72 protein-coding genes and 10 pseudogenes (1 of these 82 only partly in view) are annotated in these 55,209 nt (G+C 39.9%); 67 read left to right on the forward strand and 15 right to left on the reverse strand.

The window, feature by feature from the left end; all coding sequences use genetic code 11:
• Positions 1-749 carry the final stretch of an iron ABC transporter permease gene (locus JCM19055_RS02870; protein ID WP_042358437.1) on the forward strand. The gene continues 847 nt to the left of window position 1, outside the view, so 749 of the gene's 1,596 nt are visible here — the last part of the coding sequence; its start codon lies off the left edge, out of view; its stop codon occupies positions 747-749.
• 434 nt (positions 750-1,183) lie between these two features.
• Here JCM19055_RS02870 and JCM19055_RS02875 read toward each other — a convergent pair whose 3' ends face one another.
• From JCM19055_RS02875 to JCM19055_RS02880, 3 genes are all read right to left on the reverse strand, one after another.
• The gene (locus JCM19055_RS02875; protein ID WP_265181707.1) at positions 1,184-1,729 is read right to left on the reverse strand and encodes a GIY-YIG nuclease family protein; all 546 of its coding nucleotides are present in this window, start codon (positions 1,727-1,729) and stop codon (positions 1,184-1,186) included.
• Positions 1,729-2,028, reverse strand: coding sequence for a hypothetical protein (locus tag JCM19055_RS28170; protein ID WP_265181708.1), 300 nt, complete (start codon positions 2,026-2,028; stop codon positions 1,729-1,731). The genes JCM19055_RS02875 and JCM19055_RS28170 overlap by 1 nt, the downstream gene beginning before the upstream one ends.
• 76 nt (positions 2,029-2,104) lie before the next feature.
• Positions 2,105-2,302, reverse strand: coding sequence for a hypothetical protein (locus tag JCM19055_RS02880; RefSeq protein WP_042358439.1), 198 nt, complete (start codon positions 2,300-2,302; stop codon positions 2,105-2,107).
• 776 nt (positions 2,303-3,078) lie between these two features.
• Between JCM19055_RS02880 and JCM19055_RS02885 the strand changes: the two genes are divergently transcribed.
• The 6 genes and pseudogenes from JCM19055_RS02885 to JCM19055_RS02905 all read left to right on the forward strand — a co-directional run bounded on the left by JCM19055_RS02885 (position 3,079) and on the right by JCM19055_RS02905 (position 6,060).
• Entirely contained in the window at positions 3,079-3,291 is a 213-nt protein-coding gene (locus JCM19055_RS02885; RefSeq protein ID WP_152549718.1) for a hypothetical protein, read from the forward strand.
• Between the two features lie 76 nt (positions 3,292-3,367).
• Positions 3,368-3,760: a hypothetical protein gene (locus JCM19055_RS02890; protein WP_152549719.1), complete on the forward strand. Its 393-nt coding sequence runs from the start codon at positions 3,368-3,370 to the stop codon at positions 3,758-3,760.
• 82 nt (positions 3,761-3,842) lie between these two features.
• The gene (locus tag JCM19055_RS28175) at positions 3,843-4,241 is read left to right on the forward strand and encodes a serine hydrolase (RefSeq protein WP_265181709.1); all 399 of its coding nucleotides are present in this window, start codon (positions 3,843-3,845) and stop codon (positions 4,239-4,241) included.
• On the forward strand, positions 4,226-4,873 hold the full coding sequence (locus JCM19055_RS28180) for a serine hydrolase (RefSeq protein WP_265181710.1): 648 nt from the start codon (positions 4,226-4,228) through the stop codon (positions 4,871-4,873). The genes JCM19055_RS28175 and JCM19055_RS28180 overlap by 16 nt, the downstream gene beginning before the upstream one ends.
• A gap of 14 nt (positions 4,874-4,887) precedes the next feature.
• Positions 4,888-5,215 (forward strand): annotated as a pseudogene (locus JCM19055_RS02900) (antibiotic biosynthesis monooxygenase).
• Positions 5,194-6,060: an aminoglycoside 6-adenylyltransferase gene (locus tag JCM19055_RS02905; protein WP_042358443.1), complete on the forward strand. Its 867-nt coding sequence runs from the start codon at positions 5,194-5,196 to the stop codon at positions 6,058-6,060. Before JCM19055_RS02900 ends, JCM19055_RS02905 begins: the two are co-directional and overlap by 22 nt.
• Before the next feature lie 112 nt (positions 6,061-6,172).
• Here JCM19055_RS02905 and JCM19055_RS28185 read toward each other — a convergent pair whose 3' ends face one another.
• Positions 6,173-6,517 carry a PA2169 family four-helix-bundle protein gene (locus JCM19055_RS28185; protein WP_265181711.1) on the reverse strand — a complete coding sequence of 115 codons (345 nt, stop codon included), beginning with the start codon at positions 6,515-6,517 and terminating at the stop codon, positions 6,173-6,175.
• Positions 6,518-6,641: 124 nt separating this feature from the next.
• Positions 6,642-7,841: pseudogene (locus JCM19055_RS31140) on the reverse strand (MFS transporter).
• A 317-nt stretch (positions 7,842-8,158) separates the two neighbouring features.
• Here JCM19055_RS31140 and JCM19055_RS02920 point away from each other — a divergent pair.
• The 10 genes and pseudogenes from JCM19055_RS02920 (at position 8,159) to JCM19055_RS02965 (ending at position 13,655) form a co-directional block, all read left to right on the forward strand.
• Positions 8,159-8,563, forward strand: a complete 405-nt coding sequence (locus JCM19055_RS02920; RefSeq protein WP_042358444.1) for a VOC family protein — start codon at positions 8,159-8,161, stop codon at positions 8,561-8,563.
• Positions 8,564-8,852: 289 nt separating this feature from the next.
• Entirely contained in the window at positions 8,853-9,062 is a 210-nt protein-coding gene (locus tag JCM19055_RS02925; RefSeq protein ID WP_052365832.1) for a hypothetical protein, read from the forward strand.
• A 67-nt stretch (positions 9,063-9,129) separates the two neighbouring features.
• Positions 9,130-9,549, forward strand: coding sequence for a VOC family protein (locus tag JCM19055_RS02930; protein WP_042358445.1), 420 nt, complete (start codon positions 9,130-9,132; stop codon positions 9,547-9,549).
• 626 nt (positions 9,550-10,175) lie between these two features.
• Positions 10,176-10,488, forward strand: a pseudogene (locus JCM19055_RS02940) (MazG nucleotide pyrophosphohydrolase domain-containing protein).
• A gap of 153 nt (positions 10,489-10,641) precedes the next feature.
• Positions 10,642-10,944, forward strand: coding sequence for a PadR family transcriptional regulator (locus JCM19055_RS02945; RefSeq protein ID WP_042358447.1), 303 nt, complete (start codon positions 10,642-10,644; stop codon positions 10,942-10,944).
• A gap of 1 nt (position 10,945) precedes the next feature.
• Positions 10,946-11,515 carry a DUF2812 domain-containing protein gene (locus tag JCM19055_RS02950; protein ID WP_042358449.1) on the forward strand — a complete coding sequence of 190 codons (570 nt, stop codon included), beginning with the start codon at positions 10,946-10,948 and terminating at the stop codon, positions 11,513-11,515.
• Between the two features lie 87 nt (positions 11,516-11,602).
• Positions 11,603-11,947 carry a PadR family transcriptional regulator gene (locus JCM19055_RS22480; protein ID WP_052365833.1) on the forward strand — a complete coding sequence of 115 codons (345 nt, stop codon included), beginning with the start codon at positions 11,603-11,605 and terminating at the stop codon, positions 11,945-11,947.
• Positions 11,948-11,973: 26 nt separating this feature from the next.
• Positions 11,974-12,150, forward strand: coding sequence for a hypothetical protein (locus tag JCM19055_RS26945; protein ID WP_193745278.1), 177 nt, complete (start codon positions 11,974-11,976; stop codon positions 12,148-12,150).
• A gap of 90 nt (positions 12,151-12,240) precedes the next feature.
• Positions 12,241-12,948 carry an ABC transporter ATP-binding protein gene (locus JCM19055_RS02960; protein WP_265181748.1) on the forward strand — a complete coding sequence of 236 codons (708 nt, stop codon included), beginning with the start codon at positions 12,241-12,243 and terminating at the stop codon, positions 12,946-12,948.
• Positions 12,945-13,655 (forward strand): ABC transporter permease, encoded by a 711-nt coding sequence (locus JCM19055_RS02965; protein ID WP_042358452.1) that lies wholly within the window; start codon positions 12,945-12,947, stop codon positions 13,653-13,655. The genes JCM19055_RS02960 and JCM19055_RS02965 overlap by 4 nt, the downstream gene beginning before the upstream one ends.
• A 165-nt stretch (positions 13,656-13,820) precedes the next feature.
• Here JCM19055_RS02965 and JCM19055_RS22485 read toward each other — a convergent pair whose 3' ends face one another.
• The 4 genes from JCM19055_RS22485 to JCM19055_RS02980 all read right to left on the reverse strand — a co-directional run bounded on the left by JCM19055_RS22485 (position 13,821) and on the right by JCM19055_RS02980 (position 18,363).
• The gene (locus tag JCM19055_RS22485; RefSeq protein WP_052365834.1) at positions 13,821-14,198 is read right to left on the reverse strand and encodes a 3'-5' exonuclease; all 378 of its coding nucleotides are present in this window, start codon (positions 14,196-14,198) and stop codon (positions 13,821-13,823) included.
• A gap of 103 nt (positions 14,199-14,301) precedes the next feature.
• A complete protein-coding gene (locus JCM19055_RS02970) occupies positions 14,302-15,894 on the reverse strand; it encodes a UvrD-helicase domain-containing protein (RefSeq protein ID WP_052365835.1) in 1,593 nt (530 codons plus the stop codon).
• Positions 15,895-16,029: 135 nt separating this feature from the next.
• On the reverse strand, positions 16,030-16,773 hold the full coding sequence (locus tag JCM19055_RS02975; protein ID WP_265181715.1) for a helix-turn-helix transcriptional regulator: 744 nt from the start codon (positions 16,771-16,773) through the stop codon (positions 16,030-16,032).
• Between the two features lie 357 nt (positions 16,774-17,130).
• Positions 17,131-18,363: an MFS transporter gene (locus tag JCM19055_RS02980; RefSeq protein ID WP_042358453.1), complete on the reverse strand. Its 1,233-nt coding sequence runs from the start codon at positions 18,361-18,363 to the stop codon at positions 17,131-17,133.
• 164 nt (positions 18,364-18,527) lie between these two features.
• Between JCM19055_RS02980 and JCM19055_RS02985 the strand changes: the two genes are divergently transcribed.
• The 4 genes from JCM19055_RS02985 to JCM19055_RS03000 all read left to right on the forward strand — a co-directional run bounded on the left by JCM19055_RS02985 (position 18,528) and on the right by JCM19055_RS03000 (position 20,933).
• Complete coding sequence (locus tag JCM19055_RS02985; protein WP_042358455.1) at positions 18,528-19,325, forward strand: MerR family transcriptional regulator; 798 nt, start codon at positions 18,528-18,530, stop codon at positions 19,323-19,325.
• A 393-nt stretch (positions 19,326-19,718) separates the two neighbouring features.
• Entirely contained in the window at positions 19,719-20,033 is a 315-nt protein-coding gene (locus tag JCM19055_RS02990; RefSeq protein ID WP_042358456.1) for a hypothetical protein, read from the forward strand.
• Between the two features lie 17 nt (positions 20,034-20,050).
• Positions 20,051-20,683, forward strand: coding sequence for a class I SAM-dependent methyltransferase (locus JCM19055_RS02995; RefSeq protein ID WP_042358458.1), 633 nt, complete (start codon positions 20,051-20,053; stop codon positions 20,681-20,683).
• A 106-nt stretch (positions 20,684-20,789) separates the two neighbouring features.
• The gene (locus JCM19055_RS03000; RefSeq protein ID WP_265181716.1) at positions 20,790-20,933 is read left to right on the forward strand and encodes a hypothetical protein; all 144 of its coding nucleotides are present in this window, start codon (positions 20,790-20,792) and stop codon (positions 20,931-20,933) included.
• 34 nt (positions 20,934-20,967) lie between these two features.
• On the opposite strand, the gene JCM19055_RS03005 is transcribed toward JCM19055_RS03000, so the two are convergent.
• Together JCM19055_RS03005 and JCM19055_RS22490 are read right to left on the reverse strand one after the other, a co-directional pair.
• On the reverse strand, positions 20,968-22,143 hold the full coding sequence (locus JCM19055_RS03005) for a DUF2254 domain-containing protein (RefSeq protein WP_081833395.1): 1,176 nt from the start codon (positions 22,141-22,143) through the stop codon (positions 20,968-20,970).
• Positions 22,144-22,156: 13 nt separating this feature from the next.
• Entirely contained in the window at positions 22,157-22,363 is a 207-nt protein-coding gene (locus JCM19055_RS22490; protein ID WP_052361403.1) for a hypothetical protein, read from the reverse strand.
• A 188-nt stretch (positions 22,364-22,551) separates the two neighbouring features.
• Here JCM19055_RS22490 and JCM19055_RS03010 point away from each other — a divergent pair, with 188 nt between their 5' ends.
• Complete coding sequence (locus JCM19055_RS03010; protein ID WP_042358461.1) at positions 22,552-22,983, forward strand: GNAT family N-acetyltransferase; 432 nt, start codon at positions 22,552-22,554, stop codon at positions 22,981-22,983.
• 54 nt (positions 22,984-23,037) lie between these two features.
• On the opposite strand, the gene JCM19055_RS03015 is transcribed toward JCM19055_RS03010, so the two are convergent.
• Positions 23,038-23,274: a (4Fe-4S)-binding protein gene (locus JCM19055_RS03015; RefSeq protein WP_042358463.1), complete on the reverse strand. Its 237-nt coding sequence runs from the start codon at positions 23,272-23,274 to the stop codon at positions 23,038-23,040.
• A 134-nt stretch (positions 23,275-23,408) separates the two neighbouring features.
• Between JCM19055_RS03015 and JCM19055_RS03020 the strand changes: the two genes are divergently transcribed.
• From JCM19055_RS03020 to JCM19055_RS03035, 6 genes are all read left to right on the forward strand, one after another.
• A complete protein-coding gene (locus JCM19055_RS03020) occupies positions 23,409-23,897 on the forward strand; it encodes a hypothetical protein (RefSeq protein ID WP_042358464.1) in 489 nt (162 codons plus the stop codon).
• 10 nt (positions 23,898-23,907) lie between these two features.
• The gene (locus JCM19055_RS03025) at positions 23,908-24,327 is read left to right on the forward strand and encodes a phosphotransferase family protein (protein WP_042358466.1); all 420 of its coding nucleotides are present in this window, start codon (positions 23,908-23,910) and stop codon (positions 24,325-24,327) included.
• A 4-nt stretch (positions 24,328-24,331) separates the two neighbouring features.
• Positions 24,332-24,787, forward strand: coding sequence for a PH domain-containing protein (locus JCM19055_RS03030; RefSeq protein WP_052365837.1), 456 nt, complete (start codon positions 24,332-24,334; stop codon positions 24,785-24,787).
• Between the two features lie 155 nt (positions 24,788-24,942).
• Positions 24,943-25,101: a hypothetical protein gene (locus JCM19055_RS26950; protein WP_193745279.1), complete on the forward strand. Its 159-nt coding sequence runs from the start codon at positions 24,943-24,945 to the stop codon at positions 25,099-25,101.
• Positions 25,102-25,199: 98 nt separating this feature from the next.
• Positions 25,200-25,430, forward strand: coding sequence for a hypothetical protein (locus JCM19055_RS22495; protein WP_052365838.1), 231 nt, complete (start codon positions 25,200-25,202; stop codon positions 25,428-25,430).
• Positions 25,430-25,783, forward strand: coding sequence for a restriction endonuclease (locus tag JCM19055_RS03035; RefSeq protein ID WP_052365839.1), 354 nt, complete (start codon positions 25,430-25,432; stop codon positions 25,781-25,783). The genes JCM19055_RS22495 and JCM19055_RS03035 overlap by 1 nt, the downstream gene beginning before the upstream one ends.
• Positions 25,784-25,865: 82 nt before the next feature.
• Here the strand turns inward: JCM19055_RS03035 and JCM19055_RS03040 are convergent, their stop codons facing one another.
• Positions 25,866-26,747, reverse strand: a complete 882-nt coding sequence (locus JCM19055_RS03040; protein WP_042358467.1) for a deoxyribonuclease IV — start codon at positions 26,745-26,747, stop codon at positions 25,866-25,868.
• 163 nt (positions 26,748-26,910) lie between these two features.
• On the opposite strand from JCM19055_RS03040, the gene JCM19055_RS28205 reads away from it, so the two are divergent.
• From JCM19055_RS28205 to JCM19055_RS03075, 11 genes and pseudogenes are all read left to right on the forward strand, one after another.
• The gene (locus tag JCM19055_RS28205) at positions 26,911-27,123 is read left to right on the forward strand and encodes a cysteine hydrolase (protein WP_265181717.1); all 213 of its coding nucleotides are present in this window, start codon (positions 26,911-26,913) and stop codon (positions 27,121-27,123) included.
• Positions 27,124-27,154: 31 nt separating this feature from the next.
• The gene (locus JCM19055_RS03045) at positions 27,155-27,541 is read left to right on the forward strand and encodes a cysteine hydrolase family protein (RefSeq protein ID WP_370542966.1); all 387 of its coding nucleotides are present in this window, start codon (positions 27,155-27,157) and stop codon (positions 27,539-27,541) included.
• A 6-nt stretch (positions 27,542-27,547) separates the two neighbouring features.
• Positions 27,548-28,345 (forward strand): bifunctional DNA-formamidopyrimidine glycosylase/DNA-(apurinic or apyrimidinic site) lyase, encoded by a 798-nt coding sequence (gene mutM, locus JCM19055_RS03050; RefSeq protein ID WP_042358468.1) that lies wholly within the window; start codon positions 27,548-27,550, stop codon positions 28,343-28,345.
• Positions 28,346-28,431: 86 nt separating this feature from the next.
• Positions 28,432-29,122: pseudogene (locus JCM19055_RS03055) on the forward strand (response regulator transcription factor).
• Position 29,123: 1 nt separating this feature from the next.
• Positions 29,124-29,300 carry a hypothetical protein gene (locus JCM19055_RS28210; RefSeq protein WP_265181719.1) on the forward strand — a complete coding sequence of 59 codons (177 nt, stop codon included), beginning with the start codon at positions 29,124-29,126 and terminating at the stop codon, positions 29,298-29,300.
• Positions 29,301-29,316: 16 nt separating this feature from the next.
• Positions 29,317-29,772: a sensor histidine kinase KdpD gene (locus tag JCM19055_RS28215; protein WP_265181720.1), complete on the forward strand. Its 456-nt coding sequence runs from the start codon at positions 29,317-29,319 to the stop codon at positions 29,770-29,772.
• A 53-nt stretch (positions 29,773-29,825) separates the two neighbouring features.
• Positions 29,826-30,134 (forward strand): HAMP domain-containing sensor histidine kinase, encoded by a 309-nt coding sequence (locus tag JCM19055_RS28220; RefSeq protein WP_265181751.1) that lies wholly within the window; start codon positions 29,826-29,828, stop codon positions 30,132-30,134.
• A 153-nt stretch (positions 30,135-30,287) separates the two neighbouring features.
• Positions 30,288-30,969 (forward strand): annotated as a pseudogene (locus tag JCM19055_RS03065) (ABC transporter ATP-binding protein).
• Positions 30,966-31,391 carry an ABC transporter permease gene (locus tag JCM19055_RS22500; protein ID WP_052365840.1) on the forward strand — a complete coding sequence of 142 codons (426 nt, stop codon included), beginning with the start codon at positions 30,966-30,968 and terminating at the stop codon, positions 31,389-31,391. Before JCM19055_RS03065 ends, JCM19055_RS22500 begins: the two are co-directional and overlap by 4 nt.
• Positions 31,313-33,574: an ABC transporter permease gene (locus JCM19055_RS03070; protein ID WP_081833396.1), complete on the forward strand. Its 2,262-nt coding sequence runs from the start codon at positions 31,313-31,315 to the stop codon at positions 33,572-33,574. The genes JCM19055_RS22500 and JCM19055_RS03070 overlap by 79 nt, the downstream gene beginning before the upstream one ends.
• Before the next feature lie 39 nt (positions 33,575-33,613).
• Complete coding sequence (locus JCM19055_RS03075) at positions 33,614-33,832, forward strand: hypothetical protein (protein WP_042358469.1); 219 nt, start codon at positions 33,614-33,616, stop codon at positions 33,830-33,832.
• A gap of 151 nt (positions 33,833-33,983) precedes the next feature.
• On the opposite strand, the gene JCM19055_RS26955 is transcribed toward JCM19055_RS03075, so the two are convergent.
• A complete protein-coding gene (locus tag JCM19055_RS26955) occupies positions 33,984-34,139 on the reverse strand; it encodes a hypothetical protein (RefSeq protein WP_193745280.1) in 156 nt (51 codons plus the stop codon).
• A 74-nt stretch (positions 34,140-34,213) separates the two neighbouring features.
• On the opposite strand from JCM19055_RS26955, the gene JCM19055_RS03080 reads away from it, so the two are divergent.
• Entirely contained in the window at positions 34,214-34,720 is a 507-nt protein-coding gene (locus JCM19055_RS03080) for a GNAT family N-acetyltransferase (protein ID WP_052365842.1), read from the forward strand.
• Positions 34,721-34,944: 224 nt separating this feature from the next.
• On the opposite strand, the gene JCM19055_RS26145 is transcribed toward JCM19055_RS03080, so the two are convergent.
• Entirely contained in the window at positions 34,945-35,085 is a 141-nt protein-coding gene (locus tag JCM19055_RS26145; protein ID WP_152549394.1) for a lmo0937 family membrane protein, read from the reverse strand.
• 151 nt (positions 35,086-35,236) lie between these two features.
• Here JCM19055_RS26145 and JCM19055_RS03085 point away from each other — a divergent pair, with 151 nt between their 5' ends.
• The 27 genes and pseudogenes from JCM19055_RS03085 to JCM19055_RS03175 all read left to right on the forward strand — a co-directional run bounded on the left by JCM19055_RS03085 (position 35,237) and on the right by JCM19055_RS03175 (position 55,185).
• Positions 35,237-36,556: an ArgE/DapE family deacylase gene (locus tag JCM19055_RS03085; RefSeq protein ID WP_042358470.1), complete on the forward strand. Its 1,320-nt coding sequence runs from the start codon at positions 35,237-35,239 to the stop codon at positions 36,554-36,556.
• A gap of 250 nt (positions 36,557-36,806) precedes the next feature.
• On the forward strand, positions 36,807-37,898 hold the full coding sequence (locus tag JCM19055_RS03090; protein ID WP_042358471.1) for an alkaline phosphatase: 1,092 nt from the start codon (positions 36,807-36,809) through the stop codon (positions 37,896-37,898).
• A 150-nt stretch (positions 37,899-38,048) separates the two neighbouring features.
• Positions 38,049-39,659, forward strand: a complete 1,611-nt coding sequence (locus tag JCM19055_RS03095) for an NAD(P)/FAD-dependent oxidoreductase (protein ID WP_042358556.1) — start codon at positions 38,049-38,051, stop codon at positions 39,657-39,659.
• An 85-nt stretch (positions 39,660-39,744) separates the two neighbouring features.
• Positions 39,745-40,201, forward strand: a pseudogene (locus JCM19055_RS03100) (DUF523 domain-containing protein).
• A 91-nt stretch (positions 40,202-40,292) separates the two neighbouring features.
• Positions 40,293-40,448: a hypothetical protein gene (locus JCM19055_RS26960; protein WP_193745281.1), complete on the forward strand. Its 156-nt coding sequence runs from the start codon at positions 40,293-40,295 to the stop codon at positions 40,446-40,448.
• 48 nt (positions 40,449-40,496) lie between these two features.
• Positions 40,497-40,826 (forward strand): hypothetical protein, encoded by a 330-nt coding sequence (locus JCM19055_RS03105; protein WP_042358472.1) that lies wholly within the window; start codon positions 40,497-40,499, stop codon positions 40,824-40,826.
• A gap of 125 nt (positions 40,827-40,951) precedes the next feature.
• On the forward strand, positions 40,952-41,506 hold the full coding sequence (locus tag JCM19055_RS28225; RefSeq protein ID WP_265181721.1) for an MFS transporter: 555 nt from the start codon (positions 40,952-40,954) through the stop codon (positions 41,504-41,506).
• On the forward strand, positions 41,493-41,930 hold the full coding sequence (locus JCM19055_RS28230) for an MFS transporter (RefSeq protein WP_265181722.1): 438 nt from the start codon (positions 41,493-41,495) through the stop codon (positions 41,928-41,930). The genes JCM19055_RS28225 and JCM19055_RS28230 overlap by 14 nt, the downstream gene beginning before the upstream one ends.
• Positions 41,927-42,184 (forward strand): hypothetical protein, encoded by a 258-nt coding sequence (locus JCM19055_RS28235; RefSeq protein ID WP_265181723.1) that lies wholly within the window; start codon positions 41,927-41,929, stop codon positions 42,182-42,184. The genes JCM19055_RS28230 and JCM19055_RS28235 overlap by 4 nt, the downstream gene beginning before the upstream one ends.
• Positions 42,185-42,248: 64 nt before the next feature.
• On the forward strand, positions 42,249-42,779 hold the full coding sequence (locus JCM19055_RS22505; RefSeq protein ID WP_152549721.1) for an alpha/beta fold hydrolase: 531 nt from the start codon (positions 42,249-42,251) through the stop codon (positions 42,777-42,779).
• A gap of 47 nt (positions 42,780-42,826) precedes the next feature.
• Entirely contained in the window at positions 42,827-43,051 is a 225-nt protein-coding gene (locus JCM19055_RS22510) for a hypothetical protein (RefSeq protein WP_152549722.1), read from the forward strand.
• Positions 43,052-43,064: 13 nt separating this feature from the next.
• Positions 43,065-43,202, forward strand: a complete 138-nt coding sequence (locus JCM19055_RS26965; protein WP_193745282.1) for a hypothetical protein — start codon at positions 43,065-43,067, stop codon at positions 43,200-43,202.
• A gap of 27 nt (positions 43,203-43,229) precedes the next feature.
• Positions 43,230-43,466, forward strand: coding sequence for a hypothetical protein (locus JCM19055_RS03120; RefSeq protein ID WP_042358474.1), 237 nt, complete (start codon positions 43,230-43,232; stop codon positions 43,464-43,466).
• Between the two features lie 33 nt (positions 43,467-43,499).
• Positions 43,500-44,666 carry an alpha/beta fold hydrolase gene (locus tag JCM19055_RS03125; protein WP_042358475.1) on the forward strand — a complete coding sequence of 389 codons (1,167 nt, stop codon included), beginning with the start codon at positions 43,500-43,502 and terminating at the stop codon, positions 44,664-44,666.
• Positions 44,657-44,752 (forward strand): acyl-CoA thioester hydrolase/BAAT C-terminal domain-containing protein, encoded by a 96-nt coding sequence (locus JCM19055_RS26150; RefSeq protein WP_152549723.1) that lies wholly within the window; start codon positions 44,657-44,659, stop codon positions 44,750-44,752. Before JCM19055_RS03125 ends, JCM19055_RS26150 begins: the two co-directional genes overlap by 10 nt.
• 159 nt (positions 44,753-44,911) lie before the next feature.
• A complete protein-coding gene (locus JCM19055_RS03130; protein ID WP_042358476.1) occupies positions 44,912-45,205 on the forward strand; it encodes a hypothetical protein in 294 nt (97 codons plus the stop codon).
• Positions 45,206-45,405: 200 nt separating this feature from the next.
• The gene (locus tag JCM19055_RS03135) at positions 45,406-46,107 is read left to right on the forward strand and encodes a GntR family transcriptional regulator (RefSeq protein WP_052365845.1); all 702 of its coding nucleotides are present in this window, start codon (positions 45,406-45,408) and stop codon (positions 46,105-46,107) included.
• 359 nt (positions 46,108-46,466) lie between these two features.
• Complete coding sequence (locus JCM19055_RS03140) at positions 46,467-47,297, forward strand: sugar phosphate isomerase/epimerase (RefSeq protein ID WP_042358478.1); 831 nt, start codon at positions 46,467-46,469, stop codon at positions 47,295-47,297.
• 102 nt (positions 47,298-47,399) lie between these two features.
• On the forward strand, positions 47,400-48,128 hold the full coding sequence (locus JCM19055_RS03145; protein WP_042358481.1) for an IclR family transcriptional regulator: 729 nt from the start codon (positions 47,400-47,402) through the stop codon (positions 48,126-48,128).
• A 15-nt stretch (positions 48,129-48,143) separates the two neighbouring features.
• A pseudogene (locus JCM19055_RS03150) lies at positions 48,144-48,970 on the forward strand (citryl-CoA lyase).
• Positions 48,967-50,393, forward strand: a pseudogene (locus JCM19055_RS03155) (aldehyde dehydrogenase family protein). The pseudogenes JCM19055_RS03150 and JCM19055_RS03155 overlap by 4 nt, the downstream one beginning before the upstream one ends.
• Before the next feature lie 15 nt (positions 50,394-50,408).
• Entirely contained in the window at positions 50,409-50,543 is a 135-nt protein-coding gene (locus JCM19055_RS28240) for a hypothetical protein (protein ID WP_265181724.1), read from the forward strand.
• A 1-nt stretch (position 50,544) separates the two neighbouring features.
• Positions 50,545-51,182: pseudogene (gene aroD, locus JCM19055_RS03160) on the forward strand (type I 3-dehydroquinate dehydratase).
• A gap of 84 nt (positions 51,183-51,266) precedes the next feature.
• Positions 51,267-51,701 (forward strand): alcohol dehydrogenase catalytic domain-containing protein, encoded by a 435-nt coding sequence (locus tag JCM19055_RS28245; RefSeq protein WP_265181725.1) that lies wholly within the window; start codon positions 51,267-51,269, stop codon positions 51,699-51,701.
• A complete protein-coding gene (locus JCM19055_RS28250; RefSeq protein WP_265181726.1) occupies positions 51,658-52,188 on the forward strand; it encodes a zinc-binding dehydrogenase in 531 nt (176 codons plus the stop codon). Before JCM19055_RS28245 ends, JCM19055_RS28250 begins: the two co-directional genes overlap by 44 nt.
• The gene (locus JCM19055_RS03170; protein ID WP_042358482.1) at positions 52,185-53,948 is read left to right on the forward strand and encodes a thiamine pyrophosphate-binding protein; all 1,764 of its coding nucleotides are present in this window, start codon (positions 52,185-52,187) and stop codon (positions 53,946-53,948) included. The genes JCM19055_RS28250 and JCM19055_RS03170 overlap by 4 nt, the downstream gene beginning before the upstream one ends.
• Before the next feature lie 36 nt (positions 53,949-53,984).
• Positions 53,985-55,185, forward strand: a pseudogene (locus tag JCM19055_RS03175) (CaiB/BaiF CoA transferase family protein).
• Positions 55,186-55,209: the final 24 nt, after the last annotated feature.

Below are 55,209 nucleotides of genomic sequence, written 5' to 3' on the forward strand. Positions count from 1 at the left end.
AACCCAATGAACCTTTAAGTCTCGGAAAATGGAAGTGGCCAGCATTTTCAGCACTCGTGCTTCTGTTCTTCCTATCCGTGCTTTTACCAGTCATTGTTATGGTGTACTGGTCAATCATCGGTGTACAGGCAGGTGCGATCGATGCCCGCTTTATTGAGTACTCAGTGAACACCCTAATGGTAGCAGGGATGGCGGCTGGAATTGCAATCGTAGTAGCCTTGCCAATTCTTTATATTAAGTCAAGACACCCATCCGTCATTAGCACCTCAATTGATCGATTGGCATATGCAGGATATGCATTGCCCGGTGTCATTGTCGCACTCGGAGTTATTTTCTTCTTTAATAGCTATGTGCCGGCTCTTTACAACACGATTTTCCTCGTGGCACTGGCGTATGTAATTCGTTTTCTACCACAAGTATTGCAATCGGGAGAAGCATCATTGCAGCTTGTTTCCCCTAAATTGGACGAGGCCGCGAGAAGCCTAGGATTAAAGCCATGGCAAGTCGTCATACGAGTCATTTTGCCATCCATTCGGTCGGGAATTCTAGCTGGTGGCGCCTTAGTGTTTGTAAGCGCAGTAAAAGAGCTACCTGCAACCTTGCTTTTAAGACCCCCAGGATTTGAGACACTCGCTACAAGAATTTGGGTAGAAACGAGTGAAGACTTGTACTATATGGCTGCACCCGCAGCATTAATTATTATTCTCGTTTCCATTCTGCCGCTAAAGTATCTTTTGAATAAGTATTAGTTTTGAACACGAAGGGAGTTGCTCCTTTCTTAGGTTGTTCAGCAACTTAAAAGTACCAGATATGTGCTCGTAAATGAGTAGGCGGCTTCTGTGGCTACGCTTGCCGCGGGCGTTGCCTCAGCTATCGTGCTTCGCACGATGATCTTCAGCTAACGCTACTCCCGCAGGCGTCTTCGCCACGACAGCCGCTTTTTTTACTGCATAGTTTATTTGTTAAATTAGCACTGAATATGTTATTTGAACAATTTAAAATTACAAGTTGGTACGTTCCTTTATGTTGTTGTTCTAGCGTTGGAATAATTGTTTCAAAAGTAAGCTAAGAAATAAACTATACGGCTTTAATTTAAATAATTGTACTGTCAATTAAAAAGGGAAAAAGAACCTACGCTTACCATTTAGTAAGCGTAGGTTCTTTTTTATACTTAGTAGAATATTTAAGCTGGTAAAGTTTGTTCCGATTCTTCTAATGCGAGTGATTGAGTATATTCCTCAGCGATCATGGTCGGAATAAACTCCGCTGTGGGGTCAATTTCTTCTACAATCGTTTGTAGTTCACTGACTTCTGTTCTAAAGAATTCTTTTCTGAAATTCACTTTGTTTACTCTTTGTTGTTGTAATTGCTTGTGGAGCTGTTGTTCTAAACCAACTGCATCGTCACTAAAGATAAGTGCATGTATGTCAAATCTAAATGGTACTGATGCACTTCCTAATTCATCCACTCGATCTTGTGGAACCATTCGCCTAGTCATACCTATTTTGAAAGCTTTCACCAAAGAACCTAAGTTCGAAATGATGTATACATATCCAGCCTTACCTAGTGATAAATTTGAGATTTCCTCTTTCTTTTCTTCAATATTACTCATTTGGGATTCTAATTCTTTGAGTCGTTCTTCAATTTGAGTGATCTTAGCAATATCATGTTCTTGTTCGAGTAATTCTTTATTTCTAAGCATTTCGGTTTTGAATTTTTTTCTCTTCATTATCTAATTTTTTTCTGTTCAGCAGCTAATAATTTGCGTTCTTCGGCTTCTTGACGCATTTGTTCTCTAATTAAACGTTGTTGTTCTTTTTCTTGTTCTTTAATAATGTAGTATTTGTATTCAATCTTTACAAGTTCAATGTAAAGCGGTTCGATTTCTGTTAAGAATTTCGAAATTGTGCTTAAGATGTTTTGATTTCCGTCAGTCGAAATTGCTAAGTACTTTGTAATGACTTCTTTGACTTTCTCTACTGTTTGATCCATTTTCTCGTATCGCAAATTATATAATAATAAGTTCATTTCAGATTGAAGAGCAATAATCATGAGGTGGTAAATTGTCTTGTTAGTTTTTGTGGTATAACGTTCCTCATATTTATTAAGAACATTTTTGATTTCCTTTTTTTGTTGCTGATGAAAGTTTACGTAATTCTTTAGAGTTATCGGTATGAATAGGTAGCGTAATGATTGATTGCAATAAAGTTGATTCATCAATCATCTCGTTAAGTTTTTCAATTTGAGCATCGGGGTCTTTAAATTCAATGCTGTGAGGAAAGCGAATATGTAAGTTTTTCAAACCAAGTACTTCTGATTTGTACTTTCTTACTTGTTTAGTTAGTCGTGTAATATCTTTTTCTAAGGATATTTCTTGTTCACGCAGGTGTACTATATTTTCGTTATGTGTTTTTGTTTCTTCAATAATCTGTTTGTAGTCATCTTCGGCCTTTTTTTTGGGTATTAGTCAACAATTGTAGTCGTTCTTCTTCTACAGATTTATCAAACTCTGTACGTAGATCAAGTAATAGTTTCTCTTTGTTAGCTAGAGTATCTTGCTTGTCTTTGATCAATGTGTCAAGATTATTTATTTCAGATTTCTTATCAGAAATTTTTTTAGAGATATGTACATCTTCTCGAATACTTTCATAGTATTTTTTTCCGTTTTATCATTTGTACAATCCATAAACCAATCGCAATCATAGCTGGAATAATTAACACACTAAATATCATCAGTATTAAAATAGTCGTAGTAGAATACCACCATCGATCTTTGTAGCTAGTTTTCATGTGCAAAACCCCTTTTGAATTATTTGCATTATAATACCTATAATAATACCATTTTTTAGGTTGTTATAGTAGGACAAATGAAATGAATTGATTGTATCAGGATGTACTTTTCAGGAAAGGTTTCTGTATTACATTGAATTTGATTAACCTATCTTGAAACTTTATTTAGGTTATTTACGTATTAAAAATAAACATTAAAAATCATAACAATTCTATAAACTTTATTTTCATTTTGCAGTAACGTGTTAAAGTGATTTTATAGAGAGAGAACCGAGGAGGATGATTGGTGTGGAAGAAATTAGAATTCGTGAGATTAATAAAGTCGATGAGCGTAATGGCGAAGTTAAAGTTATTCTTCTAGATCAGAATGTGAGTCGTGCGGTGGATGTTGTGATTGAAAACGGTCAGCCTATGTTCAAACACTTTGATTTGAGAGTCGTTGTTCGGACTAGAATTGTTGATGAGATTCGTAAGCATTGGGACGTTAAATGTATCGTGTAAGAACACAATACTTATCATAATCTACCATTATTTATAATAGCAATAGAGTAACAATGATAGGATTGGATGGATGTTTGTGTATATTCGGTTAGGTTTTTCGGCAGCTTGCTGGTTGGTTTCAATGATTATGGTGATTATGGTTGCTTCGCAATCACTTAGTGTAATGCACTTTTCTTTTACTTCTTATGGAGAAGTAATTGTCGCAATGGCCTATGTGAGTGTGTTTTTTTGCTATACCTATTGTGCTGGCTTTCTCGAATCGGATCGTTTTGCGTGTTGTGTCAGGGGTTTATCAACTTTTTGGATTTTTTTTACGTTCTTTGTAGTGACGTTAACGATGATGGCTTTTTCAAACGGACTTTTACTAAGTGGTTGGGCTATTTTTGGTACGGTTCTTTGTTTAACAAGTGCAATGATCACCATTTCTGTTAGTGAGCAAAAAAAGAAGAGGGTACCAACTGCAATTTAATTAGACAATCATGAACGTATATCTTAAGACGAGGTATGCGTTTCTTTCTATTCTTATCAATACAATCGAGTAGGTGAAAATAATGAAGCTAAGCGATGAATACATTCTTGAACGGATGAATCATTACAAAGTTCAAGGGTTGAGCATAGCTGCAATTACAGGCGATCATCAATTGTTGCATCAGTACGGGGTTGTTCAAGCGGATCGTCATCGAAAAGTAACGGAGCAGACATTTTTTAACGCATGTTCAGTGAGTAAATACGTAACAGCTCTTACGGCGATACTTTTAGTAGAAAAAGGGCTACTTCAATTAGACGAGCCAGTTAATGATAAACTCATTCGTTGGAAAATTCCATCTACTAATAAAAAACCTGTAACGTTAAGGCATTTACTTAGTCATCAATCAGGCATTATTGATCCAAAAGATAGTTTTCAACCTATGATGCTCGCTCGGGTGTTCCTACGATGCCAGATATTTTAAGTGGTAAAACACCATATTGTTCGAAGGCAATCACGGTGGAGGAGGAGCCGGAGCGTGAATTCCACTATTCAGATGCCGGTTATTGTGTGATCCAACTGCTCATTGAGGACGTCACGCGGAAGACATTTGAGCAGGTAGTGAGCAATTATGTATTTACACCACTTCAGTTACATGCTCGTTATGTAACACCAACGTCGCTTGCGTATATTAGCGATGATTTGGCGAGGGGGCATTCGAAACAAGGCCAACCGGTTTGTTTTACTGAAACGATGTACCCATACCCTGCCGCCTCAGGTCTGTGGTCAAGCTCAACGACGCTTGTGAGGTTGTTTCAAGAACTGCTATATGCTCAAAAAGGAAAGAGCAAGCTCGGTCTTTCAAAGGAATTAGCGAGTGACATGATGACCCCTCAATTCGGCAAAGCATGGTCAGGGTTAGGTGTCTTTATTGAAGCATCTAAAGCAGGGAGAGAAATCGTATCGTGGGGATGGGGAAAAGGATACCAATGTATGGGGTTTGTGCACCCGGACGTCAACCGCGCAGCGGTCATAATGACGAATGGAGAACTTGGGGTTCATCAGATGGAAGGATTGATCGGTGAAGTGTACCATTGTCTTACTTATGAGAATTGAAGGGAATGTATAACATGATTTTGGAAGCTGCTTACTTACAAGTTAAAAAAAGAACTAGAGCATGAATTTGAAGAGGCATTTCAAAAAGCATCAACGATCATCTCGTCGATGAATGGCTACATTTCTCATGAGTTGCAACGTTGTTTAGAAGTGAAAGGGAACTATTTATTGTTGGTCCGATGGGAAACCATAGAAGACCACATGATCGGATTTAGGCAATCGGATGAGTATCAAGAATGGAAACGACTGTTGCACCATTTCTATGATCCTTTTCCGACAGTGGAACATTTTGAGCGAGTAGCAATAGAAAGGAGAACCCCATGCGATCAAATGATGAAATGATGGAGTTGATTTTATCTGTAGCCAAGCGAGACGAGCGAGTGCGAGCGGTCTATATGAACGGGTCGCGGACGAATCCGAATGTTCGACCTGACTCTCTTCAAGATTATGACATTGTCTACGTTGTTTCTGAGATCGATTCCTTTCGCGAGGACGCTGATTGGTTTCATATCTTTGGAGAGCTAATTATGATTCAACAGCCGGATGAGATGGACTTTGCACTTGGAATTGAGGTTGATATTACCCAGTTGTATACATACTTGATGTTGTTTGAGGATGGGAATCGAATTGATTTGCGGCTTGTGACGGTAACGAAAATGCTTGCACAATATGGAAAGGATTCATTAACGGTACCATTACTCGATAAAGACGGTCGACTCTCAGAAATCCCGAAGGCAACCGATGAGAGTTATTGGATAAAAGAACCTTCAGAAGCGGAATATTTTAGTTGTTGCAACAATTTTCTTTGGTGTGTACAAAACGTTGCAAAAGGTCTTTGTCGGGATGAACTTCCGTATGCAAAACAAATGTTTGAAGTGATTGTTCGAGCGGACCTTCACCAAATGATCGATTGGTGGATTGGTAGCCAACATTCGTATCGTGTTTCAACAGGAACGTTCGGTAAATACTATAAACAATTGCTGCCAAACGAATTGTGGGGGTTGTATGAGAAGACGTATGCGAGCGCCAACCTTGAAGCGTCCTTTGAAGCGTTGACTATTGCATGTGAACTGTTTAAAAGAGTGGCGCAAGAAGTTGCTATTGTTCACCGATTCTCTTACCTTGAAGAAGAGCATAGAAAGATGATGGTCTATCTTAAACAACTGCACATGAAAAACGAGGAGTAGTGGTTACTCCTCGTTTTTCATGTTATCTAGAATGATTTTTAATTCATCCACATGTTCGCGCTGTTTGAAAAGAATCGTGTGGATGAGTTGTTGGTTGTGCTCATCCAATTCTTCACCGGCGATTTTTTTCCGTCATTTTGTTGCCATAGATATTCTCACCTTTTATGGCGTGTTTTACGATCTCTTTTTCGTCGTGAGGGCGATCGAACAGTTCGCTCATAAAAAGCTCCATTTTTCCAACTAAGCCTTCGCTTTTCTTAGGTGTGCCACCAAGTTCTAAAATGCGTGTGCTAAGTAGATTTGCATGGTCACGCAAATCAGATTGAATGGTGATAAATGGTTCTTTCAGTGGTGAAGAGGCTGGTAATTTCTTCAGATAACTTTCGTAAGCATCAACTCCCATGTGCTGGCCTTGTAATAATTTATTTAACGTATCAACTTGATGTTCATTACTCAATCGCAAACCCTCCTTATAGGTATCGTGTGTAAATGTGGATGTATCCAAACTTGGAAAAGACAGGGAATCAATTTTTTCCATAAAAACAGGTATGGATATAAAAATCCATACCTAATAGACGTAACTAGTGTGTGTCTTGAAAATACGATTTATCTTCGAATTTATTCATGAGTAAAGTTAATAGCAAGCCAAAAAACACAATGGCCGAAGCTACGTACGTAATTGTAGAATAAGAAAATCCAGCATCAAGTAACACAGTACCTAAGACAGCACCGATTGCGTTTGCCAAGTTAAATGCGGATGCTGCAATGGTTCCGGCTAAAGACGGGGCTTCAGTAGCAGAAATGATAATCTTTGAGTTTAAGATTGGAGTTGTACCGAACGTTCCCATACCAAACAAAAAGCACAAGACGAGTGTTAATCCGGAGATTTGGATCAGTGTTGTAAAAACTGTGAGTACAATGCCAAGAACAATTAGCGCGATCATTAAGGATCTCGTTAACAATCGTGGCTTAATTTTGCCGGTTAGAAAGTTGCTAATCACGGCACCGAGTCCAAAAAAAGAACAGCGCTGCGGTAATACCAGAAACATCAAACCCAGCGTATTCTCTAAGGATGGGTTCTTTGAACGTATAAGCTGTAAATACTCCCGAAAAGCCAAAGACAATGATTGCGATGACCAATAGTACATTTTTGTTTTTAAAGATTTGTAGTTCTTTCTTCAACGATGGAGGGTTCGTTTGTTTGATGTTGGGTGTAACGATCATTAATCCTAGTAATGTAATTATTCCTAGCACCACAATCGACCAAAAAAACCATTCTCCAATCAAACATCCCGCCAAGATAAGAGCCAAAGGGAACACCAATCATAATTGCAATCGTCAAGCCACCATTCACAGCGGCAAGTGCGCTCGTCTTTGTTGCAGGTGACGAAATCGCAACAGCGATCGACATGCATAAGCCAAAAAAAAGGCGCGTGCATGGCAGCTGAGAGCAGTCTTGATAACAATAAAACTTCAAAGTTTGGCGCCATGGCTGCGATACTATTACTAACAATAAATAAAATTGTTAAACAGATGAGTAGGAGCTTAGGGTTAACCTTAATAGTGATGACCCTCAGAATGGGTCCGAATATGGCCACACTGATGGCATACACACTTAACAACAGACCTGTCGTTGCAATCTCAACATGTAGATCCGTTGCAAATTGAGTTAGTAACCCAGTAACGACATACTCAGTCATACCGATCGCAAACGTACCGATCATAAAGACGAAGAGCACAATTTTTCTATTAAATTTTCCGATCAAAATGCTGCACCTCATTATTTAGTTTATAAAAGTAGCACAAAAAAAGATAAGCAAATCTGCTTATCATCAAGGATGATTCCTAAGGTATTAAGGCTTTTGTGCGTCTTTCACTTTTATAAATAAATAAGTAAGAGGTAACGACATGTCTTTAGACTCCTTGTTTACAATTCATTCGTTCTTTGGATAGAATTTAACGCAATCGATCGGTGATGTCAATAAACGTTCGTTACGACCAAAGTTGTAGAGAAGAACCGACGAATGTCGAACGCAGATTTTTTTAATTTTGTAGGAAACTAAATGGGCAGATGATACGATAGAAAGCAGGGATCAATATGAAGTTTAATGATTTTGTCGCGGCACAAATACGAATTGCAAGGCCGACCGATCAATTCAATCGAGTAATTGATTTCTATGTGAACGGTTTAGGATTGGTAGAACTTGAACGTTTTAAAGGTCCTCGTGGCTATGAAGGTGTCGTCATTGGATTGCCGAATTCTGATTATCATTTAGAGTTTACCCATCACATTGATGGAAGCCCGTGTCCTGCACCAACTCGAGATAACTTACTCGTCTTTTACATTGAGGACTACGAACAAATTCGCAATGTTACCTCTCGATTAGTAGAAATGGGCTATCGAGAAGTGGCACCAGAAAATGAGTATTGGAAAGAAAAAGGAGTGACGATTGAGGATCCTGACGGATGGAGAGTAGTGCTGATGAACCGAACGTATGGATGAAAAGATGAAAACAACCACTTAGCTTTGCATGAAATATATGGCGTTAATGCACAAGTAAAGGGTACTGCGAAGCATTATGTGATGAGGGATTTCAAGTAGAAGCTATCAATTTTCTTAAACGAGTCCACCCGTTTCATCATGAAACGTACCGTTCCTTTATGGAAGAAGACAGTTCTCAACAAGCTGTGCACACTGTTAACAAACAGATTAGAGAGTTTCGTAACGAGGGACGAAATATGATAGTGTAGCGGCAACATTCGCTTGGTTGTGTGGACAAGAAGAGAATGTTGTGGGCATCTTCGGTTATTATGGATCGAGAATCTGTGAATATGTGGAGCGAATTCCGAAAACAGTATGCATGTTGCTTTATCCACATGTTGAGAAGTCATTTGCAGTGGATGTACTTGTGGACAAGCGAAAGGCAAAAGGAATGATTACTCATATCTACCCAGCAGAGCATGGATTTAGCAATATTCAGTTGATACACCAGAACGATTAATTCGAACGGTATGGACAGAACATAATCGGGTTACATTATCAGTACATCTTAAAGGTGAGGTGTTGTTATGACAAGGGTATTTGTTAATTTTCCAATCACTGATTTGAAGAAATCAACACATTTTTACGAACAACTTGGCTTTAAAAAGAATGAACTGTTCTCCAACGATCATTCAAGCGCGATGATGTGGAATGACCATTTTTGGATTATGATTCTAACCCATGACTTCTACAAGCAATTTCTTAAGGACAAAGCAATTGCGGATACAAAAACGACAAGTGGAACGTTAATTGCCATTGAAATGGAGAGCATTGACGCTGTAAAGCAATTCGCTAAAACGGCAAAAGAACATGGTGGCGATTACTATCATTTGGATCACGGAATACCAGAAGAGCAGATGTACGGCTTCGAAGTTCAAGACCCTGATGGCAACATGCTTGAGCTACATGGATGGCGCCAACTTCGTAGAAGATCAAATGGCGAGTAGAGATGGCTATGTTGTAGCGAAGGTCTTATCAATAATAAGGCCTTTTTTTTGTGGTCTCAAAAACCACTTCATGTTGATGTACTTTAATGTTCATAAGGATGTTGATATGGCATTTACTTTAATAAATGAGAAGAATTTAAAGGAATGTTACTTCGTATCTAAAACAAGAGTAAAGTGAAAGAGATTTTCCAAGGATTATATGACTGAACATTCAATTATATGGATGCTTATCAGCTCTTATAGTAAGAGGTCGAAAATTGCTAAACGGTTTATAAATAAAGAAAAATTCAATTGATGTTGCGTTGTTCGATGGGTGATTACATTGTATCCCTCAAGTATGAAGTTTAAGTTGAAATAAAACGAGGAGGCGAAAATAAATGAGTGTAGGTGTATGGGTTGCTATAGGTGTTGCATTATTAACGGCATTAGGCATTTTCGGCAATCAAAAAAGAAATGAAAAGTTGCATTGAATAGTGGTTGTATGTCGAAGAGGTCTGCTATGTTTTACAACGTTCTTGGCGCAATCCGTTCATACGAAGGGATTGCGCCAACTAAATTAGCAAATCAACGTAACTAATATACTTTTTAGATAGGTGTTTATCATGTATACATAGGTGGCGAAGCGAATGAAAGCAGATGAATTTCAGGAATGGTAGATAACTTCTACGGAAGACGAGGGTGGCTGGAATTAGATATATTTATGCGAATCGGTTTTTTATCTGAAGAAACAGGTGAAGTAGCAAGGGCGATCAGGCGCTCGAAATTGGTAGAGATCGACCAGACGAAGAAGCGCAATCATCGGAAGTTAATAAGCAAGCTTTAGTTGAAGAATTAGGGGATCTATTGGGTAACATCGCAGTCATTGCGAATAAATATGACATAGACTTAGCTGATGTATTTTCAGATCACCAAAGGAAATTAGAGCAACGTTTTAACTAATTGAATATTGTGTGGCATGCAAGTCGATTTCCAAATGTAAAGGAAATCGACTTTTTTGGATTGAAGCAAAAAAATTATAGACTATTCAGTTGAACTGTATTATATTATTAGTAAGTTCAACTGTACAGTTAGACTGAATAGGGGATTGAAACTATGAAACATAAATTATTACCGTTGTCTGAAACGATGCACTATATCTTGTTAGCTTTACGGGAACCGCACCACGGATATGCTGTTATGCAGAAGATCGAAGAAATGAGTAATGGTTCTGTCATTTTAGCGGCAGGTACATTGTATGGTGCCATTGAAAATCTAAATAAACATGGCTGGATTGAAGTAGTAGGAAATTCAGGTCGGAGAAAAATATACAAAATTACTACAGAAGGAAATGCTGTTTTGAAGTTGGAACAACAAAGGCTATTGCATATTCTATCCTTGTATGAAGGAAGTGAATGACATGAAGAAAGTTAAATGGTTCTTTAATATTGAAAAAGAAGAGCAATGGCTAAATGAACAATTACAAAAAGGCTTTCGCTGTACAGGTGTTAGCGGATATGGCATATATACTTTCGACAAAACTGAGAAGCAGTATGTTATGCGACTTGATTACCAAGATAATTTACCAAAAGATAAATTGCTGGAATACAAAGGAATATATGAAGATTTCGGTTGGAACTATGTAAAGGGATCTTGGCTTAGTGGAATACGGTATTGGCAAAAAGAAGAAGGGAATCAGAATGAAATCTTCTCAGATCGTGAATCAAAGGGAAAGTATTATAAACGACTAATGGGTTATTCATTTTGGATGGGGATGCTGTGCTTCGCTCTTTCTTATATGATTTACAAGGACCTTTCTGGCTTCTACCATGATGGGCTTTGGAATATGGAAGGTGCATTATTTTGGTATGCGTTATTATTTGAAACTCCATTTGTACTAGTGAAGTTGTCTCCTGTAATGCTAGCTATTTTATTTGCTAGCAGCTTTTATAGTGGGTATCGTAATTATTCAGTGTTGGCAGAAAAATAAGTTGAATTACTAAAAAAACCATTGACAATGTATAATAAAGTTTCCTATACTACTAATATTCAACGTTGACTATTCAAAGGTGATTATATGACGACAAAGTTAATGGTTCTTGCGCTGTTAGGAATTAAACCGATGTCTGGTTATGACATTAAAGAAATGCTCAAGTTAACGGATGCCGAACGTTGGAGTGGGATTTTAATTGGGTCAATTTATAATGCGATCCATAAACTGGAGCGAGACGGTTACATTGAAGTGAGTAAGATTGAGCATACGGGTCATCGCCAAAAAGCAATTTATACGATCACGAAACGCGGGCAAGAATATGAAAAAGAGTTAATAAGAGAAAGTTTAGAGAAGCCGTTTAATTCTTATCCGACACAACTTACTCTGGTCTTTCGTTTGTTGATCGTATTGATAAGCTCGAAGCGATAGATGCACTTAATGACCAGAAGGCACACTTGGACGCAGAGTATTCTGCCGTTACGATAGGCTTCAACGCAAAAGAACAGGCGGCGGCAAGCGGGACATTATCCCCGTTAACGCGACTGGTCTTTGACCACATGTTTAAAACGATTGAGTTACAACAAGCGTTTGTCCAAGAAGCGATTGATTTATTGAAATCTAAGGAGTCGTAGAAATTGCTCCCAAGTTAAGGGAGTAATTTTATAATCATTTAGTCAAAGTTGAATATACAAATTTGATCAAAAGAGGTGACTTACTTGAATGTGCTTATTCAGGCTACCGGTTTAAGAAAAGCGTTTCGAGAGCGTCAAGTCGTGAAGGATGTGACACTTGAAATTAAGGAAGGGGAGGTTATCGCATTAATGGGACCGAATGGTGCAGGGAAATCTACAATTATTGGAATGCTGCTTGATACGATTCGCATAGATGCTGGTGAGATTACGTATTGGCGTTCAGACTATAAGAAAGCAACAGGTATCCAATTACAATCAACTCCTTTTTTTGAAGGATACACGGTTTTGGAAAATGTTAAGTTATTCGCCTCGATTTACGGAGTGAAAGTGTCAGAACCGGAAATTCAACAACAGCTCGAAGCGTATCAATTAGAAGAAATGAAGAAGGTGATTGCTTCTAAATTGTCGATTGGTCAACAGAAGCGCTTGGCTATTGCCCTTGCCACATTACACAATCCAAAACTTGTGTTTTTAGATGAGCCATCAGCAGGACTGGACCCGAAAGGACAAAAGAAAATCAGAAGATTAATTGAGTACTTAAAGGAAAAGAATGTGACAGTAGTATTTGCTTCACATGACATGCTTGAAGTGAATCACATTGCAGATCGATTAATGTTCATAAATGCTGGTGAACTTGTGGCGAACGGAACCCCATGTGAACTATATAAGCGTTATGGAGTAAAAACCATGGAAGACTTATATGATAAGGTAAACCATCATGAGGGGGACGAGAGGTGAGTACTATATTTTTGTTGCAAGCGAAATCATCGATGAAAGACTTGTATTTAGTCATTTGGTCAATCGTAATCCCAATAACGGCTCTTTTATCACTTGCTCATTTCTTTCCTACTTACTTAAGCTATAGTCTTGCTGGAATTATTGCTGTTAGTTTGATGTTTTATGCTTTTGTCACGTTTTCATTCACAGCATTGTCGCAACGCAGAAGAGGAGTATATGATTTACTCCATGCAACGCCTATGCCTTTGTATCAATACATTTTTAGCATTTCGATTGCGAATGCGTTAGTTGCTGTAGCTGTAAGTAGTTTCGTTTTGATGATTGGTCTATTCATCAGTGATGTTTCCAATTCAATCATGGGTATTGTATTGTCCCTCCCAATCTTATTTGTATCTGCTGTAATGTATTTATTTCTAAGCTTTATTGTGTCGAGTATCGTGAAAACTGAAGGGCATTTAAGCATGACAACAAATCTTATTATGTTACCGATGATTTTAGGAAGTAGTGCATTTTATTCTTTAAGTGATGCGCATGCTATTGTTCAGTGGCTTCAGATGCTAAACCCGTTTGAATGGTTTCTAAGTGGGATACGCGCTGCCTTCACGATGGATTTCGCACTTTGGGGTCAAAGTTTACTTTTTCTTTTCATATTTTTCGGTTTGTTTTTTGTTGGCTCCATCAAAACATTCTCATATGGACGTAGGTAGTAATGTGACGATGAAACAGTCTTAATCAAGCAATCAAAAGCGTATTATAATAAAAAAATGTACCTATCAAGCAGATATCTTAAAAAGGTCTACTTGTAGAGTACATTTTGTTTATTCTAGATTACAATCAGAGAATTGCAGAATGAAATAAGCTAAGACATCTAACTAGGGGTGCTCTTCTTCTGACCTATCAGTAATTAATGGCGATAAGTTGGCTTTTTCGTGCAGGATGGTTAAGCGGTGCATTGCCCTCGTTGTAGCAATGTACAATAGACTTTTGTCAAATTCAGATTTGTATACCTGGGCATTTGCATAAGGGATGATCACTTCATCAAATTCCAACCCTTTAGCTAATTGAACTGTTGTTATGGTTATCCCTACGTCAAATGTTTCACTCGATTTACTTAGCTTAGTAAGCGTTACGGACTGTTTAAGCTCATCATACAATTGGTCTGCCTGCGTTTCGGTTTTACAAATAATACCTAAACGGTTAAGCATACTATCATGAAATTGAGTGATCAATGTTTGTAAAGTGTTAATCAAAGTACAAGAGTTTGTATACGATACGATGTTAGGCTCTTCTCCATGGCGATCAATGGTTTCTATTGTATTATCAGGAACAAATTGTTTCGCGAACTCAATAATCTCATAGGAGGATCGATAACTTTTTTTTCAACTCTACAAATTCCATTTTAGTAAATATCGTACTGATTGAATCACCTAAATTTAAACTAAATGGATTTATCATCTGTCCAAAATCACCTAATATCGTTTTCTTACAGTGAAACAACTTGTTGATTACCGCATATTGAATGGGACTGTAATCTTGCATTTCATCTATAATGACATGCTTCACAGATTCAAACGTCTGAATTCCATCAAAATAGTGTATACAATATAAATATGGGAAGACATCTTGATATTCTAGTTTATTTTTATGCCAATTTAGGGTATCAGTAGGGTTAATTTCATTATAAAAATTTATATAGATGGATTGAGCATCTTTAAATATTAAGAAGGTGCGAAGTTTTTTGATGACGTCTTTTTTTGAAGGAATTCTTTTAATTTCAGCTGCCTTGCTTGTTTGTATAACATCGAGGATGTCATTCGCTAATTCATCTAATCGTTGTTTTACTGGTAATTTATGATAACTATAGAATCTTGATGTGAGATAGTTCCTCGTAATGAGAGTATCTGCGATGTAGATGTCCTGATCTGGTTGGAAGATCGTAGAATCGATCTCGTTTACATACTTGCTCAATTGCCTAAAGAAAGTGAATGTGGATTTTAATTTTACTCGATACGTGTAATTAGAGTGAGGTTCTTCTATGATTTTTTTAGTTTGCTCGTATGAGGTTTCTATTTTAAGACTCTTTGGAAGAAGATTGATAGCAATTTCATCGAAAGTTTGTTCATGAACAGGCTCTTCACCTAATTCAGGTAAAACATTAGAAATGAAATCAGCAAAAATTTTATTCGGTGATATGATCGTTATTTGATCAGAAGATAAAGTCCCTTTGTGTTTGTAAAGCAAATAGGCAATGCGATGAAGAGCAATGGCTGACTTTCCTGAACCAGCGACGCCTTGAATGATGAGCGTGTGAGCCGATTCATTGCGAACAATAGAATTCTGTTCTTTCTGTATCGTTGATATAATTGTTTTCATTCGGTCATCTGACGTTGTACTTAATTCTTTTTGAAGGACTTCATCATGAATATTTATTGAGCTTTCAAGTGCATAGTACAAGTGTTGATCTTTAATTTTAAATTGTCTCTTTCGAGTGATTTCTCCGTAGATCTTACCGATTTTTGAATCATAAGACGCCTGTCCGAGCTCATATTCATAATACATACTTGATATGGGAGCACGCCAATCATAAATGAGTATATCGTTATCTTGATCAGTAAAGCTAAACTTACCAATATAAACTTCTTCAACGTCAACGTCATCCTCAAATAGAAAATCAATCCGACCGAAATATGGTGCTTCTAATAGTTTTTGAATTTTATTTATTTGATTAAAGTAAAAGTTAATTGTTTTGGAAACGTTAGTCATGGATCGGTAGTTTTGGTACATTTCCATTGGATCCGCAGTAAACTCAGACAAGTAGTGTTTTAAGTCATCGTAATCTTCATTATGACCTTCAATCTTTAAATGGATATCGTCTTTTTCTTTTTCCAAGCGTTGAATCATTTCTTTTAATCGTATACCTTCTTCATGAAAAATATCAGATGACATAGTGGTCTCTTCCTCCTTTGTAAATCTTAATCATCACATGTTACCCACGTTTTTCCTCCCCTTGGTATAAAACCATTTCTTGAGTAGGATAACCGAATTCTATCAGCAACTCTGCTTCGGTAAAGCCTAACTGGATTAACGCTTCTCGGTAACCAGTATCTGTTTTATCACCTTCCTAAATGATGTGATGCGGATCTCTTGGTGATTTGCTAAGTCGGTCATTTTAATCATTAATTCCATAATCTCTCGTTTAGTATAGAAAGGATGAACTCCTAAAAAGTTAATTCTTCCACTTGTACCTGAAATTAATAGATTTCCAATGATTAAACCACCTTCCATCATAATAAAGGCACGTTGATCAATGATGAATGTTTGGAGTACTTTCCTATGCTCGTCTTCGTGCAGGTAAGGAAAGCCATCAATCACTATACGAACAAAGGCCATCCAAGATTGAATATCGTCTTTGGTCGCCACTTTTATGATTCTTTCTGTGGCTAACTCTTTATATTTACCGATCGGTATCGATCCACTATCAAATTGGAATCGCAATTGTAGTGGATAATAGTTTCTTTCAATACGAAATTGAAGAGGGGATTTCTTATAAAGTGCTTTGAAAATAGTGGTGAATGCTTGTTGACTGTCATAACCTGCAACGAGTGCAATTTCTAGAATTGACTTATTAGAGGATACAAGTTGTTTTGCCGCCTCAGTTAATTGCCTTCGTTGTACATAATCATGAATGGTCATACCTACAGTTTGGGAAAATACGCGATGTAGATGATACTTCGAATAATGCAAAGCTTGCGCAACACGATCAAGGTTTAACTTCTCTGATAAATGGGCTTCAATATAATCAATGGTATTTATTATTAAATCCACTTTTTTTCAAAGCTTTTGCCCTCCCTCACACATAATAACGAGAAAAGCGTAAGATCTTTTCATGATTCTTGCTCTTTTATTTGAATTAGAGACTAGCTGGTTATTTTGTATTGTGATCCAAACGTATGGTGATAATCATTTTTAATAAAAATATGAATTCAATTTGGCATAACTCTTTCGACCTTTCGTTTGTTTATCTTAAATGGTACGTCTATTCAAGGAGCACTTGGACTAATTATCTATTATTCTTCACATAAGTAGTCTTATGTGCATGTAGTATAGAGAAAAAGGTTCTTGTGTAATCGAGTTTGTTGAAAAAACCACTTCTTGAGAGAAGTGGTTTTAATGTGTATTTGATTAATAATTCGACGTGTAGTTTCTGTACGTTTTTCCTCTCCATAATGTGATTAATGCGATGAGTAATCCGATCAGTGAGAAGGACAAGATGACCAATTGGATATCAACACCTCTTGCAACGAGTACGGTTACCCCTGCGTAAGCGAGTGGATCAAACCCGTTCATCGCTAAGAAAATGATACTCATGACGCGACCCATAATACGGGGGTCTGTATCTTCTTGAGCTGACGTGAAGAAGGGAATGGAAACGAAGGTTATCGTAAATCCAATTAAGAACGCGAGTGCGGTCAGAATATGCAAATTAGGAATTTGGCTAAATGCGATCGCGACCAGTAAGGTTGCAATAAGGCCTAGAAGTGAAGTCAATCCTCTGCGGCGAATTTTTACCGTACCGATAATGGCTGTACTCACTAACATTCCGATCCCTAACGCAGCTTCAATGTAACTCAGGTTAATTGGAGAACCTCCATAAGTTTCCACTAAGATCGGAATTGCAATGGATATGGATCCGAAGGCAAAGAAGTTTAACGTGATCAAGATTAGAATTCCGGTAATGAGGAACCGACTTGCTTTCACATAGTTAAATCCTTCAATTAAATCTTTCAGTGGTGTTTGCTTAATCGTATTGTCTACAGGTCCTTCTTTTAAGAATGGTGGGAACATAAAGAAGGCTGACAGCAATACAATAATCGCTGCGACAAAGTAACCTGTTGTGACCCCTGCGAACTCCATTACACTTCCAGAAATGACAGGACCAATGACGATACCAATTTGACCGAATCCTTGAATGATCGCATTGGCTTGCTTGATTTGGCTTTTTTCCACTAATTTCGGAATCAATGACGTTCCCGCTGGGCCAGAAAAAGCGTCCAATGTTCCGAAAAGAAGGCCTAAAATAATTAAATAGCCAAACGTTAATAGGTCTGCGTTATTCAATAAGAAAATGATGACGAGTAGAATACCTTGAATGAAGCTCGTGGTGAACATAATCGTTGTTTTTTTAAATTTATCAGCGAGAACCCCACCAAATGCCATCATTAAGATACGAGGAACTGTAATGGCAATGAGTATAATGCCAAGTGAGCTAGCCGAACCTAAATCTGAAATGACAAACCAAGTCGTTGTCATGAAAAACATCGTAAAGCCGATCATCGCTAAAAAGCTACCGAGAAATAGGAATATAAATGGGCGATTCTTTAGTAATGATTGTTGTTGTTGCTCCTGTTCTTCCATACATAACCTTCCTTTCGACTGAATCTATGACCTATATTAGATTGTGACGTAACGTCACAATCAAGCACTTTTTTTTAGGGAAATTCATCCTGGTTGAACAAAGAGCGAAAGGGTTGCCTGTGACGTTACGTAACAGTATAAAATGGAGGGAGGAGGTCTTAATTATGGAAGTAACCATCGGTTCATTTGCGAAAATTGTAGGCACAACCGTACGAACATTGCGGTATTACGATAAGATGGGTTTATTAAGCCCGAATAAACTGAATGATAATGGCAATAAAGTGTACACACGTAAAGAATGGGAGTCTTACCAACAAATCAATATCTATAAACATCTCGGTCTAACGTTGAATGAGATTAAAGAACAAATGACCGATAATAAGGTGAGTAACCGCGAGTTGTTACGAATTCAGAAGACGTTGATCGAAGAAAAACAAGAGCAATTAAATGAGCTGAAGGGCGTTATAACGAGAATGGAACGACTCTACAATTTTGAAGATACGTCTGAGGGTGAACTCGATCAATTTGCGTTTATTATGCTCGATTTATTTATGCGAGAAAAGAAACAAATGCAAGCATTTGAACAGCATTTTAACGAAGATAAACAGCTGATGGAACAAATCAAGTCATTTAACGAACCAGAGTCTCAAGACCTTATGGATAAAATTACGTGGGAGTTATTTCAAGCAATTAAAGATTCGATACAGTGTAATGACGCTGCAAGTAAACAGAAAGTCCATGACACGCTAGAGAAAATGGATCGATTATTTCCTGCGAATGAAAAGTTCCTATTCCGCGTCATTGATGACGATAGCTTCTTTGAAAAACACAGCTCCAATTTTAACAACTACTTTCCTGAAGAGATCGGCGATTACATGTATAAGGAAATGAAAGCTTATTATCAAGAGAAGCAAGATCGCGCTGCGGATGATGGACAATCTGATTCTAAGAAGGGCAATTAGTTGGTCGATCCACAAATCCAAAGTCGAAAAAAATGGGTCCAGCGCCGATGAAAATTCTACGAAACACTCGGATGCAACAAAGATGATGTACTTTTCATGGAAAAGTGGATCGTATCATAATGGAAAGTACGGCTGGTTATTTAAATATAGCCAGCTTTTTTTATAGGAAAAATTTTGCGTTCGTGCAAGGAATCTTTACTCTGAGCTATTTACATATTCTTCAAAAGAAAGTAACCTAACAAACATCACCTGTTTTCGAAAAATTAGCATAGCTGTATTGAACGAGTTGTGCATAGAACAAATTAAAGTTACCTTCTTCTTCAAAAATTGAGACGTTCTGTCATACTGGGTGTAGTAGTAAATTTATATTTGAAGAAGAAAGGTGTTTATCACTTGGAAGCCATATTATTTATGCTATACATGATTGGCGCATTAGGGCTATTCGTGTTTTTGTTTCGTTCTAAAACAAAACGAGCGAAGATGATGTCTTGGGGGCTATTAATCGTATTCGTCGTCTCGCCGATGATTAGCTATGGTGTTGCAATTCTTGCCTCCGTGATTGAAGGGGTTGGTGTGTTGTTATTTGTGACACCGCTGCTTGCAATTGTCGGTTTTATTGTTTTTATTATTGGATTTATTCCGTTTGTGAAGGAAAAAGTTAAAAAAAGCTCAATAGAGATAAGTTATACGATCCTTTGTTCATCATAGGTTCTAGGAGGAATGACATGTTAAACCAAAGAGGCTTTGATTTATGGGCAGACGGGTATGATCAGTCGGTACAAGTTAGTGAAGAAAATGATCATTATCCTTTTGCCGGTTATAAGCAAATTCTAAATGCAATTTACAATGAAATAATGACAAAGGAATCGCTCAACATTCTAGACATCGGATTTGGAACCGGAGTTCTAACAGGGAAGTTATATGATGCTGGCCACCGTATTACGGGACTAGACTTCTCAGACAAGATGATTCAGATTGCGAAAGAGAAAATGCCGAATGCGACGCTCATTCAATATGATTTAACGAACGGGTTCCCAGACCAAATTCTGACTGAAAAATACGATTATATTGTCAGTACCTATGCATTACATCATTTTACGGATGCGTACAAAGTTCAGTTATTAGAACAGGTGCTACCTATGTTAACTAAAGAAGGTAAATTATTAATCGGTGATGTTTCGTTTCAAACAGAAGAAGATCACAACCGTTGTCGTGATCGATACGAGGATGTTTGGGATGACGACGAATATTACTTTGTGTTGGAAGAAATTAAACAGAGATTAGCTGGTAATGTTCAGATCGAATATGAGCAACTTTCTCATTGTGGAGGCGTATTTTCATTAACGCCACGTTCGTAGACAATTGAAGCATAGGGTGAATCCGTATGCTTCTTTTTATTATTTAGAATAGGAAGGTGATCTTTTGTTCTCAAATTCTAAATCGCTCGAGGTTATTGTAATCATTGTGTTAGCAGTCATCGCTTCAATGACAGGTGAATTCGTAACGTTTATTATGCTCGGTCTCATTTTGTTGCAACTACATAACATTCAACGTACCATTAAGCAATCGAATGAACAGAACAGACCTGAAGAAAGTTCGGGTGTATAGAAATGAAAAACGGCGGTCATCTGACCGCCGTTTTTCATTTAAAAGCTGGGTTGTTTAATCGTTCTTTTAACTCTTGTTCTAGTTGCGTATAGTCTTCGTGGTTTCCTGTCATATGAGAGATTTTTTCTAGGTGAGTGTAAAAGTCTTTCTCGTGGTAGGCAAAGGCAAACGGTGCTTGATAACCTCTTGCGACCATCATCGCAAATGTCCAGACGCTTTTGTGATTGGCAGTAGAAGTAGAGCTTGCTAATAAGCTTACGGCATGCAAAATGTCATTCGTGATAACCGGGTCTTCTTTGGCATAAATGCTAATGTGTGAGAACGAAGAGTATAAATAATAATCAAAGGTTTCTTCGTTAATAATGACGCGAAGGTTACCTTCTTTGTCTGTAAGATACGGTGTGAAGTGCGTGATCTCAGAAATCGAAAGCAATAAGTCAGATAGCTGTAGAATGGCATTCTTTGCTGTATTCGGATCATCGTTTCCGATCGACTTAATCGCAATTTCTTTGAGCTTGTTTACCCCAAATTCTATGTCCTGAACTTCTGTTTGTTTACGACCAACGAACAGCTTACTACAAATAAATGCTTCATTTACATCACAGTCTTCTCGCTTCCAATAGGTGAGGAGGGGGATGTCTTTTAAGACAAATTCTCCAATTCGTTTTTCCAGGCGAATAATCAGGCCCTTTTTCTCTGCATATTGAAAGAGACTTTTGAAATCAATGACTTGAATAAATCCAGAATCCTTGGCGTAAAGAATTGTGCCTTCCTCTTCATTTAGCTCCATCTCTTCTTTTTTTGGCTCTTGTGTTCGATAAGGTTCAAGGTCTTCAACGAGTGTAGTCAGGATTTGCTTTTCTGACTCGTTCTTCATATTGAACGTTAAGTTAGGTACTTGCATCCACTTCACAGCATGATTAATGAAGAAGACGAAAGTAGCGAGTGCAAAGAACATAAGTAAAATGGTGAGCGTTGGAAAGGCGGCGTAATACTCTGCTGTTCCATCATTAATCATGAAAAAGGAGAACAGAATAAAGACAAACACCATATTAAAGATACCAACGGCGTGTTGCGTTTTACGATCCGCAATGAATGTGAGTAACATTCGCGGGGTGAATTGCCCGGAGAAGTTCGTTAATACGACGAGGATTGAGTTTAGTGTAAATGCGTTTAACGTAATAATTCCGGCAACGAGCGAACTAATAATCTGTCTCGTTAATTCATAATCTACTTGAAAAAAAAGAAGCGTGTTCTCCTATAAATAATCGCATGTCCAATACATACGCGATTCCTACAATTAAGAACCCGAGCAGTCCGTAATAGAGACTGATCAGCCATACATTCGCTTGCGTTTCAAAACGAATTTGCCTTCGTGACATACTAAGAAGACGTTGACCCGTTTTGGGCATCCATTTGCGGACACTCATCGGCATTCACCCCTTTGGTTAACTAAGCATGGTGAAGGTGTTCCCGAATATGGACAAGGAATAACCGTTTTACGATAAAAAAAGGACTTTAGGTGCGAGGGAGTTCATCTGCTTGAAAGTTTAAAAGGAATGAAGTACCAATATGTTGAAATATAGTGGGAAAGCACAATAATGAAGTGGAGGTCTTTATGGAAATTCGTCAAGCTAGGATGGGTGATGAGAAACCGATGAGTTACTTGATTACGCAACTCGGTTACCCTACTTCAATAGAGCAGATGAAAGAGCGGTTTGAACAAATTCATTCTCATAGTGATTATCGAACTTGGTTAGCGTTTGTTGATGAGGAAGTTGTGGGGTTAATTGCTGCAGTGAAGAGTTACTTTTATGAAAAAGACGGTGAGTACGTACGAATTGTTGCATTTGTCGTTGATGGGGAACACCGGGGCCAAGGCGTTGGGCGTAGGCTTATGCAAAGGGCTGAAGATTGGGCAACTAGTATAGGTGCGTTCACCATGGCGTTAAATAGTGGAGCAAATGAGGAAAGAACAAATGCTCACGAGTATTATAAGAAAGCTGGGTTTCTAGAAACGAATGTGGGCTTTACGAAAAGCATGAAGTGATGTCGTCGAAGAAAAAAAGCCGCTACTGCTCGTAGCGACATTGTTCATCATTGTTTAATTGTCGTAACGATATTGCAGTGCACCACTTGGGCATAGCTTTACGGTACGTTCTACTTTTAATGCTGAAGCTTCGTCGGGTGTAATCCAAGGTCTTTTCTTAGTGTCAAATACTTCAGGCGCGTTGCCAACACATTCTGCAGCGTGTTCACAAATCTCCTTATTGAAGTAGACGTTGATCTCTTCACCGTGGTATCGCCTAAAGCCTCGCTCAAGTAATTGGTTGTCGCTCATCAAATCACCCTTATTTTTTTGAATATTATCATAACATCATTACTAGATTTATCCAACTGAAATGCACTTGAAGCGAGAATTGGATTGGAACGTGCTAGGCTAATATATACATAGACAGATTGAAGGTGGTTTAAATGAAATCGTTTAAGAAGGACGTTTCAGATCAATGGGTGAGAGCAATGGTGAAGGAACACTATCCGAACGCAGATCAATTCAAGAGAATTGATATCGGTGAACTTAGTCGTGTTGATCAATTTATGACGAAAGAGAAAGCTTATGTTGCTCACATTCGAGAACATTCAGAGAGCTTTTACAAAGCGCGAGATGTATACAATCGATATGGGACAAGGCTGCCAATTCCAAAAGTCATTGCGATTCATGAACGTCAAGGAACATGCATGATGGTTAGTGAGAAACTAAACGGTGATCCGGTGCCTGCTTATCCACAACCTACGCAAGCAGACCTTGCTTCTCATCTGATTACGATATTAGATTATATGACTACAGTTCGCGACAATGACACGTTTGGTTGGATGAACCAAGGTGAAAACGTGCATTATCAATCGTGGCAAGACATGCTTGAGAGTTTCTTCGTAGAAGAGAGCGAAGGGTTTTTTTGCTAACTGGCGAACGATGTTTACAACAGGAGTGTTAGACAAAGAGGTGTTTGAAACAGGTTATGATAAGATGCTCGAACTAGCGAGTTATGCACCAAAACGCCCGTTTCTCGTACACGGTGATTTTCATTTAGGAAATGTAGTCACAGATGGTACTGTGATTACTGGCATTGTCGATTGGGAAATGGCGATGTATGGCGACTTCTTATATGATGTTGCGAATCTTCATTTATGGTCACCAAACCTAGACTTTCCTGCAAAAGTAAAGCGGTATTTTAAAGAGAAAGGCGTAGAAATCCCGTATTTTAATGAGAGACTTCATGCAAATCTATTGTGTCGATTACTGAATGGCCTACGTTTCTATGCTAAGCAAGAAAACCATGACGGGTACAATCTTATGAAAAACACGTTGATGAAGCAATTAGACGAGGTGTAGTTCCATGAAAAAAGGATCTTCTGTAACGTTTCGTACGCGTACGTCTTACTCCGTCGGTTTGATGATGGCTTTAGCAATATCATTATTTTTGCCGATCATTCATCTGATCCTTATCGCTGAATTTGTTGCAGCGATTGTGATTACAGCAATCATTTTACCAATCGTTCCTATATTTATTATTCATTACGAAATTTGTGATGATATGTTGCGCATTCGATTCGGGTTTGTGGTCAAAGCAATGACGATTCCAATTGAAGATATCACAACGATTCAACCGACGAAAAGTCTGTTAAGTTCACCGGCGGCTTCACTTACGGATCGAATTGAATTGTCGAGGAAACATGGTGAGATGCCTGTCATTATTTCTCCGAAAGATCGAAATGGACTTTTAGATCAGCTCATCCAAAGTAATGCGGAAATCGAATTGGATGAACGCCTAAATACTAACAAAAGCCGGTAACATAGGCATTTGGTTACTCACGTTGGCGTATTCAGGTTCGTACTATAAAGAAGCTAGAGAATGAGACATTCGTATTGAATTCGCTGAAAATTGTTTTTGTATAGTGTATTTAGGGTATCGGGTAGTACACAAAAAAAATACTGAAGGTGTTGCCTATGACGAATCAAGAGGCAGTACTCGTTAAGAAGCACCTTAACGACCTCATAACGTTCAGAGACAGTCAAACCTTTCAAGATGAATGCACTTATTTACCTATTCTAATCCAAGAAATTGAAGAGACACAACGAGTACTCACCGAGCATGGTTTCGTATGAAGCCATGCTCTTGTTTGTGTTGTAAGACATTTCTTAGGAAAGGTGAATAAATCGATAGTAATTGGATAAATCAGGTAAAAACGTAATGGGAGGTACGAATGGCAAGAAGTAAACATGTTGGATTGCTTAAGTTACTCCCGCAATCGGTGCCCATATTCTTTGTTGTCGTCTGTTTTTGCATCGTTTTTGTACTTGCCTATCCGATGACCACAATCGCAATTGTCTCACTTGTAATCATAACACTGACCTCATTGATTGTGTGGCGAATAAAACAAGACCGGGCATTGGAAGAAAGGTATTTACGAAGTGGCATTGAGCAAATTGACTGATGAGTGGAAAGGAGTTCGAAAGAAGGCTAGCGATCCATTTTTCTTATTGTGGTTGGCACGTTCAGCTGACTTCAGACACTGGAGATTATGGTGCAGATCTTGTCGGGGAAGACGATCAAGGTGAAACCGTTGTAATACAGGCAAAACGATACAAGAAGAACATTGGAGTTCGCGCGGTGCAAGAAGTGAATAGTGCAAAAACGTATTACGGTGCGAACGTAGCAATTGTAATTACGAATCAGTACTTTACGAAGAATGCTGAGGAACTTGCTAGACGTTGTGGTGTCGAGCTTTGGAATCGAGAGCGTTTGATACGAGCGTTAGTAGAAGTGAATGATCGTCTCCCCAGTTGATTAGCAGAAACAACAATTCTCCCATCTCAACAAATGAAATGGGATTTTTTTCGTGTTTCTAATTAAAAATAAAACAGTACGGCTATATCAGTTTCTTAATTGGACTAGTACGCTCACGGCGAAGTAGGGCAATTTCATGTTCATAAGGTGCGTCTTTATATTTAATCGGACCAATTGAGGGTGTTTCAAGAAGCTTTGGTAGATCAGTGAGTTGTGGATGATGAACGATATAATCCAATGCTTCTAAACCGATTAACCCGTGTCCAATATTTTCATGGCGATCTTTTCTAGAACCGACAGGGTTTTTAGAGTCGTTAATGTGAAGGACTTTTAATTTCTCAAGACCGATCGTTTGATCAAATTCATTCAACACGCCGTCGAAATCATTCACAATGTCGTAGCCGGCATCATGGATGTGACACGTGTCTAAGCAAACAGACAGACGATCGTGATGAGTGACACCATCGATGATTTGGGCGAGCTCTTCAAACGACCGCCCAACTTCTGTACCTTTCCCAGCCATTGTCTCAAGTGAAATCTGCACGTCTGATTGTTGAGTCAAAACCTCATTCAATCCTTCAATGATCTTCTTTATGCCAATATCAGCCCCAGCACCTACATGAGATCCAGGATGAAGAACGAGCTGGCTAGACCGCAAAGCTTCAGTACGCTCAATTTCTTGTTGCAAGAACTCAATACTATATGAGAACACTCGCTCCTTCTTCGAATTGGCCAAGTTTACGAGAAACGGAGCATGAACAACTATGTTCGAAATTGCATGCTCCTTCATATGTTTGAATCCTGCTTCAAGGTTATATGCTTCTATCGGTTTACGTAGAGAATTTTGAGGAGCACCTGTATAAATTAAAAATGTATTCGCTTTGTACGATGCAGCTTCTTTACTCGCATTTAGCAGCATGTCTTTTCCACCCATCGAAACGTGAGAACCAAGCAATAAGGTCATGTGATCACCTCGTCAAAAAGGATGGTCTTAGAATGCCCAAGTGTAAGGAACTCATGTGAGAGCATAGAAATCTTCGCTACTTTCTATTTGGAATTCGAATAGGATGTGACTGGAACGACCATTCTAAGCGGAAAGTTTATTGTTCAGAAGGTGGCAGAATATCATGAAGTTTGAATTTAATAATACGAACACAGGGATTGTTATTACAGACCCACAGAATGATTTCTTATCTCCAGACGGTAAAGGATATTATTTGACTAAAGGAGTGATCGATAAAAATAATACCGTACTTAATTTAGAACGGTTGTTGAATACTGCACAAAAAAAATGGTTACACCATATTTGTCTCTCCCCATTATTTGTACCCGCACGATAAAAAGTGGAAGTACAAAGGCAAAGAACAAGACATGTTGTTAACAAATGAGGTGTATCAGAAAGAGGATAATAATAGCCCGACTCCGGACGGATCTGACTTTGTTCAATCGTTAAAGAAGTATATTCTACATGAAGACTCAGTCATATGCACACCACATAAAGTGGCGGGTCCTGAATCGAATGATCTTGTGTATCAATTACGTCAACATGGAATTGACCGTGTATTCCTGGCTGGTGTGCTTTCAAATGTGTGTGTCGAGTCCCATATGAGAAGTTTAATTGAAAACGGCTTTCAGACAGCAGTCGTATACGATGCGACAGCAGCAACGAGTAAAGACGATTTCAATGCAGCGATGACGAATTACAAAGCGTTCGCAACATTAGTGTGTACGACTGATCAAGCGATTGCGGAGATGTAATGTTAAATGCCTGAGTTGCCAGAAGTAGAGCATGTTAAGCAAACGATAAATCGAGAATTAAAGAACCTGAAGATCGAGCGTGTTGAAGTATTGTACGCAGGTGTATTAAAAAAACCATCAGATCCTAGTCAGTTTACACATTCTTTAGTTAAACAAACGTTACGTCATGTAGATCGACGAGGAAAATATCTACTGTTCTATTTTGAAGAGCTTATTCTCGTCTCTCACTTACGAATGACGGGCTCGTATGATGTTCGACGTACAACAGACCCATTAGCAAACTATGCAGCTGTTATCTTTCAATTTAGTGATGAGCAACAACTCCGCTACCATGATCTTCGCAGACTCGGAACGATGGAGATTTATTTTGAAAATGAACCAATTGTTTCAATTGAACGTTTAGGAATTGAACCATTAAGTAAAGAGTTTACGGTTACTCTTTTACAGCAGCTTGGCATGAAGTCCAAACAGTCAATTAAAAACTTCTTGTTAGATCAAAGAAAAATTGCTGGGATTGGTAATATATATGCAGATGAAATCTGCTATAAAGCTGGAATTAACCCAGGTCGTAAGACGTTGGATTTAACTGGGGATGACTGGAAACGTTTATATACAACGATTGTTTTTGTTTTAAAGGATGCCATCGCATATGGCGGGGGATATACATTTTATAAGAAGCATGGGTATTATCCTTTTTCTCTTTATCAACGTGCAGGCTCGCCATGTGAACAATGTGGAACTCCAATCGAACGTGTTGTCGTGACAAAGAGGGGAACCTATTATTGCCCGACATGTCAAACGTAGCCATCTGTTTCATTCAGGTGGTTTTTAGCTGTTGTGGTAGAATGACACATAAGTTAAGGCATAGGCAGTAAAAGGAGGCATAACTTGTGGGGATTCTACTCGTTGAAGATGACAAAACCATTGCGCTAGGGTTGGAATATTCATTACAACAAGAAGGATATGCGACAACGCATAAAGCTGATTTTGTGTCAGCTCAAGAATATATTGAAACATCACTTGAAGACATTCAATTATGTGTATTTGATTTGTCTTTGCCAGACGGTTCGGGCTATGAGCTTTGTAAGCTTGTGAAACAGAAAAAAAGACGTTCCTGTCATTTTCTTAACCGTTGTGGATGATGAAGTGAACGTTGTGATGGGCTTAGATATGGGTGCTGACGATTATATTACGAAGCCATTTCGAATCCGGGAATTAATGTCTAGAATTAAATCGGTCCTTCGTCGCTACGAAAAACAACATCAAGGTCAAGCGACTGAGCAGATTGAGCTCAGCACGATCACAATCTCGACGGCAGAAGCGAAGGTATGGAAATCTGGAAAAGAAATGGCATTAACGGCTCTTGAGTATCGCTTGCTCTTAATCTTCTCCCAACATCAAGGACAAGTGTTAACACGTGCGCAACTCTTAGAACAGATTTGGGATGTTGCTGGGGATTTCGTGAACGATAATACATTAACCGTTTACATTAAGCGCCTACGTGAAAAGCTAGAAGAAGATCCGCAAAAACCTACCATTATTCAAACCGTAAGAGGGTTAGGTTATCGGGCAGGTGAGTAATATGTATCGTAATCGTGAATTTCGTATATTCATCGGTTTGCAAATTCTAATTGGTTGCATTGCAATTGGATTAAGTCTTCTGCTGCCTAATTTTACGTCGTTCATTGTGATTGTACTTGCAGTCGTGATGATCGTTTCTTTTATGGTTTTTACAAAAAAAGCGGTACCGTCATATTGAACAGTTATCTACATATTTGAAAGAAATCAATGCAGGTTCATATAGTTTAGACGTTCGTGATAATGAAGAAGGCGAACTTAGCATTCTAAAGAATGATATCTATAAAGTAACGTCTCGTTTAGCGGAATACAATGTGGACCTCGAAGAAGATCGCAAAAAGTTGACAGAGGCCATTTCAGATATTTCTCATCAACTGAAAACCCCCATTACTTCTATGACGGTTATGGCCGATTTATTGCAAGGCAGCGAGTTAACGACTGAGCGGAGAGTAGCGTTTACGAAAACGATCCAACACCAACTGGAACGAATGGATTGGCTCGTTACGTCCTTACTAAAGCTGTCCAAAATTGATGCAGGTACGATTGAATTCAAACGTGAAAAGGTTCACTTGGAGAGTCTCATTACCGATGCTTTAAACCCGTTGCTCATTCCAATTGAAGTGAAAGGATCACACTTGATATTGCAGGGATAGAAGAAGGCGTTCTTATTGCCGATTATAATTGGACGAAAGAGGCCGTCATTAATATCTTAAAAAATGCTGTTGAACATACAGGCGACGGCGGAACTGTGTCCATTCAATATCATGAAAATGCTATTTATCAAGAGATTCGTATTGGTGATTCAGGTGAGGGAATTGCTACTAAAGATTTGCCTTATATTTTTAAGCGTTTTTATAAAGGAAGTAATGCAGGAGAGAACAGCGTTGGCATTGGGCTCGCGATGGCACAAAACATTGTAACAAAGCAACATGGAGACATTGAAGTAACGAGTCAAGAGAGGATCGGGACGACGTTTCACTTAAATTTTATAAACGAGTCGTATGATAAATTGTGAAACTTGCTAGGTCTTCGATAAAATGCTAGCAAGTTTTTTTATGAATGCCATCCTTTTACGCGTAAGTGACTAAACTGTCATTTTACGAGTCACGAAACCGTCATGTTAGATGCTTACACTAAATGTAGCAAGAAACTAGTGGGGGTATGAACGATGGAAATATTAAAAATTGATCAGCTAACTAAAGTGTACGGCAAAGGCGACACGGCGTTAAGGCGTTAGATAACGTATCGTTTCAGTGAAAAAAGGAGAATTTATTGCAATTATTGGACCTTCAGGTTCAGGTAAATCAACACTTCTTCATTTGTTAGGTGGGGTTGATCAGCCGAGCAGCGGAAGAGTACTCGTTGATAACACCGATATTTATGAGTTAACTGAAACGAACTTAGCGATCTTTAGAAGAAGGCAAATTGGGCTCATTTATCAATTTTATAACTTATTACCGATTCTCTCTGTCGAAGAAAATATTACGTTACCCGTGTTGTTAGATGGCCATAAAGTGAATGATAAGCATTTCAAGGAAACCGTGGAATTATTAGGATTAAGCGGGCGACTATCGCATTTGCCAAATCAATTGTCAGGTGGACAGCAACAACGTGTCTCGATTGGCAGAGCATTAATTAGTAATCCAGCTATTATGTTGGCCGATGAGCCGACAGGAAACTTAGATAGTAAGAACAGCAAGGAGATCATTGATCTATTGAAGATGTTTAATAAGACGTATAACCAAACGCTCATTGTTATTACACATGATGATCGTATCGCTTTACAAGCGGATCGCGTCATTTCAATTGAAGACGGGAAAGTGGCGAGCGACGAGGTGATTCGTCCATGAATATCGTTAACAAAGTGACGATTCGTCACTTAAAAGAAAACAAAAAGCGTACGCTGATTACGTTGATCGGTACGATTATTTCGGTAGCGATGATTATGGCTGTTGCTACGTTAGGTTCAACGTTTTTAGATCTTATGAAACGGGAGGCTGTGACGAGTTCAGGAGATTGGCATGTCGGATTTGAAGATGTTCAACATGAACAGTTGCGAGCGCTTGAAGAAAGTGACTGGCTAGGTGATGTGGCGTTAATGCGAGAGCATGGTTATGCTGAGTTTGAAGAAAGCCCTGACTCTACAAAACCGTATTTCTACGTGCGTGACTTAAACCTACGGCCTTTGAAACGATGCAAATTGAACTTCTTGATGGGCGCTTACCACATGCACCTGATGAAGTCGTCATCTCTGAAGATCTTCGCACAATGAATCAGTTTGATCACGCGATAGGTGATACTGTAACTGTCGCAATCGGAGATCGAACGAGTGAATATATTGCGAGTGAAGAAACAAGGACAAGCTCGTACTCGCTTCAAACGATGGATGGTGAGCGGGAAGAGTCGTTAACGAACGTACAAGATGAGACCTACACGATTGTTGGTGTAACCAAAAAGCCATTATGGGAATCTTCCTGGTCGCCTGGGTATTCAATGATTCGCATACTCACTGACAACAATCATGATAATCATAACGATGTTGCTGCGTTTATGTCAGTGCCAAACGTAGACCGAGGCGTATATGACGAACTAACAACCTTTGGGGAAGAAATCGGACTTGATCGACCATTCTTTAACGATGATCTATTACGAGCAAGTGGAATTACGGCGAGTGATTCGATGCAATCCGTTCTCTATGGATTGATCTCTATTATTATGGCGATCATCGTTATAGGTTCTGTAGCTCTAATCTTTAATTCCTTTGCGATTTCGGTTTCGGAACGTTCTCGTTATTTAGGAATGTTATCAAGCGTGGGAGCGACGAAACGGCAGAAGCGTAACTCTGTTTATTTCGAAGGATTTATTATTGGTTCCATTGCGATTCCTTTAGGAATGATTGCAGGGGTGCTAGGAATTGGCGTAACACTGTCGATTATCGGCTCAATCATGGAAGACATGGGTGTTGAGACCGAATTATTCATGGTAGTATCACCGGAAGCTGTCATGATATCAGCAGTTATAGCTATGCTAACGATTTTTATTTCAACGTATGTGCCAGCCCAACGGGCATCGCGGATTACGGCAATTGATGCCATTCGACAGTCACACGATGTGAAATTAACGAAACGAAAAGTAAAAACGAATCGCTTCGTTCGATCTCTTTTTGGCGTTGAAGGTGAGATTGCACTAAAAAACCAAAAACGAAACAAAAAGCGTTACATGGTCACGGTGTTTTCATTAGTCGTAAGCATCGTGTTGTTTTTGTCCGTGTCTTACTTTGGTTCAGCATTTACGAAATCCCTTGAATTATCTAATGCTCAACAGAATTTTGATATTAGTGTTCAGTTAGATGCAGATGAAAATGAAGAGGCTAATCTTGTACAAGAGTTGACGAGCTTAGATGCGGTGGAGCGTTTTAGCATGAATCGCTCTCAAATGTTTCGAACGGTCGTTGAGGAAGAGAGATTACCTGAAGCACTAGTCGATGATATGAATAACCATGCCCCAGAGTTGAAAGAAGAAGGTGGCTATTCGTACTATGTGCGTGTGTTCGGTTTGTCTGATTCGAGTTTTTCAGAATATGCCCAACAGATCGGTGTTGAAGATGCCTCGTTTAGGAACACAGATGATCCACAAGCCATACTCATTAATCATGTTCAATACGAAGATGACGAGGCTGGGAAGTTCGTCGAAACTGAAAGCATCCAAGCAGACGTTGGTGATCAGTTTGATATTGAGATCGAAGTGTATCCTGAGGGAGCAGATGAATGGACCTATGAAGATGTCGGTTCGATTGAAATCGGTGCACTAACCTCCGAGCACCCAATTGGCTACATTGAACAATGGCTCGGATCAATGACGCTGATCGTTTCAACAGACGTGTTTGAGACGTTAACAGAACAAGCAACGCACCCTTCCGATTACCGACTCTACCTGCAGTCGGATGATCCTGAACTCGTTCAAGAACAGATCGATCAAATGGATCAGGTTTCTGATTCAGCCGTGATGAATATGCATGAAGCGCAACAACGAGACCAACAAATGGTCATGATTATTTCCATTTTCTTGTATGGATTTATCACGCTCATTACGTTAATTTCCATTGCGAACATCTTAAACACGATTTCAACAAGCATCGCACTTCGTAAACGAGAATTCGCCATGCTAAAATCAATGGGAATGACCCCTAAATCCTTTAACAAAATGATTTACTTTGAAAGTATTTTCTATGGCATTAAAGCGTTGGCATATGGATTACCAATTAGTGGAATCATTATGTATGGCATCTATTTCACAAATCAAAATGCCTTTTCCTACGCATTTGAGCTACCTTGGACAGAAATTATCGCCGTCATCATCGGCGTGTTCATCATCGTCGCCATGGCGATGGCCTACTCCATGTCCAAAGTAAAGAAAAACAACATTATCGAAACGTTAAAACAAGAGAATCTGTAGTGAAATCCCCTCGTACCGGTTGGTACGGGGGGATTTTTGATGAGCGGCAAGGTTGGCGGAACAAGACACGGGTATGGTGGAACAAGACTCGAGCATGGTGGATCAAGACTCGAGCATGGTGGAACAAGACTCGAGCATGGTGGAACAAGACTCGAGCATGGTGGATCAAGACTCGAGCATGGTGGAACAAGACTCAGGCAAGACGGATTAAGACTCGCACAATTCGAGTCTTCTGCTACCTACGTAAATCCACCTTAGCTAGCTATTTCTACATAGACAAAGATACAACAGTCATCATGACAGCCATGATCGCGCCGATTCCGAAAGATCCTATTACGAGCCATTGCGGTATCTTCTCTCGTCGTTTTTTTAATTAAGAATTCGGTGATACTTACCGCGGCATAAATTGCTACAATTGGAAGTAGTAAGTTATCAAGAGTGATTGAACACCTGTTGCGACCATTAACGTCACAAAGAGCATGCCGTAGATGAGGACTGACATAAAGGCATGGCTTTTTGGACCTAATACGCCTTCTTTTGTTTTAGCAGTAGCTTCAGTATTCATTAATTCTCACCTCTTACGGTTAGTGTACCTGAAATTCTAACTTCTGAAAAATTAGTAATTGGAGGAATGGAGTCTTGATTATTCGACTTGCAACGTTTTCGGATGCGGTGTCCATCTATACGATTCAACATGCAGTTATTAAAGAAGACAACGGTCTGATCACGAGTCCAACAGAATGGGCAAAACAAGTTGACGATGTGGAGAAAGAGATTAATCAGACGATCATGAATGATCGTGAAGTGATCTTTGTAGCTGAAGAAAATGAAGTTGTGGTTGGGTATATCTGTTGCCATTCACCAAAGCCAATTCGATTGCAGCATACAGCGTCATTTGAAATGATGATAAAAAAAAGCAACCCGAGGAAAAGGGTACGGAGAATTGCTCATTCGGCATTTGCTTTCTTGGGCAAAAGAAAATCCTTACTTAGAAAAAAAATCAGTCTCGGGGTGCTCTCATCAAACGAGCAGGCGATTAAATTGTATGAGCGGTTCGGATTTGTCGAAGAGGGACGCAAACGAAACGAATGGAAACGCGGACCGAATGATTACGCGGATGATGTTTTGATGTATGTGTTTGTATAGAGGTGCACACCGGCAGGTCTATATTGATTGGAGGAGGTGGGGATCATAAAAACCATATTTAATTACTTTTGTGATGGGTTTTTGCGTCCAAATGAAGGTTAAATCATTGAAATTCCCACATAAACCTTTTCTTACAGAAAGATGGTCCTTTCTCGAACTTGAAATGACACAAATAAAAAAAACGAGCCAACCTGGGCTCGTTTCTATAAATAATATGATTGCTGTTATCTTCTACCTGTTAATAATTGAATAATAACGATAACCAATGCAACGACTAGTAAAAGGTGAACGAGTCCGCCACCGACACCGCCGATAAAACCGAGTAACCATAAAATTAAAATGATACCAATAATTGTCCAAAGCATGTGATTGGCTCCTTTGTGTTTGTGTTATAACCTTACATTCCCTAGAGTTTACCTAGTGAAACATCTAGTCTTTTTCTATTTTAAAAATAGGAGTTTTAGAGTAGAAGTAGCGGGAATGTTGTAGGGGAGAAAAGTTTTAGGGAGTGAGACCATGATTACAGCACAGGATACGAACGTAAATGAAATCCATAAAGAAATTGAAACTAGTTGGAATGAGCAACTTGAGTTTCTTAAAGAGTTAATTCGATATAAATCATTAAGTGGAGAAGAACGACCGATTCAACAATATATTGCCCATTACTTGCAAAATCAATTACACATGCATGTTGATCGGTTTCAACCAGATATTGAAGCGATCGCAAAGCATCCTGGTTTTTCCCCGGTAGAATGGGATTATAAGAACAGTGATATTGTCGTTGGGAGTCACTATGGATCAGAAGGCGAGAAAAACGCCTTGATTTTCCAAGGGCATACCGATGTGGTAAGTGCTGAGCCGGTTTCACTCTGGAATACAGATCCTTATGAACCGACAGAGAAAGACGGTCGTTTATATGGGCGTGGTGCAGCAGATATGAAAGCAGGGTTAGCGGCGATGGTTTTTGCGTATCGTGCCATCCAAAAAGCAGGCTATCAGCCGAAATCGAATGTGATGCTACAATTTGTTCCAGATGAAGAACGAACAGGGAATGGGGCATTAGCCGCGTTGGAGGCAGGTTATACAGGAAAAGCAGCCCTCATACCTGAACCATTTGGACTAAAAGCGGCTTATGCTCAAGTTGGGAGTTTGTGGTTCAGAGTACGCTATGATACGGTTCGGAATACACAAGATGGACATGTTCAATGCAATGCAATTGAAAAAGGACAAGTGATCATTGATACCTTAAAACAATATGTCCGTCACTTAAACGAGCAAGTCACTCATCCAGCTTTTAAAGATCAAGAAGAACCGATTGAAATGAACATCGGCAAATTTCATTCTGGAGACTTTGAGTCAAATGAACCTGTCGTTGGAACAATTGAAGGTCGAATTGGTCTCGTACCAGGAGAAATCGTTAAAGAGCGTAAGGAATCAATGCGCACCTTTTTACGGGAGGCGTTGCAATCGGACGAATGGTTTCGTGATCATCTTCCTCACATTGAATTTTATGGTTTTCACGCTGAGCCGACAGAAAGTGATGATCAATCTCAGCTGTTCCAGGCGCTAGATCATGCTCATGAAGAAGTGATCGGAGGGCAACCAAAGCGACGCACGTTGCCTTCAACGACAGATGCCCGTTTCTTCCAGTTGTATTACGACAGTGATGCAATTTGCTACGGACCAGAAGGAGCGAACTTCCATGAAATTAATGAATGGGTAGATTTAGAGAGTGTGAAGCAAGTGACGAAGGTTTATGCGAATTTATTAAGTTCGTGGTGTGGATTAGAAAAGATTAGTGAAGCGACTGCTGAAGAAGTCGATGAGAGCAAGTAAGGCGGACCATTATGGTTCGTCTTTTTTTATAGTTATGTTTACCACTCATTAACACAATTAACATTCGTGATGATCATAGTACTAGTTTACTTCGATAAAGTCCTTAGCAATTAACTGATCGTACAGGGAAGACCAGCCTTAGGAAAGTCTCATTTTGAACGGTCTACGGAACATTTATCTTTCTCCAATATGTGATTAACGTTCGCTTGTTACGCTAACTGTGACAACACAAACATTGGAGGGATTCGGGATGAAAAAGTGGATGGTTAGTTCCGTAGTGGCTACAGCTGTTTTGGCAGGGCTTGGAGATGTAAGTGAGCAGGCCGAAGCACAAGGGGAAGCGAAAAATGTGATTTTTATGATTCCTGATGGGTATTCATCTGGTTATGCTAGTGTCTACCGCGCATTTAAAGACGAAGGAATTCCAGCGTGGGATGAGCACCAAGTCGGCCACATGATGACACACTCTGCGAACAACCGTGTAACAGACTCTGCGGCAGCTGGAACAGCGATGGCAACCGGAGTGAAAACGAACAACGGTGTCATTGGCTTAAACCCAGAAGGAGAGCGTGTGCAAACGGTTCTTGAAGCAGCGAAAGACTCAGGAAGATCTACCGGGTTAGTGGCGACATCGACGATCACTCATGCGACTCCAGCTGCGTTTGCGTCTCATGTTTCAAACCGAAACAATGAAATGGAAATTGCTAATCAGTTTTATAATCAAGATATTGATGTGTTACTCGGTGGAGGAGAAAGCTATTTCTTACCGAAAAGTGAAGGTGGGCACCAATACTTAATGAATTATATGAAACGTTTTGAGCGTGATGGGTATGAGATTGCCCGAAATGCAGAGCAGTTACACTCTGTGAATAGTGACCGAGTTGTCGGGTTGTTCGCAAACAACGCAATGGCTCCTGAACGGGATCGTCATGAAACGGATGAACCTTCTCTTCAAGAGATGACAGAGGCTGCGCTAAGTGCGCTTGATCAGAACGACGAGGGCTTCTTCCTCATGGTTGAAGGAAGTCAAATTGACTGGGCAGGTCATGCAAACGATTATGATTGGGCGATGACCGATACTGAAGCATTTGAAGCGGCATATATCGAGGCAATTGAATTCGCGAAAGAAGATGAAGAAACGCTTGTCGTGATGGCGAGTGACCATGATACAGGTGGTTTAGCTCTTGATGGCAATGATAACCCGGTGTGGAGCACAACGAACCATACTGGTGTTGATGTTCCGGTCTATAGCTTCGGACCAGGCAGTGAACAGTTCGGTGGACTAATGGACAATACTGATTTACCTAAAATGATTGCAAATGCGTTAGACATAGAATTATAAGTTCATCTAAAAAGTCGTGTGGACGGGCATCCCGATTCCGCACGGCTTTTTTTTGTGATTGTTCAGAGCATCAGCTAAAAAAAACAGGAAAATAACAGATAAATGGATAATAAGTTAAAGAATAGAAATCTAGTTAGGAGGATCGCAATGATGTCAGAACAAACGCATCAAACAGATTATGACGTTCTTGTTGTTGGGGCAGGGTTTTCGGGATTGTATGCGGTATATCGTTTTCGTGAGGCTGGGTTAACAGTGCAAGGGTTTGAGCGAGCGGAAGATGTTGGTGGGGTGTGGCATTGGAATCGCTATCCGGGAGCGAAATGTGATTCCGAAAGCATCTACTACAACTTTACCTTCTCAGAAGACATTTACCGAAAATGGACGTGGTCATCCCGGTTTGCTTCTCAAAAAGAAATATTATGTTACTTACATTTTGTTGCAGAAGAGCTGGACTTAAAAAAACATTTCCAGTTTCAGCGAGAAGTCGTGTCCGCATTTTATGATGATGAGAACGAGTTGTGGAAAGTTCATTTTAGTGACGATGTCACTGTGACAGCAAAGTATTTCATTGCGGCAACAGGATGTTTATCCAAAGCGAATGTTCCACCAATTTCAGGGATTGATCAGTTTGAGGGGGAATGGTATCACACGGGTGATTGGCCAGTTGATGAAGTAGACTTTAAAGATCAAGACGTAGCAGTCATCGGGACGGGATCTAGCGGCGTACAAGCGATTCCAGTGATTGCAAAAGAGGCCAAGTCGTTGACCGTGTTTCAACGTACGCCGCAATATGCAGTGCCCGCGAACAATTACGTGTATGAGCATGACTACATCGACAGCGTAAAGAAGGATAGAAGTTCAATCCGTGAATTAATGTATTCGACTCGTCTTGGCATGCCTACGGACCGGCGCGAAGTGTCTGCTCTTGATGAAACAAAAGAACAGCGTGAAATAATCTATGAACATGCGTGGAATAAAGGTGGGTTTGTTTTTCCAACCGCGTATAATGATTTATTAATAAGCGAAGAATCCAACGCAACAGCAGCGAACTTTATTCGCAATAAAATTCGCTCGACTGTTCAAAATGAAGATGTCGCAGAACAGTTATGCCCGGAGTATTACTACGCTGCGAAGCGTCCGATTTTTGATAGTGGGTATTATGAGACCTTTAATCAACCGAACGTCTCTCTCGTTGACGTGAAGCAAGAACCGATTGAAGTGCTCACAAAAACGGGGATCCAGACGACCAAGACGCTTTATGACTTTGATAAGATCGTGTTTGCCACAGGATATGACGGGATCACAGGGTCTTTGTTTAAAATGAATATTCACGGACGTAGCGGTCAATCACTTCAAGAGCATTGGCAAAACGGTGAGACCGTGCAAACGTACTTAGGAGTTGCAACGGATGATTTCCCTAATTTCTTCATGATTACAGGACCTCAAAGCCCTTCGGTTCTCATGAACATGCCGGTTGCTATTGAGCAACATGTCGACTTTATTACGGACTTGATTATGAATGCGAGGGAAAAAGGGAGTACGAATGTTGAAGTCGTTCAAGCAGCGGTGTCAAATTGGAGTAATGAATGTAAGACGATTGCGGACTACACGTTATACGTAAAAACGGATTCTTGGTATACTGGTACGAATATTGAAAATCGCACAAGCCGCTTTCCGATTTTTGTCGCTGGCTTTCCGATTTTTAAGCAGATCTGTGATCAAGTCATCCAAAATGATTTCGAAGGATTTGTGATGAGTTAAGCAGAAAAATCTGGAATAACGACCTCTGCGATCAGTTCGGTTGCAGAGGTTCAGTTGTGCGTGTCAACGAACGAGGAGTGATGAAATGATTGTTGTTAGTGCTTGTTTAGCCGGGATGCCGGTTCGCTATGATGGCCAACATAAAGGTCATGAGTTAATTCAACAGTGGCTTAGTGAGAGGAAAGCGATCCCGGTTTGCCCGGAATTGCTTGGGGGATTACAGACACCAAGGGAACCTGCGGAAATCGTAGGTGGAACAGGGGATGACGTGCTTGAGGGTTGTGCACAAGTCATCGACAAAAAAAAGGAAATGATGTGAGTGACAATTTATAGCAGGTGCTTACAAAACGTTAAGTAAAATTCAGGAACTAGATGCAAGCCTTGTTATTTTAAAAGAAGACAGCCCGTCGTGCGGGAGTCGGTCGATCTATAGTGGATCATTCAATGGTGAGAAAATTCAAGGCAATGGTGTCACTGCAGCTCTTTTGAAAAAGCATGGGATCGAAGTATGTTCTGAACATGAGCTCGTAAACATGGGATGAAGATACGTGTGGCAAAAAAATGAGCCTGAATAACTCCTTTGAAGTTAACGTCATGAATATGACGGGTATAGGTACTAAAGGAGGAATTAGAATGGGATTCGAGTGGATCGGTTTGTTTGCGATCTTGTTGTACATCGCTTTTTTTGCCGCTGGTGCAGTTGTTGCTTACTTTGTCATTCGTTTTGCTGTGAAACATGGCGTGAGAGATGCCCAGCATGAATTGAAGAAACAACCGCCAGGAGTTTAGCATGATGGACGTTAGGGAAGTGATTCTACATTCATAGGAGAGTTTTAGATGTTGGTAGTGATTCTACTAGTAATTGGAGTCGGTTTACTCGTTATGTATGCAGTTTCGTATGCTTACAAAAATGAAGAGAAAGTTGATCAAGGCTTCACGTTAAACTATCACCGTTTATCGTATCGAAGGAAGTTTATACGCACATTCTGGATGACACCGTTCATTATTTTTACGATTTTTTTCATTTTTATGTTATCGACTTGGGGAGTTGCAATTGATATTCTTATTATTTCAATGTTAATAATTTCTCACGTCTTTCAGTTGATCTACACGTACATCAAATGGAAAAGATCCGAATCTGAAGAGCATGAGTTACATCATGAATGACCTAAAGCTTCGCATTTGCGTGGCTTATTTTTTATGACAAATTATTGAAATTAGTGAATTGGACAAGGAGATTCGGATTCAGTAACGGAAAGGGTTATCAACTGAAACGGTAAGGTGGGATGTTTTTGCAAAGAGATGACTGGAAACCACGTTTTCTGTTGTTGTCTACGTTAGGCATTTCAAGTGTTGGTGACTTTATTTACTTAGTCGCAATTAATCTATTCGTCTTTCAACTGACGGGTTCTGCAGCGGCTGTTGCAACGCTTTGGTTAATTGGACCTTTAACGAATATGATTGCGAAGTTCTGGACGGGTAGCTTTATTGACGATCGTAGTAAACGGAAAGTGATGATGGTTACATACGTATGCCGAGCGGTTTTTGTGGCGTGTATACCTTTAGCGCCTAATCTTTTTGTCGTTTATTTGATCTTGGTTTTACTTAGTGTTGCACGTGCGTTTTATCACCCTGCTTCAATGACATTTGTCACGATGACAGTACCTAAAGAGAAGCGCAAAAAGTTCAACTCGTTACGATCTCTGTTCACATCAAGTGCAGGTATTATTGGACCGGCAATTGGTGGAGCGTTAATTATGCTTACAACGGTACAACTTACGTTTTGGATTAATGTCTCTTTTTTTCCTCATTGCCGCATTCCTTCTCTGGCTAATGCCAGACAATGAGAAGCGGGAGAATGAGAAGATTCCTACACTAACCATTGCGCAAGTGATTCAAGACTTTCGAGTCGTACAGTCGTTTATGAAACAACAACGCTATGTTGCGCTCATTTACATGAGTTTTATTTTGTTAATGACATTTACGTTTGCGATGGATGCACAAGAAGTCGTATTCACACAACAAGTCATTGGGCTGAGTGAATTTGAATTTAGTCTATTAATTAGCTTAACAGGCATTGGTGCGATTGCTGGTGGTCTAGTATTAACGATGATTTCAAAACATCTTTCCATTCGAGTAATGATTGTCATGGGACTCCTGTTGACGATTAGCGGGTATGGCATTTATGCGTTGTCGTGGTCGTTTTTGTCGGTCACTGTAGGCTTTATGATTCTCGGATTTTTTTTAATGCATTTCTATATGCAGGGATGACAACTTTTTATCAAAACAATGTACCCGTGGAGATGATGGGGAGGGTGACGAGCATCTATGATTTGATTCAAAGTGCTAGCCAAATTTTGCTCATTCTTATGCTCGGGTTGTTTGCGGATTTGTTTTCATTACGAGCCACATTAATCGTTTTCGTGAGTATCATGGCAATCGGTGCAATTGGCTTCTCCATAGCAATCTTGAACAAGCAAAAAGATCCCCTATTTTCTGAACAAGAAGATCATCGTTCAGCATAACTTATGATAGAATAAGGAGGTCTAAAGTTCTATTTATCAATAATTTTCAATGAATGAGGAGATTATGAGAAGGATAAAGATCTTTGCGATGATCGTTACGATAGGATTCATTGTCCTCATCGTTGGAATTCGATTGCTACACCTCGTAGCGAGTGACAATGAAAGAGAACGTTTCCCCGCTCCAGGTGACGTTGTAAATATCAATGATGCCAACATGCACGTATATAGCGAAGGAAAAGGCGAGACCACAATTGTCTTTATGAGTGGTGGCGGAACCCAAGCACCTACGATTGATTTCAAGCCATTATGGTCGCTTCTTACAGATGAGTATCGTATTGCTGTAGTGGAAAAGCCAGGATACGGTTGGAGTGCAGAATCAGACAGTCCCCGTACTGTCGAGCAAATGGTGGCGGAAATGAGAGAAGCACTTCGCCTTTCTGGACATCGACGCCGTATGTGTTGGCACCCCACTCCATGTCTGGTCTTGAAGCACTTTACTATGCATCTGTTTATCCTGAAGAAGTGCAAGCGATTGTCGGTCTTGATCCTGCCGTACCAAAGAGCTATGAGCAATTGCAGGTACCGAGCTCAATAATCATAACTGGCTCGGGTGCCTTAAGTGAGTTTGGTGGTTTGCGCATCTTGCCTTCGTTTGTAAAAGAAGCGGATATTTTCTCGACGGCGTACTTATCTACAGAGGATAAAAAAGCTTACAAATCTTTCATTCATCGTGGAACGATGACGAAGAATATGCGCGAGGAGATTGAGCGAGTGCATGAGAACGCGGCAGTTGTAAGCAATCATATTCCTAGGGAGACGCCGATGTTGTTTTTTTGCTTCGAACGGTCAAGGGACGGGAATCGATGATTGGCGAGAAACATTGAACAAGTATTTAAATGAAATAACGGACAATGAATTGATCGAAATTGATCGTAGTCACTATATTCACGTGTATGAACCTGAACAGATCGCAGCCGAAATGAAACGTTTTTTGCATCGATTAGATGAAGAGTCTTAGACAATGTTTTTAGGAGAGGATTAGCTTATGAACATCTTTTTCGGAGTGTTGTTCTTTCTTTGGGGAATTGTTGTCATTCTACTCGGTCTAAAAAAATTAAGTGAAGCGGATTTGAAGTCAAAAGGGAAAATTAATAGCCCGTATTTTGAAGTGGAGTGGTTGACGAGGTGGATTCAGAACCTCCCAACAGCACTTATTCGTGCCTTTGTGATTTTCATTGGTGTTAGTTTTTCTGGATTTGGTTTGTTTCTGCTCGTATGGTAAACGGTTCATTTGAAAGTGGGGAGTTTCATTACAATGATTGAACAGAAGGTAAGAATTGAAATTCAAGAAGAGAGTACGTTAGTAACAGAAAGTTTCTCATTACAGATCGAGACTGGAGACGCGAATAAGTCCTTTCGTATAGCAACCTCAACGAAGGACGATCGAGGTCATGCATTCATTGCAGCGATGGACGCGCTCGCTGATGAACACGGTACGATTAAGATGCAAAACGATTTGATGAGGCTGATTGAATCGATGAGAAGTAAAGATGGAAAAGAAAGAATGTTCGTGAAACACTCAGATGCACCGGTAACGTTTGAACTGGAACTAATGGATGATAATAAAATGATTGCTAAAGCAATGGTGACGAGAACATTTTTAACAGATGATATCCAAAAAGAAGTCATTGAAAACAAAGAGCTCGTCGGTACAGTGTATTATCCTCATACAAATGATCCATTGCCTGCAATTGTGATCGTTGGAGGCTCAGATGGTGCACACCATGAGTCCGCCGCAGCCTTACTTGCCTCAAAAGGATATGTGGTGATGGCGCTCGCCTACTTTGGTAAAGCAGGATTGCCGAAAGGAATTGTGAACATTCCACTAGAGTATGTTGACAATGCGTTTACATACTTGAAGGAAAAGACGATTGTGGATAACGAAAGACTTGCAATGATCGGACATTCACGAGGTTCTGAGCTTGCGTTATTGTATGCATCCTCTTATTCGAGCTTAAAAGCAGTGATTGGTGTTGCGCCGAGCGCAGTGCAATTTTCTGGGATTCAGAACTTCCAACCCGTAGCAAAGCCCGCGTGGACATACAATGGTGAACCGTTTTCTTATTTTGCAGCGAAGCAAACATTCTCAGATATGTTGTCGTTCTTCGGCCATATGATTAAGAGAAAGCCATTTTCAGGCTTAGAAGCGATAGAAAGAAACTTGGCGGATCAAAAGCAGTACGAAGAACATCTCATTCCTGTCGAGAAAATTGATGCGTCGGTGATGCTCGTAGCGGGTACGGATGATCACATTCAACCTGCAGTATTTTTCTCAGAGTTAATGGAAAAGAAACTTCAACATCATAGTAAATCGAACGTCCGTGTGATCATTCAAGAAGGTGCGGGGCACTTCTCTGCATTTCCAAGTCATTTACCGCATCTTCACAGACACTTGGCGATACAAACGTTGCAATGTCGATGATCTTCGGGGGAACGAGAGAAGCAAATGCAGAAGCGACGATCAACTCTTGGGAAGAGACACTTACGTTTTTAGAAGAATGTTTATAGTCATATCGAAGACACCTTTAATGAGTAAAGGTGTTTTTTTCATACGCTCATGTTGAGAAGCAACTGTCACGATCCGTTGCATACAATCATAAATAATTAGGTAAAGCACTTACGGAATTGATGGGATTGTTGTAACAACAGAGAGGGTGATCACTGATTATGGACACGATGTTAAGTGTATTCTTTTTAGTTGTCCTCATTGGTCCTCTAGTTATATTTGGACCTTCCCAAGTCATTCATGTCACAGAATCCGCCATCACGCCTCGAGAAAAACGACGGTTTTTCAATGTTGTGGTGATGAATTCTGGAATCATGCTCATGGCGATTGTCATAGGACTTGGAACGGGGGCTTGGATTCCTGTCTTAGCTTCGGCACTCGTGTATTATCATCTGACTATTTTATTATGCGTGTATTTCGTAAAGGTTCGTAAAGAGAAGAAGAGGGAAATTTAATCTCATGGACACAAGAAACCCTTTTGACAACGGTTAAAAGGGTTGTTTTGTTTCATGATTACACTTATATTTTTAATGGAAATACGTACAAGCTATCGATTCATCAGCTTAAATGACGAGAGGGCAAGTGATTCATTTGTTGACATGTATACTAGTATGCACTTAAAATTACCTTAATTCAGAATACAAGCAGGTGAACTATGGCACACATAACATTTCCACGAAAGACGTTAGGTACTGAGATCTACCGTTATTTGTATAACGAAGTAATAACGTTGAAGTATAAGCCAGGACAAATGATTTCAGAGAATGAGCTTGCACAGTTGCTCGGAGTAAGCAGAACACCGATTCGTGAGGCCATCCGTTTGTTGTCATCGGAAGGATTTTTACGAGTCATTCCGCAAAAGGGTATTCAAGTTGAATACATCTCATTAAATAAAGTGAAAGAAGCCTTCCAAGTACGTGAGAGTCTAGAAAGGACAGCTTTTAGACAAGTTGCTGAAGCATGGAATTCAGGGACAAAAGAAGCAATACAGCATAAAAGTATAGTGCTTGATGTGATTATGCAACAGAAGGAAGCTGCCAATAAAGAAGATTTAGAGCAATTTTATCATTATGATGAAGTTTTTCATGATAAAATTTTAGAAATTTGTGGAAATGAAACATTAAGTGCATATGTGAGGCAAGTTCGCGGGCATGTAAATCGTATGCGTTATCTTGAATTCTATGAAACACAAGAAACAAAACGAATTATTGAAGACCACGAAAAGATGCTACAACTAATTGAATCCAACAATGCTACGGATTTAGACATTAAGTTAACTGAGCATCTTAACAATGTTTGGGCGTACTATGATTACATTTTTGAGAAATATCCAGAATATTTTTCAGCAAGGCGGTAAATGTAAAAGCTTTACTGCCCTTTGTCTGTCTTAACTTGTATACTAGTATCTCAGTTAAGCTTTATGTTTAAGAAATTGCTGTTTTAATAGGAATGAGTGATGCAGGTACGAGGAAAATGTTCAGATCATGGAGGTTTCATCTCATGGGAAATTAGCTGCAATGAATTCTGAAGTGGAAAGATAAATATCTGAGTATTGTAAATAAACGGAGTGTCAAATACTATCTAAATCTCTACATGGATAGGGTTTATTCAAATAATGTGGTCATTTTTAGAAAGCGCTTACGAAAAAGAGCAGTTATAAGAACAACCGCCGAAATGGTAGAAAAAAACCAAGAAGTATGAGAGGAATGGATCAAAATGAGCTATAAATATTCACTTGCACATTTAACAGCATTGGATCTAGCACCACCCGAATTGACATACATTGCCGCAAAAGCAGGGTATGACTATGTAAGCATACGTCCAATCTACATGGGATTGCCTAACGAGCCGAATTATGACCTTGCAAACAAGAAAGAGATGTTTAGAGATACGCGTAAAGCTATACAAGAGACAGGGATGGAGCTTTTGGATATTGAGTTAGCAAAGATTAATAGCGATACCAATCCAGCGGATTATGAACCTGCTTTTCATGTTGCTGCAGAGCTGGGTGGTAAACACGTTCTAAGTAGCATATGGACAGAGGATATTGTGTTTGCCAAAGAATGTTTTGCAGAGCTTTGTGATATAGCAAAACCATATGGCTTGACGATAGAGCTAGAATTTGTACCAATTGCTACTGTGTCAACCTTACAAGGTGCTGTCGATGTACTAGAATCTACTAAACGATCAAATTCTGGATTAATGATTGACGCGCATCATTTTCATCGTTCAAGAGATCGAGTTGAGGACTTAGATCATATTCCTAAAGATTGGTTTCGCTATTTCCATTTATGTGATGCAATTGGCCAAATACCTCTTGATCGTGAGGAGATGACTCGTATTGTTCGTGAAGAGCGGCTTTATATTGGCGAAGGAGGAACCAATGTTGGTGAAGTTTTAAAGCGAATTCCAAAAGTTCCAATGTCACTCGAAATGCCTCATAAAGCACGTGCGAAAGAGTTTGGAAATGAAGAGTTTGTTCGTCGTTGTTTACAATCTGCCAAAATGTTCATAGCATCCATAGAAACAGAAGTAAATAAAAATTAAAGCGTTTTCAAATTGACACGCTATCCGTCCCGTTTTACAATGGTGGTACCATTTAACGAAATCGTGTTCTATTTAATGGAACATCAAAAAGGCGGGTTATGATTGGAAAAGAAAGATTCTTTGCGAACTGTGCAACGAGCGTTGGACATTCTAGATTGTTTTTCAATGGAAAAACAAGAGTTAACGTTGACAGAAATATCAAACATGATTGAGTTAGCTAAATCAACGACGACTAGGATGCTCTCTACGTTGGAAACAAACGGCTTAATTATTAAGAATGAGAGTACGATGAAATACAAACTTGGTCATAAATTGTATTATTTGGGTTCAATTGCTGGGAAGTCCTTTGATATTAAAGAAGTCGCAAAGCCTGTTATGTCAAGGCTACGTGAACTAACGTCCGAAACGGTAAACTTGTATACGATTGCTAATGACCGCAGAATTTGTATCGAACAATTCGAAGGGTTTCGCCCCCTTCGCCATCTCGTGTCGTTAGGACAACCATTGCCTTTGTTTGCTGGCGCCGGGGGGAAGGTGTTACTCGCTTATCAAAGCCCTGCATTCCAGGAACGAATCTTTAAACAGATGAATAATCCTGAGCGACTGGAAGTTCTAAAACGTGACTTAAAACAAATCAAAGAACAGGGTTATGCTGTGACCCATGAAGAAAGAGAACAAGGATTGTCGGCCATTTCGGCTCCGATTTTTAACCAAGATGGTGAGGTTCACTATTGCATCTCGATCAGTGGTTTAGCTCAAAGATTTACAGAAGATAATGTGGATAACTACCTAGCAAGCCTAAAAGAACTTGTACACCAGTTATTAAGCTAGAAAGTGGGGATATCTATGAGTCGTAGTGCATTGGAAGCCTATTCAAATGGCGGTGCATGGTGGGAGACGAGTATTAGTCAAATTAATAAAAATGAAATTATAATACGCGGAGAGCGTGTTGAAGATTTAATTGGTAATGTTTCATATACCCAAATGTTATTTTTTTTACTTTGTGGAAAGCATTTGACAGAGGTGCAAGCAAATTTGTTTGAAAGTGTTCTTGTTGCTGGAGCAGATCATGGGCCTCGTGCTCCCTCTATTGCAGCAGCACGTATGGCGGCAACATGTGGAGTATCTTTTAATTCTGCTGTTGCAACCGGCATGAATATGCTCGGAGATGTTCATGGAGGAGCGGTAGAGGAGGCAATGAGTATCCTCTATGAAACGAAAGAGAATCTTGTAAACAATGAAAATGCCATAGATGAAAAACTCACGGAAATTTTTAGTCGTAAAGGAAAGCTGCCTGGTTTTGGGCATCAACTACATGATAATGATCCACGTGTCAGCAGGCTTTATACGTTATCAGAACAGTTAATTTCCAGCGGAGAGATTAGTGGTTCATACTTAGAAATTTTAGCAAATTATCGTGATCGCCTTTCAGAACGAAAAGGTCGAAACATGACAATCAATGTGGACGGCATCTCTGCGGCTATTCAATGTGAACTTGAAATCCCTGCTGAAGCGGCAAAAGGTATCTTTGCTCTTTCACGAGGATGGGGATCGTTGCTCACGCTTATGAAGAATTAATGAGCGGAGTTCGAATTAAAGGACCTTGTCCGAATGAAGAGCACCTCGTTCGATATACAGGCGTCCAAAAACAGAATGGGGGAGAGCGATCATGAGAAAAGCACAATCGTTTATTCAAGGACAGTGGGTTGAAAAGAATACAGAGGGTGTCGATATCGTAAACCCCTACAACGGTAAAGTGATTGGCAAACAGTGGAGGCAGAACAAGAAGAAGTTGAGCAGGCACTAGCCAAAGCGTATGAAGGAAAGAAATTCGTAGCTGGACTCTCTGCTGCAAAGCGGGCAGAGATTTTGAAAAAGTCTGCACATCTGTTAGCGGAACAAAAAGAGACATTTGCCAAACTCATTTCTTTGGAAGTAGGAAAAGCTTTAAAGAATACGCGTGATGAGGTTTCTCGCTCTATTGAAACACTTGAGCAGTCTGCTGAAGAGGCAAAGCGTTTAATTGGTGAGACAATTCCGGGAAATGCATCTGAACGGGGTAAGAACTCAATGGCACTAACCTTTCGAATACCAGCAGGCGTTATCGCTGCCATTACACCATTCAACGCCCCGCTTAATCTCGTTTGTCATAAGGTCGGACCGGCTTTTGCTGCGGGTAACGTCACATTGTTGAAACCAGCACCACAAACGACACTCATTGCTACTGCATTTGTCGAATTAATGGTAGAAGCAGGAATGCCAAAAGAAGCATTGCATATGGTACTTGGTGGAAGAGAAGTTGGTGAACAAATTGTTTCAGATGGGCGCACGAATATTATCTCATTTACAGGCGGTGTCCCAGCAGGTCAGCAAATTTCTAAAATTTCTGGAATGAAGAAAGTACTACTTGAGCTTGGTGGGAATTCGGCAACGATTGTTCACTCTGATGCAGATGTGGAAAGAGCAGCCACATTAAGCGTGAAAACTGGGTTTAGCAACTCTGGTCAAAGCTGTATTTCTGTTCAACGCATTTATGTTCATGAACAAGTTATTAAACAATTTGTAGAAAAAGTCCAAGTAAAAGTAAGTGAACTCAAGCAAGGTGATCCTCTCGATGAAACAACAGATGTAGGATGTGTTGTTGATGCAAACACGGGTAAGAGAATTGCAACTTGGATTGAAGAAGCAGTTTCAGACGGTGCTGAATTAATTGCAGGAGGTGGAGTAGATGGAGCGGCAGTTCAGCCTTCTGTTCTTTATCGTCCGAAACCGACGAGCAAGGTTGTGTGCAACGAAGTGTTTGGACCACTCATCAGCATTCTCCCTTATAGTGATTTAGATGCTGTAATTACAGAAGTAAATGATTCCGAATTTGGCTTACAAGCTGGTATTTTCTCAAACTCTATGGGTGTGATTAGAAAAGCCGCAATCGAATTGGACATGGGCGGGGTTGTTGTCAACGGCACGTCGAACTATCGTCTTGATCACTGGCCATACGGAGGAATTAAAAATAGTGGACTTGGTCGTGAAGGTGCACGTTTTGCCGTTGAAGAAATGACAGAAATGAAAATGATTGTTCTACAAGACTTATTGTAAAAGGAGTTGTGAAACATGAAGAAACAGTTGAAATTGTCGATAGCTCAACATAGTGAGCAGAAGCGTCCGCTTATTTGTACACCATTGACGGGGGCCGATCGCAATTCATTAATGACACAGTTGGAGGTCATTGTAAAAAAAGAACCCTGACATGATTGAGTGGAGAGTCGATTTCTTTGAGAAGCTTGATGATTTGCAAGCAGTTAAATCAGTGGCTGAAGAAATCCAAAATCGCTCAGCTCACATTCCGATCCTTTTTACTCGTAGGTCGACTCGAGAAGGTGGAGAAGAGATTACAATTAGCGAAAAGCAAGTGTTTGATATGTATGAAGCAATAATTGCGAGCAACACGGTAGACCTCATCGATGTTGAGCTTAGCGCAGACCAAGTGGATATAGATAGAGTAAAGAGGTTGGCAGAAGACCATCAAGTGCAATTATTAATGTCTTATCACAACTTTTCAGAGACACCGAGTGTAGAAGAAATCTACAACAAATTGAAAGAAGCAGAAGAACAAGGTGCGGATATTGGCAAAATTGCTGTCATGCCACAATCAATTGAAGACGTGCTGATCTTATGCAAGCGACGACGAAAGCTTCCAAACACCTTTCAATTCCAATTGTCACGATGTCAATGGGACGCCTCGGAGCACTTTCCCGAATGATGGGTGGAGCCTGTGGTTCAGCTATGACCTTTGCTGTCGGTAGTGCAAGTTCGGCACCTGGGCAAATGCCGATTGAGCAGCTCAATGCTGTCTTGCAAGTGATTGAAGATGTAATGGGGGAATGACATTGTGAGTGAGTTATTTATTGCTGAACCGAATTCTTTAGTTCTTAGAGAATCTGAACCACTAGCCGTGTAGCGGCTAATGAAGTGAAGATACGTGTGACTTATGGTGGGATTTGTGGTTCTGACCTATCTGTGTACCGTGGAAAAATACAACATGCGACATATCCTGTGAGACCTGGTCACGAACTTGTTGGTGTTGTCAAAGAAGCCGGTAGCATTGCGAACGTTACGGAAGGAACAAGAGTCGTTGTTACACCGAATACATTCTGCGGGGAATGTGAGTATTGTTTGAATGAACAAGAAAATATATGCCCAAATAAGAAGTCAATCGGGATAAACGCCGATGGTGGGTTTTCTCATGAATTTATTATTGATGCTCGCTATGTTATTCCGATTCCAGATGAAGTTTCCGATGAAAAAGCCGTACTGATTGAACCTTTGGCAGTTATTGTTCACGGCCTCAAAAAAACTCAATTTGAGAAAAGGGAATTCAGTACTCGTCATTGGTTGTGGGACTGAAGGATTGTTAACAGTTGCACTTGCCGATTACTTAGGAGCTGACGTCACAGCAGTAGATATTAATGTAGATAAACTAGAAATGCTTAAATCTTTCCCGCATATTCAAGCAACGCATCCAAACGACATTGAACCTGATACCTTTGATTATGTCGTCGAAGCTGCGGGAACTCCTCAGTCGGTGCAATCATGTTTTCGTTGGCTAAAACCGGGAGGATCTGTACTTTTAATTGGTATCACCAACGCTTCAGAATTGCCAGTTGGCCAAATTGTAAGAAAAGAACAGACGATTTACGGAAGCATCATTTATCGATTCCCTAAAGATTTTGCAGAGAGCATTGAATATCTTTCAGACGAACGATTTGATCCAACAGTGTTTATTTCAAAAATTTTACCGTTAGAGAATTATGAAGAAGCGTATGAACTTGCACTTTCAGGTAACTTTGCAAAAATTATCATTGATTTTCAAAACAAGGGGGAACAACCATGAAGAAACTCATTTCGACTCAATTAGTTAAATATTTAGAAGATCGGAATGTTGAGCATATATTCGGTTTATGTGGACATACAAACATTGCCGTATTATCAGAGCTTGATAAAAGCTCCATACAATTTATTAATGTGCGCCATGAACAAATTGCCGCGCATGCTGCAGATGGGTATGCACGTGCTAAGAAAGAAACTGCAGTCGTATTAAGTCACTTAGGACCTGGCTTGACTAATGCGGCTACTGGGGTTGCTAACGCAGCGCTCGATTCGATTCCAATGGTTGTAATCGCAGGTGATGTGCCGAGTCATTACTACGGGAAGCACCCACACCAAGAAGTGAATCTTCATGCAGACGGTGCGCAATACGAGATTTATCGTCCTTTTGTCAAACGTGCTTGGCGTGTAGATCGTCCTGACCTATTCCCAGAAATCTTACAAAAGGCGTTCCAAGTAGCAGAAAGTGGTCGTCCGGGGCCTGTTCTCGTATCCGTTCCAATGGATATTTTCTCTAAAGAGGTAGAGACTAGTCTTTTTGAAAATCTCCAGCATCACACCCGTGTAATCGAGAAGCCATCACTTGATGAAGAAACAGCAGAGCACATCGTTAAGACATTGGCGGAGGCGAATCGCCCTGTTATTTATGCAGGTGGTGGTGTCGTATTGGCAGATGCCACGGAGGAAATTCGTGAGTTCGTCGATCATATGAGTATACCGGTTGCTCACTCTTTAATGGGTAAAGGTGTGTTACCAGATGATCACCCGCTTACTTTAGGAATGACAGGTTTTTGGGGTACTAAATTCATCAATGATCAGACAAAGAATGCAGACTACCTTTTTGGGTTAGGAACGAGCTTTAAAGAAGCAGACAGCAGTTCATGGTACCCGGGCGTGACATTCGAGATCCCTAAAACGAAGCTTATTCAAATTGATATTGATCCGAATGAAATTGGACGTAATTATCCAGTAGAGATTGGCGCAATTGCAGACTTGAAGCGAGCTTTAACGGCCTTAATCCGTGTTGCAAAACGTCTATACCCAGAAGGAATTCAACGAAATGAACAATTAAAAGAAGACATTCAGACATATCGAAAAGACTTGCGTGAGCGTATTAGTGACAATGTGAATAGCAATTCCTTTCCAATGAAACCAGAGAGAATTTTGTCAGATGTACGAGAAGTATTGCCACGTGATGCTTTTATTACAACAGATGTGGGATGGAACAAAAATGGGGTAGGACAACAGTTCCCAATTTACACACCAGGATCTATTCTCACACCAGGTGGTTTTGCAACGATGGGATTTGGCTCAAGTGCCGCGCTTGGGGCAAAAATTGCCCGCCCGGACCGTGTTGTCGTTTCTCTAATCGGCGATGGTGGTTTCGGTCAGAACCCGGCAGTCTTGGCAACGGCAGTTGAAGAGAACATTCCAGTCGTATGGGTGGTCATGAATAATAGTGCATACGGCACGATCGCCGGCTTGGAAATGGCTCATTATGATACGACATACGGAACATTATTTAAGAAAAACGGCGAAACGTATACACCTGACTTTGCTGCGATTGCAAAAGGGTTTGGAGTTAAAGGGATAAAAGTAAAGAGAGCAGAGGAATTCAAGGATGCAGTCAAGGAAGCTATAGAAGCTAATGAGCCTGTTCTAATTGATGTTGCCATGAGAAATGAGCCTGTACCAACAGATGGTCAATGGAATATTAATGATATTTATTCACCAAACAGTACCAAATCACACGTTAGCATTCCGTAATGATTGCTCGGTAAATAGAAAGGAGCTATTAAATCCATGGTTAAGACACCTTTAGAAGGGGTTACCATCCTTGATGTTTCGACAATGATTGCAGCACCTTACGGTACGGCGCTTCTTGGGGACTTTGGAGCAGATGTAATCAAAGTTGAAATTCCAGGAAGGGGAGACACCTCTCGTAGCGTCGGTCCATTCTCAGAGGACGGGGAACCACTTCGATGGCCCGGGCTTTCAAGGAATAAACGCTCACTGACACTGGACCTTCACCAAACAGAAGGCGTAACAATTTTAAAAAAAAGCTTGCTAAAAAAGCAGACATTCTCGTTGAAAACTTTCGACCAGGAACCCTTGAGAAGTGGGGTGTTGGTTATGACGTACTTAAAGAAGAAAATCCTGACTTAATAATGATTCGTGTATCCGGTTATGGCAGACTGGGCCATATAAAGAAAAAGCAGGATTTGGTACACCTGCAACAGCATTTAGCGGCTACACATACCTTCAAGGATTTACCGATCGTCATCCGGTCAGTCCGCCATTTTCTTTAACGGATTACATTTGCGGTATCTACGTTGCGTTTGCCGCGGTTACTGCTTTGTACAACCGAGATATATCTGAAGAAGGTAGCGGCCAAATGGTCGATATAGCCTTATATGAAACGGTGTTCCGAATGATGGAGTTTCTTGTGGCAGAATACGATCAGCTTCAAAAAGTGCGCGAACGTGCTCCTGGTCTTCATGGACACTCCTCACCTTCAGGGACGTTTAAAACAAAAGACGGTCATTGGGTTGTACTCGTGACGAGTACTGATACGACATTTAACCGTTTGGCTGATGCGATGGATAGGAAAGATATGTTGGAAGACCCCCGCTATTATACAAATTCTAAACGACTCGAAAACAACGATGAAACGAATGAGATTGTAGGGGCGTGGATTGCCACGAAAGAACGCAAGGATTTACTTGAACAATTAGATCAATTCGGTGTTCCGGTTAGTCCTGTGATGAGTATTGAAGATATATTTAATGATGAGCAGTATAAGGCAAGAGAGAATATCGTTCAAGTTAATCATCCACGACTTGGGACTATAAAAGTTCCGGGAATTATTCCAAAGTTTGAAAAGACACCAGGTAGCATTCGAAGCATCGCCCCCGATCTTGGTGAAAATAACGAAGAAATTCTTACAGATATAGGTTTAACTGTAGATGAAATCGTGCAATTAAGAACGAAGAACGTGATATAAGTAGCGTTTATAGATACGTGCTGA

It is taken from the genome of Geomicrobium sp. JCM 19055, from assembly GCF_000698185.1.
Lineage (GTDB): Bacteria > Bacillota > Bacilli > Bacillales > Marinococcaceae > Geomicrobium_A > Geomicrobium_A sediminis.

Coding starts and splice junctions, on each gene's coding strand:
- JCM19055_RS02985 (WP_042358455.1), top strand. CDS start 18,528: ATGGAAGTAACCATCGGTTCATTTGCGAAAATTGTAGGCACAACCGTA.
- JCM19055_RS02930 (WP_042358445.1), top strand. CDS start 9,130: ATGACAAGGGTATTTGTTAATTTTCCAATCACTGATTTGAAGAAATCA.
- JCM19055_RS03085 (WP_042358470.1), top strand. CDS start 35,237: ATGATTACAGCACAGGATACGAACGTAAATGAAATCCATAAAGAAATT.
- JCM19055_RS03120 (WP_042358474.1), top strand. CDS start 43,230: ATGAACATCTTTTTCGGAGTGTTGTTCTTTCTTTGGGGAATTGTTGTC.
- JCM19055_RS28210 (WP_265181719.1), top strand. CDS start 29,124: ATGTATCGTAATCGTGAATTTCGTATATTCATCGGTTTGCAAATTCTA.
- JCM19055_RS02945 (WP_042358447.1), top strand. CDS start 10,642: ATGAAACATAAATTATTACCGTTGTCTGAAACGATGCACTATATCTTG.
- JCM19055_RS02970 (WP_052365835.1), bottom strand. CDS start 15,894: ATGTCATCTGATATTTTTCATGAAGAAGGTATACGATTAAAAGAAATG.
- JCM19055_RS03020 (WP_042358464.1), top strand. CDS start 23,409: ATGAAATCGTTTAAGAAGGACGTTTCAGATCAATGGGTGAGAGCAATG.
- JCM19055_RS02905 (WP_042358443.1), top strand. CDS start 5,194: ATGCGATCAAATGATGAAATGATGGAGTTGATTTTATCTGTAGCCAAG.
- JCM19055_RS02950 (WP_042358449.1), top strand. CDS start 10,946: ATGAAGAAAGTTAAATGGTTCTTTAATATTGAAAAAGAAGAGCAATGG.
- JCM19055_RS03075 (WP_042358469.1), top strand. CDS start 33,614: ATGAGCGGCAAGGTTGGCGGAACAAGACACGGGTATGGTGGAACAAGA.
- JCM19055_RS02920 (WP_042358444.1), top strand. CDS start 8,159: ATGAAGTTTAATGATTTTGTCGCGGCACAAATACGAATTGCAAGGCCG.
- mutM (WP_042358468.1), top strand. CDS start 27,548: ATGCCTGAGTTGCCAGAAGTAGAGCATGTTAAGCAAACGATAAATCGA.
- JCM19055_RS22500 (WP_052365840.1), top strand. CDS start 30,966: ATGAATATCGTTAACAAAGTGACGATTCGTCACTTAAAAGAAAACAAA.
- JCM19055_RS03010 (WP_042358461.1), top strand. CDS start 22,552: ATGGAAATTCGTCAAGCTAGGATGGGTGATGAGAAACCGATGAGTTAC.
- JCM19055_RS03025 (WP_042358466.1), top strand. CDS start 23,908: ATGTTTACAACAGGAGTGTTAGACAAAGAGGTGTTTGAAACAGGTTAT.
- JCM19055_RS03030 (WP_052365837.1), top strand. CDS start 24,332: ATGAAAAAAGGATCTTCTGTAACGTTTCGTACGCGTACGTCTTACTCC.
- JCM19055_RS28175 (WP_265181709.1), top strand. CDS start 3,843: ATGAAGCTAAGCGATGAATACATTCTTGAACGGATGAATCATTACAAA.
- JCM19055_RS03015 (WP_042358463.1), bottom strand. CDS start 23,274: ATGAGCGACAACCAATTACTTGAGCGAGGCTTTAGGCGATACCACGGT.
- JCM19055_RS03125 (WP_042358475.1), top strand. CDS start 43,500: ATGATTGAACAGAAGGTAAGAATTGAAATTCAAGAAGAGAGTACGTTA.
- JCM19055_RS03105 (WP_042358472.1), top strand. CDS start 40,497: ATGTTGGTAGTGATTCTACTAGTAATTGGAGTCGGTTTACTCGTTATG.
- JCM19055_RS03170 (WP_042358482.1), top strand. CDS start 52,185: ATGAAGAAACTCATTTCGACTCAATTAGTTAAATATTTAGAAGATCGG.
- JCM19055_RS03095 (WP_042358556.1), top strand. CDS start 38,049: ATGTCAGAACAAACGCATCAAACAGATTATGACGTTCTTGTTGTTGGG.
- JCM19055_RS03035 (WP_052365839.1), top strand. CDS start 25,430: ATGAGTGGAAAGGAGTTCGAAAGAAGGCTAGCGATCCATTTTTCTTAT.
- JCM19055_RS22490 (WP_052361403.1), bottom strand. CDS start 22,363: ATGAGTGTCCGCAAATGGATGCCCAAAACGGGTCAACGTCTTCTTAGT.
- JCM19055_RS22495 (WP_052365838.1), top strand. CDS start 25,200: ATGGCAAGAAGTAAACATGTTGGATTGCTTAAGTTACTCCCGCAATCG.
- JCM19055_RS02995 (WP_042358458.1), top strand. CDS start 20,051: ATGTTAAACCAAAGAGGCTTTGATTTATGGGCAGACGGGTATGATCAG.
- JCM19055_RS28205 (WP_265181717.1), top strand. CDS start 26,911: ATGAAGTTTGAATTTAATAATACGAACACAGGGATTGTTATTACAGAC.
- JCM19055_RS03070 (WP_081833396.1), top strand. CDS start 31,313: ATGCAAATTGAACTTCTTGATGGGCGCTTACCACATGCACCTGATGAA.
- JCM19055_RS02980 (WP_042358453.1), bottom strand. CDS start 18,363: ATGGAAGAACAGGAGCAACAACAACAATCATTACTAAAGAATCGCCCA.
- JCM19055_RS03140 (WP_042358478.1), top strand. CDS start 46,467: ATGAGCTATAAATATTCACTTGCACATTTAACAGCATTGGATCTAGCA.
- JCM19055_RS03040 (WP_042358467.1), bottom strand. CDS start 26,747: ATGACCTTATTGCTTGGTTCTCACGTTTCGATGGGTGGAAAAGACATG.
- JCM19055_RS22505 (WP_152549721.1), top strand. CDS start 42,249: ATGAGAAGGATAAAGATCTTTGCGATGATCGTTACGATAGGATTCATT.
- JCM19055_RS03090 (WP_042358471.1), top strand. CDS start 36,807: ATGAAAAAGTGGATGGTTAGTTCCGTAGTGGCTACAGCTGTTTTGGCA.
- JCM19055_RS22480 (WP_052365833.1), top strand. CDS start 11,603: ATGACGACAAAGTTAATGGTTCTTGCGCTGTTAGGAATTAAACCGATG.
- JCM19055_RS28170 (WP_265181708.1), bottom strand. CDS start 2,028: ATGAACTTATTATTATATAATTTGCGATACGAGAAAATGGATCAAACA.
- JCM19055_RS26960 (WP_193745281.1), top strand. CDS start 40,293: ATGGGATTCGAGTGGATCGGTTTGTTTGCGATCTTGTTGTACATCGCT.
- JCM19055_RS26950 (WP_193745279.1), top strand. CDS start 24,943: ATGACGAATCAAGAGGCAGTACTCGTTAAGAAGCACCTTAACGACCTC.
- JCM19055_RS28180 (WP_265181710.1), top strand. CDS start 4,226: ATGCCAGATATTTTAAGTGGTAAAACACCATATTGTTCGAAGGCAATC.
- JCM19055_RS02875 (WP_265181707.1), bottom strand. CDS start 1,729: ATGAAGAGAAAAAAATTCAAAACCGAAATGCTTAGAAATAAAGAATTA.
- JCM19055_RS26145 (WP_152549394.1), bottom strand. CDS start 35,085: ATGCTTTGGACAATTATTGGTATCATTTTAATTTTATGGTTACTCGGT.
- JCM19055_RS03135 (WP_052365845.1), top strand. CDS start 45,406: ATGGCACACATAACATTTCCACGAAAGACGTTAGGTACTGAGATCTAC.
- JCM19055_RS28230 (WP_265181722.1), top strand. CDS start 41,493: ATGCCAGACAATGAGAAGCGGGAGAATGAGAAGATTCCTACACTAACC.
- JCM19055_RS26955 (WP_193745280.1), bottom strand. CDS start 34,139: ATGAATACTGAAGCTACTGCTAAAACAAAAGAAGGCGTATTAGGTCCA.
- JCM19055_RS28235 (WP_265181723.1), top strand. CDS start 41,927: ATGACAACTTTTTATCAAAACAATGTACCCGTGGAGATGATGGGGAGG.
- JCM19055_RS03045 (WP_370542966.1), top strand. CDS start 27,155: ATGTTGTTAACAAATGAGGTGTATCAGAAAGAGGATAATAATAGCCCG.
- JCM19055_RS28240 (WP_265181724.1), top strand. CDS start 50,409: ATGAAGAAACAGTTGAAATTGTCGATAGCTCAACATAGTGAGCAGAAG.
- JCM19055_RS03130 (WP_042358476.1), top strand. CDS start 44,912: ATGGACACGATGTTAAGTGTATTCTTTTTAGTTGTCCTCATTGGTCCT.
- JCM19055_RS26150 (WP_152549723.1), top strand. CDS start 44,657: ATGTCGATGATCTTCGGGGGAACGAGAGAAGCAAATGCAGAAGCGACG.